Below are 57,671 nucleotides of genomic sequence, written 5' to 3'. Positions count from 1 at the left end.
TTTTGATAAATAGAATCGACTTCCCGGCCACGCTCCTTCAACGATTCCAGCAAGCTGACCCCAGCATGGAAGTTTGTTGTCCCTCGCAGGATTTCGGCCGATAGTGTTTCTGGACTTTCCTGTCTTTTTACTCCTGGATCGACAGGTTTAACTTCCTGCGCAATATATTTTTCGAGGACTTTTTGGGCGGCTTGGGTAGAGTCCATGGCAAGCAGGACTTTGGCATAGTTGAAAAGCGCATCGGCTTTCACTTGCCGGTCGAGATCCATTGTCATCGCTTTGACAAAGGCATTTCGTGCCGCTTGCTTGTCGCCTGTTTCCAAGGCTATATGGCCCAAAGTCATGATCGCACCCTGATAAAAGGCATCCGAAGATTTCATCGATTCCATCATACCGCTCGCTCTTTTGTATTCGCCAGCCCCATAGGCCAAATAGCTGATGCGATAATTATCAATATTGCTTTGCGAAGCATCCGGATGACGTTTTATCAACTCATGGTAATAGGCCTGTTTATATTTTTGTTGTGCCAAATAAGTGCTGGTGGCGATCTGGCGCAGCTCGGTTTCGATCGCGTCGCGGTTAATCAACTTCATATTCGGGCTCCGACGCACCTTGACGGCATCGGCCAACATCGGTCGGTAGTCACGTACGACATCAATGGAATCCATCGTTTGGACTTGCCCTGCAGTCCGCTGCTCGGGAAGCTGTTGCTGTTCTTTTTGTTGTGGCTGTTGCTTTTCTTTCTGCTGTTTTTTTACTTCCTGCGCATACCCTGTAACCAGCAAAGCCGAAAGCACCCCAGTAAACAGGTATTTTAGGTAGTTGTCGCCGATTCTTTCGTTAAATATCATTGTTCGTCCGTATTTTTGAGTTTTTCCAAACCTTCCTTGCCGAGGAGACAATAGTTTAATTTTTCACTAATTAGTATAGCCAAAACTAAAGAATTCCAACCAAATTAGGTAAATCGTAGAAAAAAAATCCATCTCCTTTCACCAATTCCCTATTCTATTGCTTGCTATCGGCAACAGGATGGATACAATAATGGAGCCAAGAAAACACTTTCCTCCTCCATTGGTTCGAATCTTATAGCTTGTTAAGAAGTAGCAGATACTCGATCTACCTAAAACAAAAAAGCCCTAACTTTTGTTAGAGCTTTTTTAGTCGGGGTGGCAGGATTGGCTCAGCCACACAACGCCCAAACACCACCCAGAGCCTCCTCCGGATCGAACCTAGCAACTCCTTAATAGGTCGTAGGTTCTCATCCTGCCTAGAAACAAAAAAAGCCCTAACTTTTGTTAGAGCTTTTTTAGTCGGGGTGGCAGGATTCGAACCTACGACCTCCACATCCCAAATGTGGCGCGATACCGGGCTACGCTACACCCCGAAAAGGTATCACCTTTGTTTTGTGTGGCACAAATATCGAATCAATTTTTCAATTTGTCAAGAGCTAAACTCATTTTTAGCACTAAATCACTGATTAATTGAGCAATATTTTTATTTAGGAGATTAGATCAGCGCTACTATCAAGCGTAAAAACACATCCTAATAGTCCTATAAAGGAATATTCAAAATAACTTTAGATTATCCATTTCATTTTCATATCTTTGCATCCGATTTGAATAACAGTCAATAGTTTTTTCAAAAAGTATTTTAGTATTCAAAAAATAAGTCGTAATATTGCATTCCGATTTTTACAGGATATAAATCGTTAATAATTACTCGAAATCATGGATTTAGTAAAATTTGTAGAAGAACAAGCGGTAGTAAGAAATGAAATTCCCGCTTTCAAAGCCGGAGATACCATCAGCGTTCATTATAAAATTCGCGAAGGAAATAAAGAGCGTGTGCAGGTGTACCAAGGTGTAGTAATCCAATTAAACAGCGAAGGTGCTAACGCTACTTTTACCGTTCGTAAAATCTCTAACGGTGTAGGTGTTGAACGTATTTTCCCTGTAAACTCACCAAACATTGAAAAAATTGTAGTAAACAGCTACGGTAAAGTTCGTCGCGCTAAATTATTCTATTTACGTGGCCTTACTGGTAAAGCTGCTCGTATTAAATCAAAAAGAATCTAATTACGACTACCACGGCATAAAAAAAGGCTTTGAATTTCGTCAAAGCCTTTTTTTATTTTCTGCCATCAACCGCTTTCCTTCCCGAAATAATTTCACCTCTGCTAACATCACTTGATAGCAATACAGAAAAACTTGTAATAAAATTAAGACAATCGAGCCCCATCTCTCAAAAAAAATCCCACCTCTTTGTCTAGCTAAAACATTTTACTTACTTTTAGCGCTGCCAATCTTCCCTACGTAAAAAGCAGTGGTAGTCTAAAACTTCATATAGACAGTGTAAGGATTACGATTGCAGACATAGAAATTTCTTGGCGGCTAATTAGACATACAATATTTTAATGAAAACTGTTTTTTTTATACTTGCCCTTACTTTACAGTCGATGACCATTTTTGCACAGCGAAATATTGGTGATTTTCTGCAATTACAGTCTAAGCCCGAGACCTATTATGTCCAAAAAGCTCAAATTCCTATCGAAATTGACGGTAAAGATGACGAAATATCCTGGGCAAAGGCACCATGGACAAACGCGTTCAAAGACATCGAAGGTACAAGTAAACCTACGCCATCATGTGACACTCGTGTTAAAATGCTTTGGGATAATGAAAACCTCTACCTCTTTGCTAAATTGGAAGAACCTCATATCAATGGCTATCTTAGACAGAAAGACACCATTATTTATCATGACAATGATTTTGAGGTATTTTTAAAACCCAACCTCCAGTCTCCGGAATATATTGAAATCGAAGTCAATGCGCTGAACACGATCATGGACCTTCTGATGACCAAACCTTATCGTTTCGGTGGAAAAGCTAATTTAAACTGGGACACCAAAGATATCCAGAGTGCTGTCTACCATGCTGGAACAATAAATAATCCAGCCGACAAAGATAATTTTTGGACCGTCGAAATGAAGATCCCTGTCAAAAGTCTAAAATACTTTGGTGAAGGAAATCAAATCAAGGCAAATGAAGTATGGAAGATAAATTTCTCCCGCGTACAATGGCACTATGATGTCAATGAAAAAGGTTATATCAAAAGAAAGGATAATACGGGTAAGCCGCTAGCGGAAGAAAACTGGGTATGGTCGCCCATCGGTCTGATCAACATGCATTATCCCGAACGATGGGGACATATCAAATTTGTGGAACAAGATAATCAACAATTCCTGGATGAACAGTTTTTAGCATTGGAAAAAGCTGCTTGGAATATCTTTTACCTACAGCAACTTTATAAGAATGCCAATAAACGTTATGCGGTCTCCCTCTCGGAATTAAGCAAATTATATCCGGAAATCAATGCCTTAGGCAAACATTATAGTTTTGTATTTTCAAATGCAAATAACTTCTACCGCCTTGAAATTAAGTCGAAAGCGCAACCAGATTTAAAGACCACTATAGATAATCGGGGCAACATCTATTTTTAATTTAATTATTCAGTCGATCTTCAATTATAATATTGAATAAAAAATTGCTATCTTTGTATCCCGTACATAGAGCAACTATTATTGGTCGTTTTGACCACATAAAATTGAAAATCCTTTAATTGTTATGACTAAATATATTTTTGTTACGGGCGGCGTTACTTCGTCGTTAGGGAAAGGTATTATTGCAGCCTCCCTTGCTAAACTTCTCCAGGCACGTGGCTACAAAGTGACCATTCAGAAATTCGATCCTTACATTAACATTGACCCAGGAACATTGAATCCTTATGAGCATGGCGAGTGTTATGTTACGGAAGATGGCGCGGAAACCGATCTTGATCTGGGTCACTACGAGCGTTTCCTGAACGTCCCTACTTCACAAGCAAATAACGTAACAACAGGTCGTATCTACCAACACGTCATCCAACAGGAACGTGAGGGGGCATATTTAGGAAAAACAGTTCAAGTAATTCCCCATATCACCGATGAGATCAAACGCCGCATGCAGCTTTTAGGCGAATCGAATGAATACGATATTATTATTACTGAACTTGGTGGAACTGTGGGCGACATCGAATCCCTTCCATTCGTTGAGGCTGTAAGACAGTTACGTTGGGAACTAGGCGCAAATAACTCTTTGGTTATCCACTTAACTTTAGTTCCTTATTTGGCTGCAGCTGGTGAGCTTAAAACCAAACCGACACAACACTCTGTGAAAACATTGCTAGAATATGGTGTGCAACCAGATATCTTGGTATGCCGTACTGAGCATAAATTGTCACAAGAGATCCGTAAAAAATTAGCACAGTTTTGTAATGTAAACATCAATGCTGTTGTTGAATCTATTGATGCCTCGACGATCTATGACGTCCCTTTACTTATGTTGAAAGAGAACCTAGATAAAACGGCATTAACGAAACTGAAACTTTCCAGCAAAAACGAACCGGATCTGGAAAACTGGAAAAACTTCCTTGGAAAGCTGAAAAACCCAACAAATGAGGTCAACATTGCTTTGGTTGGGAAATATGTCGAATTACCAGATGCTTATAAATCCATTACCGAAGGTTTTATCCACGCTGGCGCAACAAACGAATGCAAAGTAAAAGTGAGCTATATCGCCGCTGAAAGCGTTACAAAAGAAAATGTTGCCGAAAAACTAAAAGGCATGGATGGTGTTCTCGTTGCCCCTGGATTTGGTGAACGTGGTTTGGACGGTAAATTAAATGCAATCAAATATGTTCGCGAAAACAATATCCCATTCTTTGGTATCTGTTTGGGCATGCAATGTTCAGTCATTGAATTTGGAAGAAATGTATTAGGGTTAAAAGATGCCAATAGTTTTGAGATGGATGCAAACACCAGCAACCCAGTCATCAATCTGATGGAAGAACAAAAAAACATCACTAATATGGGTGGCACAATGCGTTTAGGTGCTTACGACTGTGAAATTAAAAAGGGAACCAAGGCCTTTGCAATTTATGGAAAAACAAAAATTTCCGAAAGACACCGCCACCGTTATGAATTTAACAATGATTATTTAAAACAATATGAAGCAGCAGGAATGATCGCTTCTGGCTTCAATCCAGAGACTGGGTTAGTTGAAATTGTTGAGTTGAAAAACCATCCTTTTTTCGTTGCAGGACAATTTCATCCAGAATTAAAGTCAACTGTTGCAAATCCTCACCCACTTTTTGTTAGCTTTGTAGCCGCTGCTTTGGCCAACAAGAAATCAAAGTAGTATGAGAAGGATAGAATTAATTAAGTTTAATTATTAAAAATGGATAGAAATACCCTAATTGGTTTGGTCCTGATGTTTGCCATCATCACTGGTTCATTTTACCTGATGAAGCCATCGGAATCAGAAATCAAACAAGAACAAGCACGGCAAGAGGCTAAAGCTCAGGCGGCAAAAGGACTTCCTGCAACAAATGACTCTACCGCAAATGCTAAAACAGCGCAAACAGCAGCGATTGCAGATTCAGCTGAACTGAAAAAACCTTTTGGTGCGTCAAAATTTGGAACTGAAAAAATCATTACCCTTGAAAATGATGCTATCATTGCCAAAATCAGTACAAAAGGTGGTAAAGTAAAATCAGTCGAATTAAAAGGCGAAAAGAATTTCAACGGAAAACCATTAATGCTTTTCGAAGGTGAGGACAATAAGTTTGGTTTCCAGTTCAATGCTGCAGGACAAAACATCTCCACCAACGATTTATTCTTTAACACAGAATCTTCTGATATCCAAGTTTCGGGTGAAGGTAGACAATCGGTAAAATTCAAATTGAATTACAGTGCTGATCAATATATTGAATATGTATATTCTATCGCTGGAAAAGGTTACAACGTAGCCTTGGATGTCAATACAAAAGGTATTCAAAACCTGATCCCACAGAGTCAAAAAACATTGACATTGAACTGGAATACTGTTCTCAGACAAAAAGAGCAGAATATTGAATCTGAAAGACAAAAATCTACCCTTTATTACCAAGAAGATAGTAAAGTAGACCATTTGTCTGAATCGAAGGACGATGATGAAGCACTGGAAAAGAAAGTGCAATGGATTGCTTTTAAACAACATTATTTTTCAAATATCCTAAATGCGAAAGATGGATTCGTCAATGCAAAAATTGATGTAAAACATGCAACGGAAAATGATGTTGTGAAATTTTACAACACGAATGCCGAATTGGCTTTTGACAACCATAAAGACAACAATTATTCATTGAATTTCTTTTTTGGTCCAAATCAATACAATGTATTGAAAGCGGAGGGCAATGATTACCAATCCATCATCAACATGGGTTGGGGACCTATGCGCTGGATTAATCAGTGGATTACAGTACCGGTATTCAATTTCTTAGATGGTTTCCATATGAGCTACGGTATCGTGATTTTATTGTTGACCCTGATGTTGAAATTGATTCTTTCACCAATGACTTACAAATCTTACGTCTCCATGGCCAAAATGCGGGTATTAAAACCCCAATTGGATGAGATCAAAGCTAAAGTCGGCGAAGACAATCAAATGTTAATGCAACAGGAGCAGATGAAATTGTATAAACAGGTAGGTGTGAATCCACTCGGCGGCTGTCTGCCCCTTGTATTACAAATGCCGTTTACAATTGCTTTCTTCTATTTCTTTCCAAATTTATTTGAATTGAGAGGACAAAGCTTTTTGTTTATGAAGGATATGTCAACCTATGATACCTTATTTACATTTTCACCTATTTTTGGATCATTCAACCACATCTCTTTGATGTGTATTTTAATGACTCTAACAACATTGTTAACTACCTGGTATAACAATGCCACATCAGGTGCAACTGGTCAAATGAAATACATGGGCTATATTATGCCTTTGATTTTCTTCTTTGTCCTAAACAGCTTCCCTGCTGGTTTGAACTATTACTACTTTTTAAGCGCATTGTTTACATTCTTAACACAGTTAGTAATCCGTTCAATGGTAAATGATGATAAAATCTTAGCTAAATTGGAGGAAAATAAGAAGAATCCAAAGGTTGAGAAAAAATCGAGCTTCCAAGCGAAAATGGAGGAAATGATGCGTGCACAACAACAAGCGCAACAAAATAAAAATAAATAGTACTATTTATATCATTGATAAATAAGGCTTCCAAATAGGGAGCCTTATTTTGTTTACAGCCATTTGTAGCACTTTGCCAAACCAAACGTTAGAAATGGTGTTTTATATTAAAATTTAAAAGATGAGATTTAGAAACATTGCGGTATTGATGATGGCTGCCCTTGCTTTAGTAAGCTGTTCAGCGCTAAAAAATAATCCAGGGAAACCGAATTCGGATAATGCATCCGCTACCATTATTGGAAAAAAATGGCAATTAATTGAAATCGACGGTAAGGCTGTCAATGGACCGGTCAACGGTCGGGTTCCTTTTCTCAAACTGGAAGAAAAAAGTTATAGCGCCAATGGTGGTTGCAACGGAATAGGTGGTGAACTGACCTTTTCAACCAATGGAAAAATTAAGTTTGCACAAGGGATGTCAACGATGATGGCCTGCCCTGATATGTCGATTGAGCAAGCTTTATCTAAGGCATTAATCACTGCGGACAATTACAGCCTAAATAATGGTATTCTAAGTTTAAATAAAGCAAAGATGGCTCCTTTGGCAAAATTTAAGTTAATGGAGGAAAAGCAAAATCTAAGCGGGACCTGGGAGCTTGATTACATCTCTGGACCCCGTATCGCTTTTGAGGGCCTGTATCCCAACCGCAAACCAACGATAACATTTAACATACAGGATGGGAAGATAAATGGTAACAGCAGTTGCAACAATTACAATGCTACATTTAAGACGAATGATCACCAAATTAGCTTTGGCCCTATCATGTCTACGAAAATGGCTTGCGAAGGCAATGGTGAAGCAACGTTCTTTTCTACATTAGAAAAAGTGAACAGTTATGATGTCAATGAAAATACACTGACCTTTATCATGGGCGATATTGCCATGATGCGATTTCAGCGCAAGTAAAATATAAAAAAGGATAGGGTTTTGGTGATCACCAAAACCCTATCCTTTTTTATATCAATTATTGTCCGTACTAAATTAATTAGGGCACAAGCTTTAGACAAAAGCACTAAATCCTGTGATACTTCTTCCAACGATCAGTGAATTGATTTCCTTAGTACCTTCATAAGAATAAATCGCCTCAGCATCTGCAAGGAATCTAGCGACATTATACTCTAGCAGGATACCATTCCCCCCCATGACTTCCCTCGCCTTGGACACAATATCCCTTGTCCGTAAAGAACAAAACACTTTTGCCAGCGACGCATGCTCATCCCGTAGTTGTCCAGCATCTTGCAGTTCAGATAATCGAAAGACTAGCGTTTGCATTGCAGTTAGATTCGATAGCATTTCTACCAAATGATTTTGAATCAACTGAAAAGATGCAATAGGCTTGCCGAACTGTTTTCTTTTGCGCGTATAATCCAAGGCATTTTCATAGGCTCCCCGTGCGCAGCCCACAGCCATCCATGCAACCCCCGCTCTCGTCATTTGAAGGACTTTACCTGTATCTTTGAAAGAATTCGCATTTTGCAAACGATCTGTTTCGGGGATGATACAGTTGTCTAATGTAATCAATCCATTTTGCACAATGCGCAAAGCCATTTTATCTTTGATCTTTTCAACTGAGAACCCAGGATTATCTTTACGCACAATAAAACCTTTTACTTCTCCATCATCAAGATCCCTGGCCCAGACTATTGTAATATCTGAAAAGGTAGAGTTTCCGATCCATTTCTTCTGACCATTTAAAACCCAGCCTTCAGGAGTCTTCTTACAGGTGGTTGTCAATCCGCCCGCTGCGCCCGAACCAACTTCCGGTTCGGTTAGACCAAAAGCGCCGATCACCTCCATCTTTTGCATCCTTGGCAACCATTCCTGTTTTTGTTCTTCCGACCCACAGATATAAATCGACCCCATGGCCAAACCACTCTGTACACCAAAGAAAGTAGCAACAGATGCATCTACCCGAGCAATCTCTGCAGCAATGACACCTTCCATCAGCGAGCTTCCCCCCATACATCCGTAACCCTCGTAAGTATATCCGCATATATTTAACGCAGCTAACTTGGGTACTATTTCAAAAGGGAACTCGTCTTTTAACCAATATTTATTGACAATGGGCTTCACTTCAACCTCCATAAACTCCCGTACTTTCAATTGAAGTTCGCGGTCTGATCCGCTTAATTTGCTATCCATATCATAGAAATCGCCGTTGATAGGTGGCAATTCTTTTTTCTCTTTTCCTGCGCTTAGCATTTTCATTAATCCATGCAGCTGCTTGTCATCCATTTTGGAAACCGCATCCATGACAGCGCCCAAATCCACTTTTTTTGAGATCTCCTCTAATTTGCCAAAGTCAATTGATTTTGCCAAACCCATTATATTCTTAACTTTATCAAACATAATCGCAATTTCCTTTTTTATCGGTTACCGCTTAAAATAATAAAAATAATTGAAAATTGTTTGGACCAGTAGCTTATAGAGTATTCTATCTTGTCCATTCTTTCATACCTAACTAAACAATCACATAGATTAAATCGTTGCGCTTTTTTTCACCAACCTTATTTTAACGGCTAAACAATCTCTTTTAACGAAGCAGTAAAATAAATTAAAATAACTGATTAACAACAACTTACATACATTTAAAAAAAATATGTTTTTTTTGGGTTACCTTTTCGGGTTATATGTATTAAGAAATGAAAAAGAAAATATTTCAATTTAAATTAGAAAATTAGAAAATGAAAAACGCATTAAAATTCGGTTTCTTAGGTTTAGCTTTAACTGTAGCTTTCGCATCTTGTAACAACACTGAGAAAAAAGCTGAAGGAGCTGTTGATTCAGCATCTGCTTTAGTTGATTCAGCTGCTAACACTTTAGATTCAGCTGCGCAAAAAGTTGATTCAGCTGCTCAAAAAGTTGACTCTGCTGCTACTAAAGTTGATTCAGCTGCTACTAAAAAATAATTTTAGAAACTGAATAACGCATTTGAAGGGGCTTTTCGCAAGAAAAGCCTCTTTTTTTTAAAAAATTTATTAAGAAATGGGGTTACCTTTTTCTATTACCAGTATTAAGTCTTAAATAACAAGATTTAGAAATTACTTTTAATTTTAATAAAATGAAAAACGCATTCAAATTAGGTTTCTTAGGATTGGCTCTGACTGTAGCCTTCGCTTCATGTGGTGAAACTGGTAAAAAAACTGACGCTGCTACTGATTCAGCTAACACTGCCTTAGATTCAGCAAACACTGCTTTAGATTCAGCTAAAACTGCTGTAGATTCAGCTAAAACTGTTGTAGATTCAGCTAAAACTGCTGTAGATTCAACTAAAGCTGCTCACTAATTCTCTGAAACAGAATTTAAAAAGTATAAAAAAGCCTCCCAGTACGGAGGCTTTTTTTATATCTACACCAATTAAATTGCTAAGCTCCAAGCAATTTTTTACCTTTGCCAAAAATCATTCAATCTATGGCTTTATCATCCTTAACAGCAGTCACGCCTATTGACGGACGCTATTACAATAATACCAATGAGCTTGCGGCTTTTTTCTCCGAATTTGCCTTAATAAAATACCGCGTACGTGTGGAAGTCGAATATTTTATCGCATTGAGCGAATCTGGAATTGCTCAATTACAACATTTTGACAACACACTCAACGAAAAATTAAGAGATATCTATCGTAATTTTTCAGAAGAAGATGCGATCTGGATCAAAAACACAGAGAAAGTTACCAATCATGATGTTAAAGCCGTTGAATATTTCTTAAAAGATCAATTTGAAAAATTAGGGCTTCAGGAGCATCTGGAGTTTATTCACTTTGGTCTGACTTCTCAGGATATCAACAATACAGCTATTCCGCTATCGTGGAAAGAGGCGATCAAAGAAAGCTATACACCGATCATCGACGAATTGCTTCATGAACTAAAATCTCTCGCAACATCCTGGTCTGCCATCCCAATGCTCGCCCGTACACACGGACAACCAGCCTCTCCAACTCGCTTAGGTAAAGAGCTCTATGTCTTTATCGAGCGTATTGAACGTCAATTACAACTTTTACATAACGTACCTTATTCAGCTAAGTTTGGCGGAGCGACAGGCAATTTCAATGCTCATCACGTGGCTTATCCAGAGACCAACTGGATTGCCTTCGGCAACAATTTCGTCAATAATATTCTAGGACTGGACCGTTCACAAACCACCACCCAAATTGAACATTATGATAACTTTGCTGCAAGCTGTGATGCATTAAAACGGATCAATAATATAATTATTGATCTATGCCGGGATATATGGACTTATATTTCCATGGAATACTTTAAGCAAAAAATCACTGCTGGCCAAATTGGATCCTCCGCTATGCCACATAAAGTCAATCCCATTGATTTTGAAAATGCAGAGGGAAATTTAGGAATAGCTAATGCGATATTTGAGCATTTAGCCGCCAAACTACCTATTTCACGTCTTCAAAGAGATCTTACAGATTCAACTGTATTACGTAATATCGGGGTTCCATTTGCGCATACCCTAATCGCTTTCAAATCGACATTGCGAGGTTTACGTAAGTTGATCTTAAATGAACAGGCGCTTGCGAATGATCTCGAAAACAACTGGGCTGTTGTTGCCGAAGCGTTACAAACGATCTTGCGTAGAGAAGGCTATCCAAAACCTTATGAAGCTTTAAAAGATCTAACACGTACCAATACGCATGTGACCAAAGACACCATTGCGACCTTCGTAGATAATCTTAAGGTGTCCGAAGAAGTAAAAGCGGAATTAAAGGCTATCACTCCTTCAAACTACACGGGTGTCACTTTGTAAGCTTTGACTTATAGATGACCTTAACAACGCTGCTTTTGATATATCTTTGCTTGGAATAAAAATAAAATTAAATGGCTACTATCAACGTATATACCGAATCTACACCCAACCCTTCAACTATGAAGTTTTTGGTCAATAAATTATTGATCAATGGTAGTGTAGATTTTCCAAATAAAGAAACGGCCCAAGATTCACCTTTCGCTACGGAATTGTTCAAATTCAATTTTGTAAATGGTGTATTTTTTGCAAGCAATTTTGTTACCATTACCAAAACGGAAGATGCGGAATGGGAAGATATTGAAGCCTTGTTGAAAGACTTTGTAAAAGGTGCTGTAGAATCTGAGCTTGCGGTGAAAACTGTACATCAGGATACAGAGACAAACTTTGAAGGAACAGAAACGGAAGTGAAAATACAACAGGTATTGCATGATTATGTACGCCCTGCCGTGGAACAAGATGGCGGTGCTATTCATTTCAAATCTTTCGACGAAGGTGTGGTGACCGTTGAACTTAAAGGTTCCTGTAGCGGTTGCCCTTCATCAACAATCACATTAAAAGCTGGTATTGAAGGACTATTAAAACGTATGGTTCCCGAGGTGACAGAAGTTGTTGCCGAAGCAATGTAATCATAGAGATACGATAAGAATTTTTAAAATTTTTAAAAGGATTCAGCAATATGAAGTTTTGCTGAATCCTTTTTTCTTTTTATAGCTAGTTGTATCTCGTATGCCCCATAGGTGATATATCTTTTGCACAAACAGGCGCTATGAGCATCACTCTTTAGTCACCTCAAATGAATCTTTCAACGGTAGATTAGCGGATGAATTTCCAATAAAAATTTCAAATTTCCCAGGCTCTACAGTCCATTTATTATGTTGATCCAACAGCTCGAGGTGAGCAGGTAAAATCGAAAACTGAACAGACTTTTTCTCACCAGGGTTCAATTCGATTTTTTCGAAACCGCGGAGATCCATCTCATAAGTTGTTACGGAAGATACAAGGTCCTTGATATAAAGTTGGACAACCTCTGCTCCTTTTCTTTTTCCGATATTCTGCACATCCACGGTAACGGTCAATGAGTCGATTGGGCGAATTTGTTTTTTATTTAGACGCAAATTTGAAAATTGGAAATCTGTATAACTTAAGCCATAACCAAAAGGGTAAAGAAAGCCCACAACTCTACTATTTCCCCAGCCATTAGGGCCAACCCCTGGCTGTCCCGCCTGTGCTGCAGGTTTAGTCGGGAAATTCATTTCAATCTGTCCGACAGATTTTGGAAAAGAAATCGGGAGCTTTCCACTCGGATTATACTCACCAAACAACATCTCTGCGACAACATGTCCAGATTGACCACTAAGAAACCAACTTTCCACAATAGCGGATAAGTATTTATTTTCCCAATTAATAGAAAGTGGACGTCCGTTAACGAGTACCAGAACGATTGGTTTCCCTGTTTCTTTTAACTTCATCAGGTAATCACGCTGTTTACCCGGTAGGTTTAGATCTGAACGCGACCGGCTTTCGCCAACTTCGCGTTCCGACTCCCCCATGACGGCTATAATCAGATCAGACTCGCTTCCAAGACGGATACCAGCCTTCATGCTTTCAATTTCCTCTTTGGACAAATCTGTTGGGATAATCTCACTTTCAGGCCAATTCTTATCAACAACATCGATGCCTTTCGTGTAATTTACCTGGATTTCTTTACCTTTAGCATATTCGAGGATCCCATCCTTAATCGTTGTGATCGGGTTATTGGATGGACCATAACGACTTGTTGTATAATTCGTTGCTTCGGCCATAGGGCCTGTCACCAAAATCCGCTTATACTTACTGACATCTATTGGTAATAACTGCTGCTCATTCTTAAGCAAAACAATGGATTCTCTATTCACTTGCAGGGAGATATCCTCATCTGCCTGTGTATGGATTTTCTTGTCAGCCAATGTTGTGTTATCGACAAGCGGATGATCAAATAATCCTAACTTAAATTTGACAGTCAATACCTCTCGAACACGTTGATCCAATATGTTCATATCAAGCCTGCCTTCGTTGATAAGTTCCATCAATGGTGTCAGGTATGTACTCGGTGGATCGAAATTCGTCCGGACATTAAGTCCGCCCTCTAGGGCTTGCCGTATTGCATCCTTATAGTCCGCAGCAACATGATGTTTACTGCTTATAAACTCCAGGGCCTCACTATCCGAAACGATATATCCTTCAAATCCATAATCCTTGCGTAGCAAATCTTGCAGAAAATATTTACTTGATGAGACTGGTATACCGTCATAGTCATTGTAACTACTCATAATACCCATTGGTTTAGCCTCTCGGACAACCCGTTTAAATGGGTATAAATGAAGCTCATGCATTTCACGAAAACCAACATGCGGGTCTGTCCGCGCATTTCCATCTCGTCCCCCTTTAGGTACAGAATAAACGGCATAGTGTTTCAACGTTGATGCAACACCATGTTGTTGAATGCCCAATACAGCCTGTTTACCCATTTCTGCGATATGAAAGGGATTTTCACCATAAGTTTCCACAACACGTCCCCATCTTGGATCTCGGGAGACATCCAGAATCGGAGCATAGACATTGGTATATCCTAAATATTTCGCTTCTCTCCCCACAATTTCGCCTGCAGTTCGGACCAATTTGGTATTCCAGGTGCTTCCAATATTAATCGGAGCCGGTAATGGCGTCGCCCGATCATGGTTGAGACCGTGTATTCCCTCATTGGTAAAATCAACTGGAATACCTAGCCGGGTATGTTCGATAAACCACTTTTGTACATTATTCAATGCAACAGCATGGCGGCTGAAGGGATAAGAAAAAGAGCTTTTTGCCGACTTATTATAGGCAAGACTATTTAACATCTCGTCTATGTTGGCTAATCCATGTTTCCAAATCTCATTGTCCCAAGCAATTGTAGGTTGTTCATCCTTCAATACTCTTCCATAACCATAGAGTGTAACGGTTTGATTGGCCTTTTCCTGCGTCGTCATCTGGCTCAACAGGTCCTCCACTCGACTTACTACGGATTGTTTAGGATCTTCATAGATATCCTTTTTACCATTTTTGTTGAAGTCAATCCAATCTTTATGGTAAACGGGTTTATCCTGAGCAAAAGAATAGAAGTGTAGTACGGAAAATGTCGCAACAAACAGAAAACGTTTAGATTGATTAGGCATCATATTGAAAATTGTGGGTTTTATAATTAAAAGCAAGGTACAAAAAATTTAACATGAAAAGGTCTAAAATTGAAATGGTATCCGTTCGCAAGCTAGGTACCTATTTGGCTAAATATTATGTGCATCATTATGTGCTTCGCTATAACTCCCATACTAAATAAAGAAATTCACTTTTTAACAAGCATCTAGCTTAAAAATAGTTAACTTTACGACCAATTGTGAAACCAACAAAAAAAATGAGTGCAGATATTAACAAACTAGAACAAATTGCATCACAAGTAAGACGTGATATCGTACGTATGGTACACGCTTGTCAATCAGGACACCCAGGTGGTTCTTTAGGTTGTACAGATTACTTTGTGGCGCTTTATTTCAATGCAATGAAACGCAATCCTTCCTTTGATATGGATGGAAAAGGAGAGGATTTATTCTTCTTGTCAAACGGACACATTTCACCTGTATTTTACAGTACATTGGCACATGCGGGTTATTTTGAAGCAAGCGAATTGGCAACATTCAGAAAAATCAACTCCAGACTACAGGGTCACCCAACGACACACGAAGGTCTTCCAGGCATCCGCATTGCGTCAGGATCTTTGGGTCAAGGATTATCCGTTGCTATCGGTGCCGCACAGGCAAAAAGATTGAATAAAGACAATAATCTAGTTTATGTATTAATGGGTGATGGTGAATTGCAGGAAGGCCAGGTTTGGGAAGCTGCAATGTATGCACCACACAATAAGATTGACAACTTGATTGCCACTGTTGATTACAATAATGCACAGATAGACGGATCGACAGATCAGGTACTGTCATTAGGTGATCTTCGCGCAAAATGGGAAGCTTTTGGCTGGGATGTGATGGAAGTGACTAAAGGAAATGATATGGCTTCAGTAGTTGCGGGCTTAGAAGAAGCAAAATCACGTACCGGAAAGGGTAAACCAGTGGTTATCTTATTGCACACAGAGATGGGAAAAGGTGTTGATTTCATGATGGGTTCTCATAAATGGCACGGTGTTGCTCCAAATGACGAACAATTGGCGTCGGCATTGAATCAACTTACTGAAACTTTAGGAGATTACTAGAAATGAAAAAATATACTTACACAGAGTCAAAAGATACACGTTCAGGTTTTGGTGCTGGCTTATTGGAAGCTGGAAAACAAAATGAAAATGTAGTAGCATTATGTGCTGATTTGATCGGTTCATTAAAAATGAACGATTTTATCAAAGAATTCCCAGAACGCTTTTTCCAAATCGGTATTGCTGAAGCAAACATGATGGGCATCGCGGCTGGACTTACTATTGGTGGTAAAGTTCCTTTCACAGGTACTTTCGCCAACTTCTCTACAGGTCGCGTTTATGACCAAATCCGTCAATCTATCGCGTACTCAGGTAAAAATGTGAAAATTGCTGCTTCTCATGCAGGATTAACCTTGGGTGAAGATGGTGCTACACACCAAATTTTGGAAGACATTGGATTAATGAAAATGTTACCTGGAATGACTGTAATCAACCCTTGTGACTTCAACCAAACAAAAGCGGCAACTATTGCGGCAGCGAAATTTGAAGGTCCGGTTTATTTACGTTTTGGTCGTCCGGTAGTTCCTAACTTTACTCCGGCTGATCAAGAATTTGTCATCGGAAAGGCAATCTTATTGAATGAAGGTACAGATGTGACCATCATCGCTACAGGTCACTTGGTATGGGAAGCCATCCAAGCGGGTGAAAAATTAGCAGAATTGGGTATCAACGCCGAAATCATCAATATCCATACCATCAAACCGTTGGACGAAGAAGCGATCTTGAAATCGGTTGCTAAAACGAAATGTGTCGTGACTGCTGAGGAGCACAACCGACTTGGTGGATTGGGCGACAGCGTTGCACAGGTATTAGCCAAAGAATTACCGAGCCCGCAAGAATATGTAGCGGTCAACGATAGTTTTGGTGAATCAGGTACTCCAGCACAACTGATGGAAAAATACGGTTTGAACGCTGACGCTATCGTTGCTGCGGCTCAGAAAGTAATCAAAAGAAAATAACAAAACTACACAGGTCAATATATGGATGACGCTTTAATTATAGCAAAATTCGCCGAAGAAAGTACGCGAGAAGAAGCTTTCCGTTTATTGTTGAAAAAATATCAGCAAAAGATTTATTGGCATGTGCGAAGAATGGTAATCGATCATGATGATGCAGATGATGTGGTTCAGGATATTTTCGTCAAAGTATGGAAGAACCTTGGGAACTTCCGTGAAGACTCACAATTGTATACCTGGCTATATCGGATCGCAACAAACGAATGTATTACATTCTTAAATAAAAAAAAGCAAAAGCAGAACGTGTCGTTGGACGACGACACGACTGCTTACTTAGCAGAAACACTTGCTGATGGCAATTACTTTAATGGCGACAAAGCTCAAATGAAATTGCAACAGGCTTTATTAACATTGCCAGAGAAACAGAAATTAGTTTTTAATATGAAATATTTTGAAGATATGAAATATGAAGAGATTTCTGATGTACTCGGTACAAGTGTTGGTGCACTAAAAGCATCTTACCATTTGGCAGTAAAAAAAATAGAGGCTTTTTTTAATAACCACGATTAAACCTTTTAGCGAAATTCGCCTCTAACAAATACTATGAAGGAAAATAGCACATATCATGATGGGCTGGAATCTAATCATCTTCCAGAATCATTGCGTGAAAATCCTTTTGGCGTGCCTGAAAATTATTTCAGTGATTTAGAATCTAAAATAATAGCGCAAGTCAAATGGATAGCATGCACAGATGATTCTGTATTTAAGGTTCCTGAAGGATACTTTGATTCACTCCCTGATGTTGTGCTGAGCAAAATAGCAGCTGACTCTCTCAAAGCTCAAGTCGCTGGAGATGGCTTCACTATTCCTGAACTGTATTCAGATAAACTAACAGAAAATATCTTTCATCGAATTTCGGAAGAAAACTTAAAAGAAAAAATCCAATCGGATGGCTTCGCTGTTCCTGTAGATTATCATGCGGATCTTGAAGAAACTATTTTCGCTCGTGTTGCAGAAGCCGAATTGAAGGAAGTTATCTCAACGGATGGTTTCGACCTTCCTGTAAATTATCACGCGGATCTTGAAGAAACTATTTTCGCTCGTGTTGCAGAAGCCGAATTGAAGGAAGTTATCTCAACGGATGGTTTCGACCTTCCTGTAAATTATCACGCGGATCTTGAAGAAACTATTTTCGCTCGTGTTGCAGAAGCCGAATTGAAGGAAGTTATCTCAACGGATGGTTTCGACCTTCCTGTAAATTATCACGCGGATCTTGAAGAAACTATTTTCGCTCGTGTTGCAGAAGAAAAATTAAAAGATACGATTCCTGTCACAGGTTTTGACCTGCCACCACATTATTTTGATACGCTTTCAGACAAAATTATCGGTGCTATTCAGGATATAAAAGAAGAAAGAGATTCAACTCCGATCCGTCGCTTAGGAAAGCCAAAAAAATGGTATACCCGATATGCTGTAGCAGCTTCGTTCACAGCCATGTTAGGTCTAGCTGGTTATTGGGGTTATCAATTCCAGCAGCAAAATACGATCGCACAAGATAATGTTGCCGAGGAACAGCTCAGTCAACATTTATCTGAAATACCCAAGCAGGAAATTATTAATTATCTTTCTGCCTCGGCCTCAGGTGATGACATAATATATATGTCCCAGTATACGGATGAAACAAATCTTCCAACGAAAGGATTTGGCAGTAATATATCTAAACAAGAGATAGAAGATTATCTAAACTATACCTTATAATGATGTTTAACAAAAAATACATATGGATAACATTGTTCTTTAGTATATTTTCTATTGCCTTGGGCTTTGCGCAAGACAAAAATCGATTTCAAGCTATTGAAAATGAAAAGATAGCTTATATTACTAAGGAACTAGATTTAACTCCCAGAGAAGCACAGCATTTCTTTCCACTCTATAATGAATATAGTCAAACATTATGGGATATCCGGAAAGAGAAACTAAATGGTGCCCCTAAAAATAGTTTTAGAGGTGGATCGAGGGATGTATTGCAATATGATGCCAAAGAAGTACAGATAAAAAAGGAGTACCGCGCAAAATTTGCCAAGGTGATAGGCAACGCCCGAGCTTCACAATTCTTTGAAGTAGAACAGGAATTTAGGGAACATCTCTACAAATCTTTACAAAATAGGAGGAAATAACCTCAAAAATAAAAAAGAAGTCTTGAAGACTTCTTTTTTATTTTCGGACATTTGCATAATCATGCTAAGCAATAGAGAATTATTTTTGATGAACACTGCTCAAACCTCTAGCTCACCTAGATTGGTTGAAGTGGTTAAGGCCGAGGGTGTTTACCTTTATGGGCCAAATGGGGAAGAATATATGGATCTTGTCTCCGGTTTTAATGTGAGTAATATCGGGCATCGTCACCCCAAAGTGCTCGAAGCAATAAAGGCTCAGCTCGACCAATATTTGCATGTCACCGTATATGGTGAATTTGTACAAGCTCCGCAAGTCCAGTTTGCAACAGAATTACTGGCGGAATTACCAGCAAATTTTCAATCGGTATACCTGACCAACAGTGGTGCAGAAGCTGTCGAAGGGTCAATGAAAATAGCCAAGAAATATACTGGGCGAAGACAGATTATCGCTGCAAAAAAGGCCTACCATGGAAGCACACAAGGTGCACTTAGCCTTATTGGAAACGATGATTATCGTCAGGCTTATGCCCCGCTCCTTCCAGAGATAGACTTTATTAGATTTAACGACCCACAGGACCTAGCGACTATTACAGATAAAACTGCTGCCGTGATCCTAGAAGCCATTCAAGGGGAAGCTGGTGTCAGAGTTCCCGATATAGCCTATATGCAAGCGGTAAGAAAACGTTGTGACGAGACTGGCACCCTGTTGATTTTCGATGAAATCCAGACTGGTTTTGGTCGTACAGGAAAACTGTTTGCCTTCGAACATTTCGGTATTGTACCTGATATTCTGATGTTGGCCAAAGGCATTGGTGGCGGTATGCCATTAGGCGCCTTCGTTGCCGCTAAAGAAGTAATGGATGTCATTAAAGACAACCCGATGTTGGGTCATATCACCACATTCGGAGGACATCCCGTGAGCTGTGCCGCCGCACGTGCATCACTCGCCGTAATCAAATCGGAAAAACTGGTTGAACAGGTAGCCCATAAGGCCAACTTATTTAGAGAAAAGCTCAACCATCCAGCAATTAAAGAAATCCGAGGTCAAGGACTTATGATGTGCTTACAGTTGGACAACTTTGATCAGGTTTATAACGTCAGTAAATACTGCGCGGAAAATGGTGTCATGATTGACTGGTATCTTCACTGTGAAACAGCACTTCGCGTGGCTCCGCCATTAACCGTTACGGAAGCTGAAATTGAAAAAGCCTGTAACATCATTATAAAAGGTTTGGAAAAGTATGCTTAAAGTATGTAACTTTAAGCATAACAAAAACCTAATAATGAGCACAAACCGCAGATCATTTATCAAAAAAAGTATCATTGGCGCCGGTCTTTTGACTGGAGCCAATTTGTTGGGCAATGAAGCTTATGCCCATGAGGATAGTTTCAAATCTTCAAAGATAAGTTTGAATGACGAAGATGTCATTCTATTTCAGGGGGATTCCATTACGGATGTAGGCCGCGATAGGAATAACAGAAATCCCAATGACACCAAGGCCCTAGGTCAGGGTTATGCCTTATTGGCTGCAAGCGAATTATTGAATAAATATGCTGCAAAGAAACTGAAGGTTTATAATACTGGGATTAGTGGCAATCGTGTTCCTGACCTTCAAAAACGTTGGGCGGAGGATACATTGGCATTCAAACCAACTGTATTAAGTATCTTGATCGGCGTCAATGATTTTTGGCGAACGATAGACCGCGGCGCCAAAACGACTGTTGAAGAATATAAGTCGCAGTACCAGCAATTGTTGCAGGAGACACTACAAAAACTTCCGAATGTTAAACTGATTATTGGAGAACCTTTTGCTGTAAAAGGGGTAGGCCATATCACGGATGCTTGGTACCCCAAATTTTTGGCTTATCAGGAGACCGCACGTAATGTTGCAAAGGAGTTCAATGCGACACTCCTTCCCTATCAAAAAATCTTTGACAATGCCCAAAAGACTGCCCCAGGAGCCTATTGGGCAGCGGATGGTGTGCACCCTACCCTTGCTGGAGCGCAACTGATGGCAGCAGCCTGGATGGACTGTATCAAATAGTATAAAGAGAAAACTATACAAAAAGTAAAAGCCCCTGAGGATTGATTAATCACAAGAGATTTTAAGGGGATATAAATAAACTCAAGAAAAGCGGGAGTTTCCAAAAAGGTTGGATACTCCCGCTTTTTAATACATCATATTCTAAATCTCTTTATAGGGTGTTTTCTGTAGATTAGGAAGAAAATAGGCGACGACACCGATTAAGGGTAAATACGAACACAGATGGTAAATAAATTCAATGGACGTATGATCTGCCTGCCATCCGAGTACCGCAGACCCGATTCCCCCCATGCCAAATGCAAATCCATAAAACAAACCGGAAACCATCCCCAATTTCCTCGGCAATAGCTCCTGTGCGTATACGATAATTGCAGGAAAGGCAGATGACAATATTAATCCGATGATCACAATCAATATTCCAGTCATTGTAAGGCCAACATAGGGTAAAGCCAATGCGAAGGGAGCCACGCCTAAAACGGAAAACCAAATCACATATTTCCGCCCAAAACGATCCCCAAACGCTCCACCCAGTAGGGTACCCACCGCAACGGCAATCAGAAAATAAAACAGATACACCTGTGCTTCCACCTCATTGATCCCAAATTTTCTCATCGTGTAAAACTGAAAATAATTAGTAATACTTGCGATATAGAAATATTTGGAAACGATCAACAACAATAAGATAATGACAGTTGCGACAATACGTGAATTGGGAAGATCTGGAACACGAATAACTCTTTTTGTTGATCTCGAAACATTTGCAAGCCGACGCTTATACCAAGTACCGATATAATAGGATATAAACTGGCCAACAATTGTAAATAAGCACATCCAGGCAATAGCCTGCTGTCCTCGAGGTAAGACCAGAAAAGCAACTATGATAGGTGCTAGAGCTGTCCCTGCATTCCCGCCGATCTGAAAAATAGACTGTGCCATACTCCTTCTTCCACCTGAAGCCATGTAAGCCACACGGGAAGACTCTGGATGGAAAATTGAGGAGCCGATCCCGACAAGAAAAACGGAGAACAATATCCACGCATAACTATGTGCCTGGGAAAACAACAACATGCCCACAAGTGAAAATGACATCCCGATAATCTGTGAATATGGAACAGGATGCTTGTCTGTAAATGAACCGACAACAGGCTGAAAAATTGAAGCGGCAATCTGATATACCAATGTAATCATCCCCACTTGAGAAAAACTCAGGTGATGTTCTTCTTTTAATAAGGGGTATGTGGCAGGAATTACAGCCTGAATAAGATCATTCAACAGGTGCACCATACTCACGGCAAACAAAATAGAAAAAATAGGTCTAGTTTCTTTTTCTTTGATCATGATTTCGCTTTAAATTAAAAAGGTCGATTTATTCAAATCAACCTATATATCTGCATTTATTTATAATACGCGTACCAACAATCCTTTGAGGTATTCTCCCTCTGGAAAGGAGGCCCTAACAGGATGATCTTCGGGTTGATGGAATTGCCGAATAAACTGTATCTCTTTACCTGCGTCCAATGCGGCCCAGGCAAGTACTTGTTTAAAGGTATCCATATCCATCGCTCCGGAACATGAGAATGTTGCCAATAAGCCACCGCTATTCAACAGCATTAACCCCCGACGATTTAAATCTTTATAAGCCCGTGACGCTCTTTCCAAAGCTGAACGGGAAGGTGCATACTTTGGTGGATCCAGGACGATCAAATCGAATTTTTCGCCCTCATCTATAAACTTACGCAATTGCTTATTGACGTCAGACAATATTGCTTTATGCCGACTTGGCTCAAATCCGTTTTCGGTTACATTTTTTTCAAGAGTTTCAATCGCCAACGCAGAGCTATCTACAGACACTACTTCATTTGCACCAGCTTTTAAGCTATTCAGTGTAAATCCGCCAGAATAACAGAAACAATCCAATACCCTTTTATCAGCAACATACTGCGCTGTCAATAACCTATTCTCACGTTGGTCACAATAGAAACCTGACTTTTGCCCATCAATGATATTTACCTTATAATGAAGGCCATTTTCGATGACGTCCACAAATTCAGGTGGTACCTCCCCAGACAAAAGTCCATTTGTATCTGGTAGACCCTCATGCTCACGAGATTTCAGATCACTCCGCTCATAGATTCCAGTAGGATTTAACAGCGTATTTAGCTCCGCAATAATAATATCCTTAACTTTTTCTACTCCTACAGAATGGACCTGAATAGAAATAAAATCAGCATACTTATCCACGATTAATCCCGGAAGAAAGTCTGCCTCGGCAAAAATCAAACGAACGGTATTGGTAATGCCTTCCTGCAGCAAATGTTGTCTAGCCGCCACGGCCTTTTGAATACGGGTGCGCCACCAATCCGCATCAATCTGAGCTTGTGGATTCCATTCCAATAAGCGGATGGCCACCCGCGAACTATTGTGAAACAAGCCGTACGCAATAAACTCACGCTCGGCATTGTAAACACCTACAATTTCGCCATCTTCAATCTTATCGGACAATGATTTAATCGCTCCGGAAAATACCCAAGGATGCAATTGCCAGGCAGCTTTATCCTTACCCTTATTCAAATAAACTGATTTCATTACTGCAAAATTAACTTATTATTTCGACATCCAAATGAAACATATGATATAAATAGCATGAGCAACAAAAACAGTGAGTACCTAAGCCATAATCGATAAAAACTAGTTTATAAAAACACTATCCAAAAGTGAAAGTCCCCAAGAATTAAAGATTTGAAAAGAGATATAGGATAGCCTACGAATAGAGAAAAAGGGGGACGCTCAAAAGATCGCCCCCTCCACGTTTAGTTATGGTTGATTAGATATTTTTTGAACGCTTCGAAGTTTACCACCAAAGGTTCTGCTAATTTTTCTTTTCCCTGCAACGTTTCCGCACCTGCTGGCAATACAATTTTTGCGAACACATCAGCATCTATCGCATCTGGGAATTTACAAGGATGTGCAGTCGATAAGAATACCGAAGCATAGGTACCTGGATGATCTTTCGCATAAGCCTGTGCCCCCAACCAAGCAATAGCTGTATGAGGACAGGCAATATAATTTGCATCTTGAACAAGCCTATTCATACCAGCTTTTGTTTCCTCGTCAGTAAAGGTATAGGAAGAGAGCATAGCTTTTAGCTCCGTTAGATTACCTGCAAAAAGATCCTGAATCCGCACCCAGTTGCTTGGGTCTCCAACATCCATTGCATTACTTAATGTCTGAACTGAAGGTTTAGGCGCATATTGTCCCGAAGAAAGGAATCGCGGTACTGTATCGTTGACATTTGTTGCTGCCACAAAATGTTTGACAGGAAGCCCCATTTTATAAGCTAATAAACCTGCCCCAATATTCCCAAAATTTCCACTTGGCACAGTAAATACGACTTCATTGATCCCTTGAGATCTTAGTTGTGCATAGGCATAAAAGTAATAAAAGGTCTGTGGGATCAGTCGGGCAATATTAATTGAATTAGCCGAAGTCAACCGTAAGGTCTGATTGAGTTCTTGATCATTGAAAGCCTGCTTCACAAGCGCTTGACAGTCATCGAATGTACCATCTACCTCCAGGGCACGTATATTTTGACCATTTGTAGTCAGCTGAAGCTCCTGAACCTCGGAGACTTTGCCTTTAGGATATAATATTGTAACACGGGTTCCCTCTACGCCAAGGAAGCCTAAGGCTACCGCTCCGCCTGTATCTCCAGAAGTTGCGACAAGTACATCCAGCAACTTATCATCGGCTTTAGAAAAATAGCCCATGATACGGCTCATAAACCGAGCTCCAAAATCCTTGAAGGCATAGGATGGTCCATGAAATAACTCCAACACCGCTGTACTGTTGTTCAGGAATTTTACGGGTGCCTCAAAATTAATCGCTTCATCAACAATCTTCTTTAGATCTGGTTTAGGAATATCAGTGCCCAAAAGAGCTGAAGCAACCTCCAGAGCAATTTCCTGCATGGAATATTGTTGTATATTTTTGATAAACAATGGATCCAATTGCGGAATTTGCTCAGGCATATATAAGCCTTTGTCCGCTGGAAGCGAATTAAACACTGCATCTTTAAAAGAAACAGCTAATGTCTTATTATTTGTACTATAAAATTTCATCTTTTAATACTTATTTGATGTACATCTATTCTGATTAATCAGAAAGAGCACATTATACGATTTTATGCAATCAGTAAGATACTTTGCACCTTGCCTAGTTTTTTAATGCATGGTACAGTAAAATCTCTAATTTAACACCCTTGGTCCTTCGACATTTACCTTTGACACATAACCGAAACTCTCGATTTCATTTTCTTTGAGATGCGCCTGAATTCTGTCCGCAATATGTTTTGCGATTTGCTCATCCCGTGTAATTGCGACCACGGAGGGGCCCGAACCGGATATACCAAAACTTAGGGCACCATGTCGAAGAGCGATTTCCTTCATTTCATAAAACTGAGGTATAAGGATCGCACGAGTTGGCTCAATCAAAATATCTTTCATACTCCTGGCAATTAGATCATAGTCTTCTTTAAATAATGCAGCCACCAATCCGGCAATATTGCCCCATTGTGTCACAGCATCTTTTAAGAGCACTTTATCTTTAATTAATTGGCGGGCGTCACGTGTAGGGACATCTACCTGAGGAAACACCACGGCTGCCACTAATTCCTTCGGTGAGGGAATTGAAATAACATCTAAAGGCTCATTTCCTCTGATCAATGTAATGCCCCCGTAAAGTGCAGGTGCAACATTATCGGCATGCCCCGTCCCACAGGCTAATCGTTCTCCTTCGACACAAAATGGCAAAAGTTCTTCTTTTGTCAATGGATTACCAAGCATAACATTGATCGCGAAAAGTCCTGCTACGGTACTTGCAGCACTGGATCCCAAGCCAGATCCTATTGGCATATGCTTGTGCAATTCGATTTCTACCCCTACTTTGGAGGCAATATTTAGTGCTTGTAAGAGGTATTGAACACAAGCCGAAACCGTGTTTTTACCGGGATCGAGCGGGAGTCGACCATCATCGCCTGTAATTTGCTTTATAGTCACGCCGGGTTGCTGTTTGCGCCGCATGATCACCTCATCTCCCGGCTGCTCTACGGCAAAGCCCAATATATCAAAACCACAGATCATATTCGCTACAGTCGCTGGGGCAAATACCCGAACTTCGGGTAACATCTTGTCTAAATCGATGACTTTATCTTTTAGATATTCTACATTTAAATTATTGGCCATTACTTAAGTCCTTATTTCCTATAAAATAGTTTTATGCACCTACGTTAACTAAATCTGCAAAAACACCTGCAGCAGTCACTTCCGCTCCAGCACCGGGTCCTTTTACTACCAAAGGACGCTCTTTATACCGTTCTGTCGTAAATGAAATAATATTATCGCTGCCTGACAACGCATAAAAAGGATGGTTTTCATCCACAAATTGGATCGCAATGGAAACCTTTCCATTCTCCAGTTTTCCGATATATCGGATTACTTTGTTCTCGCGGGCAGCACGCGCTTTCATATCTTCAAAATAGACATTTTCCTTTTGTAGTTCCGCATAGAAGGAATCCACGGTATCGGCCTTCAGGCAGGCTTCGGGAAGGATCGGCCCAAGATCGACATCTTCAGCTTCAACGGCATAACCAGCGTCTCTCGCTAAAATCAACATTTTACGCATAAAGTCTATTCCCCCCAAATCATCTCTTGGATCCGGTTCGGTATAGCCCAGTTCTTGCGCTTGTTTTACAACATTGAAAAAAGTAGCATCGTCTTTAAAATTGTTGAAGATATAAGATATGGTCCCTGAGAGAATAGCCTCGATCTTTAGGATTCGGTCACCGCTGAGCATCAAATCTTTCAGAACCCTAACAATAGGCAGGCCGGCACCTACATTTGTTTCATAGAAAAAATCCACGCCATGCTTATGTGCAGTATCCCGAAGCGTTTTATACTGCGCATATTTTCCAGAATTCGCGATCTTGTTACAGGTAACAATGGAGATATTGGATTTAAAGATATCCTCATAATAGGTGGCAGGCAGTTTACTGGCAGTATTATCAATAAACACACAGTTTGGCAAGTTAAGGGCTTTCATCTTCTCGATAAACAAAGCTAGATCTGCCTCAGAGCCATTGCTTTCAAGTTCAGCCGACCAATTATTTAACTCCACACCTTCGGTATTGAATAACATCTTACGGCTATTGGAAATCCCAACAACTTTGATCTCAATATCATTTTTATCAAGCAGAAAATCGTGCTGATCTTTCAATTGTTTAAATAGCGTTGCACCGATATTTCCTGTACCGATATTAAACACATGCAATGTTTTTTTCAGTTCCGCAAAAAACGCATCATGAACAGCGTTGAGCGCTTTGGCCAAATCTTCTTTACCGATGATGACCGAAATATTGTATTCGGAAGAACCTTGTGCTATAGCCCTTACGTTGATACCATTCCGTCCGAGTGCGGCGAATAATCTACCGGACATTCCCGGAGTCCGTTTCATATTTTCACCGACAATGGCCAACACAGAAAGATTATCCTCTATAGCGGGAATGACCAACTTATTTGCCTGAATTTCCAATTCGAATTCCATTCCGATCAGCTGAATCGCGCGTTTCGCATCCAATGGATTAACCGCAAAGGTGATACTGTGTTCGGAGGAGGATTGTGTGATCAATACCACATTGATTTGCTCTCTAGCCAATAGTGTAAAAAGCCGCCCACTGAATCCAGATTTGCCAATCATTCCCGACCCACTTAGGTTAATCACAGAAATATCCGAGATAGAGGAAATTCCTTTAATCGGCAATGCTGTTTTTCCACTCTCAAATTGGATTACTGTACCCGAAAAGTCAGGTTCAAAAGTATTACGAATGACAATTGGGATTTTCTTCAAAAAGGCAGGGATCATGGTGGGAGGGTAAATCACCTTAGCACCAAAATAAGATAGCTCCATTGCTTCAGTATAAGAAAGCACAGGGAGTGAGAATGCTTTTTTCACGATCCGGGGATCGGCAGTCAGCATCCCGTTAACATCAGTCCATATTTCGATTGCTGTTGCGTCCAATATAGAACCAAAGATAGCTGCCGTATAATCCGATCCCCCTCTTCCCAAAGTTGTGATGCGGCCATTTTCATTGCTACCGATAAAGCCCGTCACAAATAATAATTTATCACTATGAGTGATATACATTGATTTTACAAGCTGCTCTGTCAATACTTCATTCAAATGCGCGTTACCGAAGCTGGAATCGGTCTTTACATAATGTGAAGCATCTATAAGTAAAGCCTCTGGTATGTACTGTTCCATAACTTTAGAAACCATATAATTGGAGCAACGTTCGCCGTAGCTCAGAATAAGGTCTTTGCTTTGATTGCTCAACTCTCTCAGTGCAAAAATCCCCTGGAGAAGATCCTCAATCTCATTAAAAAATAATTTAAGCTTTGTGAAGACTGGGTTTTGGTACTTAACTGCAAGTAGTTCTTTCACAACTGCAAAATGTTTATCCTCCAAAGATTTGAGTCCATCGGTAAAGCTTCTTCCTTCTGCAGCATCTTCTGCTAATTGGGTCAGTAAATTTGTAACGCCCGACATCGCAGATAATACCACAAGGGGCTTTTCCTTAGCGTCGTAGGATTTCTTAACAATACTCAATACCGCTTTGAGACTTTCTACTGTTCCGACTGAAGTTCCTCCAAATTTTAAAACTTTCATACTGATCTATACTGTTTGTTTAGTTTGATTTATTATGACAAAAAAGAAGCGCTTTCCCTTTTGAGGAAAGCGCTTCGAAATATTGTGTCTACAATTATATACAATGAAACTACTTCCTCCTAAGTTTTATCCCGGTGGTAATAATAATCGTTGTAATAATTGTATTTGTGTTCATTGCTTTTGCTTATGTTTTGTAAATATAGAACAAATATTATCACATTCCTAAAGAAAATTAATATTTTTTTTCAGTTTTACAAAAACAAGCCTTAAAGGATAGTATTCTAGCATAACAACACGATTTTAAAGTGTTTGAAGCGGCTCCTCGCTTGTAGTAAAAGTTCGACACACCGATTAAATTTCAATATCCCCAAATTGCGTTAAGAAAGATGTTAAAATTGTTAAAATTTCGTTAAATAGCTTTAAAAAAATTTGACCTTAAACTGATATTGTATTATATTCGCAACAGTGCTGTCCAAAATAGATGACAGTATTGAATTATAAAAGTTAAATGTTGTACAAAAAAGCGATTTAATGAAAACAAAGAAATTTATAGCGTCAATGCTATTTATCGGCTTATGTCTAGTGTCGCAGGCACAAACCAACAGAAACTCCAAACCTGAATCAGATCCTGATAACCTCGCCAAAGAATACTTCTCACAAATTATGGGTGTTGCAGTCTCAGCAACAACAAACACAAAACTTTATCAATTTGTTTACGAATGGCTAGGTACTCCATACCGTTTGGGCGGAGATTCAAAACGAGGCATTGATTGTTCTAAATTTTCTTACGAATTGTATGACAAAGTATTTAACACGTCATTGGGTTACAATAGCCGTAATCAGTATTCGCAAGTAAAGACTGTAGCGAAGAATGAATTGAAAGCAGGAGATTTGGTATTCTTCAAAATCAGAAGCAGAAGCATCACGCATGTGGGTGTTTATATTGGTGATAATAAATTTGCTCATGCTTCTTCTAGCAAGGGTGTTATGATCAGCAATTTGGACGAGCCATACTGGAGACGCTATTATTATAACGGTGGCCGTTTACCGGAAGACAATAAATCGCTTACTGCCGAAATATTGAAAGCAGAAAAAGATAATAAACTGAACTAGAGGTTCGGTTATCGATATAAAAAAGTCCAAAGCTTTAACTGGCTTTGGACTTTTTTTATACAATTTAATATCCTATTTTTACCCTATAATCATTGAAAATACTATTATGTCTTCAAAGAAAACGCTCATCTTAAATAAAGAACAAATAAAACAGAAGTCTATCCGTATTGCCTATCAGATTTTAGAAGACAATTTTGAAGACGAAACACTTGTTTTAGTAGGGATTGCCGATCGAGGTTATGTATTTGCGCAACGCCTGCAGGCGATATTAAAGGACATCTCGGACAAGGAAATTCTGTTGATTAAAGTTACCATGAAGAAAACAAGCCGATCGCTGAGTGCTGCTACAGATTTGCCTGTTGATATTGCAAAAGACAAGACTATCATCCTAGTTGATGATGTATTAAATAGTGGCCGTGCACTTGCCTACGGCTTGGGCGTATTTCTCAATGTTCCATTAAAGAAGATGAGAACTGCCGTATTAATTGATCGGAGCCATCACAAATTCCCTATTTTTAGTGACTACTATGGAACCAAATTATCTACTATTCTCAAAGAGCATGTCACTGTTACCCTAGAGGAATTTGATAACGAAGAAGATGCAGCATGGTTAGTATAACCATGCTATTTCTTTGACACTTTCAATTTCATTCCCGGTTTAATCCGGCTTCCATTCAGATCATTATCACTTTTTAACCGATTAACAGATACCCCATTTTTATCAGCGATTTGAGATAAGGTATCTCCCTTTTTAACCACATAATATGCTGTACGGCTAGCAGCTCGTTGTTGACTCTTCTTAACCGATTTTTCGGCATTATGCGCTAATTTGGCATTGACAAAATTATCTTCCTTCTTGATCAATAGATTTTGCCCGGGTACGATTTTATTTCCGCGCAAGTTATTCCAAGACTTTATATCCTGAACAGTAACTTCAAATTTTTCCGCGACTGAAGCAAATGTCTCTCCGACCTTCACCCTATATTTTCCATCTTTTAAAAGCTCATCAGGTTCATTAGTGTTGGAACCTGTCATTACAGAATTGGGTACAGGTGTATTAAGAGCTGCGTAAAGTTCTTCCGTTGCTATTTTCTTATCCGATACAGGCAAAACTAATCTCAGAGGATTTTCTTCCGTACCATTTAAAATATTCTTCTTAAAGCTAGGATTTAGTGCGCGGAGGGTTTCTTTGGATACATCTAAAGCGTCAGCTATCTGATTTAACGAAATCCTTTTGTTGATGTCTAATGCTTGGGTTCTCAGAGAGAGTTCCGTATCTGCGGCATTTATATCGTTTTCTTCGGCATATTTCATCGCATAAGTCATCGCAATGAATTTGGGAATATAGTTTTGCGTTTGTTGCGTCAGATAAGGAGCGATATCCCAAAAAGTAGGTTTTACTTTACCCGAACGTTGAATCGCCCGTCCAACAGCACCTTTCCCACCATTATATGAGGCAATAGCCAAAAGCCAGTCACCGTATTCCTCATAAGCTTCTTTCAGTATTTTCGCAATGGCGTAACTGGAAGCGATGGGATCCATACGCTGGTCTGTGTAGCTATCTACGGTCAGATTGTAGGTCTTTGCCTCATAATACATGAGCTGCCATAATCCTGTAGCACCAGCACTCGAAATGTCGCGGGGATTCAAAGAGGATTCAACGACACTTAGATATTTCAGTTCTCTCGGGACTCCCACTTCATCCATAATACGGTCAAACAATGGAAAATAATATTGTCCAAGCCCCATCATTCTACACATATAAGGATTGTAATTTTTGGAGGTGTATTTGGCAATCAGATTTTTTACCTGTGGTGAGTAGTTTAAAGGCACTTCCCGTTCAATTGCTTTTAGTTTTCGAACAAGTTGTATTTCTTCGTCGGCAATGGTAGAATCATCCTGTCGACCATTACCAGTTGATTTTATACTATCCAAGTATTGATAAATTTCCTCTTTCTCTCGATCAATCTTCCCTTGGATAAGGTGATGTGTGGCTTCTCTAATGCCTTCTACAGCGCCTTCCTGAGCCATGAGTGGCAACGCATAACACAGCCCTCCTAGTATTGAAATTAACGTCTGTTTTCCGATCATAAATTTACTGTTAAATCCAGGTCTGATTTTTTTAAAAAAATCAACAATTATCTAAACGTTTAGAAATGGATTTTAGTATAAAATGGTTTTGGCCTATTCAGCTATAGGTCCAAAATAAAACAAAATACGATTTTGCTCCTCACAAAATCGTATTTATGTAATATCGGGTAAAATTACCCTTATTTGTTATCTTCTACTTCAGGTTTCTTTTCAGCCGAAGAATCTTCTTTTTGCCCTTCTTTGAACTCTTTCACTCCCTTGCCCAATCCGCGCATCAACTCAGGAATCTTCTTACCCCCAAATAACAGTAACAATGCTATTACAATAAGGATAATCTCATTCGCTCCCAAACCCATGATTAAAAATGATGTTGACATATCTATAATTTCTTGTTTTTCAATTCTTTTAAACTAAATCTATTCGCCCTCTCTACAAATGTAGTGATAATTATTAAATATAGTAATTATTTCTTATCTCGCCAACCATGACATCGGATTCAATGGTGTTGATCCCTGATAGACAGAGAAATCGACCATTGGCACACCTGTATCTGAATCCACATCTGCCGTACCGATCGTCTGGCCTGTGCTCACCTTTTGTCCCTTCGAGACACTTACACTACCTAAATTATTATATACAGTAAAATATTCACCGTGTTTGATCATCACAATACGCTGCCCGTACATCGTCAACACACTACTTACTTCCCCTGCGAAAACGGCCTTGACAGCAGCTCCGCTCGATGTTTGAATTTTAACTGACTCATGATCCCAGTTTACATTTCTACCAACACTTTCACCACCAAATCCTTGCATGATCTTCGCGTTGGATACCGGCCAAGGTAAGCTACCGCGATTAGACCTAAAATCATTGGAAAGTTTGATCGCCTCTGGTGTACTACGTAAGACTTCAGAATCCGATTTTCTTGCGGTATTACTGCTTTTAGTATTTGTATTGTTTTTACCTTTCGGAGCATTTGCAGACTCTTTTGCTCTCCGATTGCGTTCAGCCGCCGCCTCCGCTGCACGACGCGCAGCTTCTGCTCGTCTTCTTTCCGCTTCAATCTCTCTTCTGATGATTTCTTTAATAGCAGCATTGATGCGACGCTCCTCTTTTTGTTTCTGCGTAATATCTTTTTTAACGCCACGTTCTGTAACGATAAGCTCACTCAATTGCCCAGAGTAAACTGAGCGTTGTTGAGAAATCGTTCTTTTCTCATTCTCTTGCTCTTTCATCAGCGCGACCTGCTTATTTCGATCGGCTTGCAATTGCGCAATTTTTTGTTCGATCTGTTTCTTCGTATTTTCGATATCCGCAGCTTTTAACTTTCTTGAATCATTAAATTGCTGCAAATACTTTACACGTCTAAAACCCTGGTTAAAATCCTTGGAAGCAAAAATAAACATCAGTTTGTTATAGGCATTCCGATTCCGAAAAGCAAACATGACCATCTTTTCATAGTCGCGTTTCATTTTTTCCAGTTCTGCCTTCAATTTATTCACCGCAGCCGTATTTGCGTTAATATGTTTATTAATTACCGCTACCTCGGAAGTAATGGTATTTATTTTTTGTTCACGTAAATTGATCTGCTTACTCAAAGCTGTCACCTGTTGTTGTGTCAACGATTTTTCCTTGGCAATTTCTTTTACGGTCTTCTGCAATTCAGCGATTTCCCGGGTGAGTTTTTCCCTTTGCTTTTCCAGCTCGGCTCTGGTCTGAGCAGCAGAAATACCAATCATCAAAATGAATGCTATTATACTAAATATCGTCTTTTTAAAGTTCATTTACAGTACTATTTATTTAGTGTTTGCTCCTTCCCTAACTCCATTATATCCATCTACACTAGCAAACTAAATGCGAAAGTAATAAATCTAATGGAAATAGATAACTTCTTATCGGATTACTTTATATCGCGATGACACCGAAAAAGGCATTTCAACAGGCTCATTAAATGTCACTTTGTTAAAATTAATCTCTGTTTTTATATCTTGACGTCCATCTGAAATAATCATTTTTAGCAACATCGGAAATTCCTGCCCAGAAGCTATTGCATATTCACCGTAGTTTGCTTCCAGTAGTTGTCTTTTGGACAATTGTGAAAGTCTAAACTGGTAAGGCCGATTATTGTTATTCAATTTATATAAGAAATCAAGTTCATTCAGCTTTCCATCCAACTGTACAGAATTTGGATCCTGCTTAAGGTTTACTGCATCGATATCAGACAAGAGATTAACGGAGATATTCGCCAAAAGTAAATCCTGTAGGTTGGTAAAAGTAAGGTCTGGGCTAGCGAAACGGTAGAGATAGTCAAATGGTTTGACCAGATACTCACTTTGGAACTTATTCAAAATCTGCACACTATCTGGCGTGATTAAAACCCTGGCGACTTCAATTCCAAGAGTTGCTGAAATAGAAATCCAGATCTTTTTATCTTTTTCGATCCGAATATTGGAAGTAACATCAAATTTATCCTTCCCCAGGTCGAGACGCATTTTTGCCTTTCCCGAAAACGTCGAATAGTTTAAATTGGTCAAAAAAAGATTACGCAGTGTCGCTTTCTTTGCCTCACGTGTATTGTCTTTGATAACCAATTCATTCTCCGATTTGAGATCTGCCCCTTTCAACAGTTTCTTCTTGGAACTACAGGAAGAAAGCAAAAACACCAGGACTCCCACCCAAACTATTTTATTCCACATAACTTTTCGTCTCAATCTTCTTTTTTAATTTCTGTTTACTTTCCTCTGAATCCAGACCTTTTTCCAATGCTAGATTCCATTGTTTAACCGCTTCACTGGTCTTGCCAAGTTTTACCAAAATATCGCCATAATGCTCTAATAAAACTGCTGTAGGCGGATTTGTATTTTTCATCGCTTTTTGGATCCAGATCAACGCATCTTCATACCTACCATCGGCAAATAAAACCCAAGCGTAGGTATCTTCAAATGTTCCGTTGTTGGGCTGCAATTTCGTAGCCATTGCAGCATATTTCGTCGCTTCATCTAGCCGCTCTTTTCTTAACGATAAATAATACGCTAAATTGTTCATCGCGGTCACATTTGTGCTATCCAATCGAATGGCTTCCATATATGCTGCATCTGACTCCTTATACATCTTTAAGGTATTATAGATATCACCTAGTCCACCATATATATTTGCCTGTAAAAAAGGAGTTTCATCCTGAGCATTATTTAATGCGGCCTCCATGAATTTCCGGCTATTCTCTGTATCCTTTTTCATTAGGTAGGCCATACTCGTGAAATAGAGTATCGTAGAATTATTAGCTAGATAATGTAAAGCTTCGCTGCCATGAGCTATTGCCTGATCGAATTCCCCCTTATCCATATCCAGGCTCATCAACATCCGCCAGGCGTCGATCTGATAGGGATTCATACTGACCGCAACCGCCAACGAACTTTGTGCTGCTGTCTTATCCTCGTTCAGCCATAGCACCTGTCCCTTAGCCATGTGACTTTCTGCAATGCGCGGATGAACCTCAACTAAAATATTGGCTAATTCCAAAAGCTGTGCATTGGTATACGGGCTCTTAGGCGCCAACAAAGTCATGACAATCCTATTTTTATCTCCAAAATCAATTTTCTTGGATTGAAATCCTTTTTTTAAAGCATCAAATGACAACTTGTTTTTCTTATCTAACCGGTACAGATCCGCTAAATCAAAATAAAGAAAATCTTCCTGCGTGTTTTGGATCCCCTTATTGATATATTCCAATGCAAGTTTTGAATTTTTAGAACCATTATACGCCTGTGCCAATTGTCCGTAGACCTGCGCCAATTTAGTACCTTTATCTGCCCAAGGTTTAAGAAGGCCTATCACAGCCTTATAGTCCCCAGCATCGTTCAACAGTACACTCCCCACCATATCCAAAGTATCGGAAGGAGTTTCAATTTCTTTTGTTTTATTAAAATACTCAAGCGCTACATCTTTATATCCTCCATTAAAAAGGAGCATGATACGTTCACGCCTCAATGAGGCAGTATTATTCTTATCGATATTGATCAGTTTATCTAGATATATCAATGCACTATCTGCATCATTTTTGCTTTTAAAGGCATCGACTGCGAAGCTTAGATACTCAGGCTTCTGTTGAATTTCTAGGGCAGCCTTGATGGCATCTATTGCAGCATCCTGATTTCGCATCTGGGCAAAAAGGATAGCCTTTGTGAAATAGATATCATCCGCTTTTGGGTAATCTACTAATATAGCATCTAAAGAATCTACACCGGGACCGATTTTCCCTTGCTTTAATATTTCCTGTACATTTTTGAGCCGTGCATCATAGGGTCTGCTTTTTTTCTCTAATGACTGAGCCTGCACCAGATTTACCGTACCGAAAAGAAACGCAACAAAACCAAAAAAAAATCGTTTATCTAAAAAATTCAATCTCATCTACTTCCACTAAGTAATTAAAAATTCTTCCTGCAATATACTAACTAATGTAACAATATTCATTCGAGGAAGTTGTAAAAATATTGAGATTGGCTCATCCTATTAGAAACTTAGCTCGTTTTCAATAAAATAAGTAAAATAGATTTTAAAATACAGAATAATAGATGTACCTTTGCAGACCCTTGTGATAAGGGGAAGATAAATAAAATTTTACAAATTATTTAAACAAAAGCAAGTGAATACGTTAAGTTACAAAACTGTCTCTGCCAACAAGAACACCGTTAACAAAGAGTGGATCGTTGTTGACGCTGAAGGAGAGATTTTGGGGCGTTTGGCGAGCAACATCGCGAAAGTAATTCGTGGTAAGCACAAGCCTACATTCACCCCACACGTAGACTGTGGAGATAACGTTATTGTTATCAATGCAGACAAAATTAGATTGACAGGAAACAAATTAGGCGACAAAGTTTACGTACGCTACACTGGATACCCAGGTGGTCAACGTTTCGTTTCTCCTAAAGAGTTAATGGCTAAATTCCCTGAGCGCATCATTGAGAAAGCTGTTCGTGGTATGCTTCCTAAAAACCGTTTAGGTCGTCAATTGTTTAAAAACCTTTACGTTTATGCTGGTACTGAGCACAAACATGAAGCACAAAATCCAAAACCAGTTAAATTTTAAGGAGAATCGACATGTCAACAACTAACACTTCAGGAAGAAGAAAAACTGCTGTTGCCCGCATTTACTTAACTGCTGGTAGCGGAAACATTATCATAAACGGTAAAGACTACAAAGAGTATTTCCCAACATTACCTTTGCAATACATTGCTACTCAATCTTTGAGCGTAGCTGGTGAATTAGCAAACTTTGATGTAAAAGTAAACGTTAACGGAGGTGGTGTTAAAGGTCAAGCAGAAGCTGTTCGCCTAGCGATCGCAAAAGCTTTGGTTGAACTTAACCCAGAAGTTAAACCTGCATTACGCGCTAAAGGTTTAGTAACACGTGATGACCGTATGGTTGAGCGTAAGAAACCAGGACGTCGTAAAGCGCGTAGAAGATTCCAATTCAGTAAACGTTAATCAAAGGAGGATCAAAAAATGGCAAGAACTACTTATCAAGATTTATTGGATGCAGGTGTGCACTTTGGTCACCTTACACGTAAATGGGATCCGAAAATGGCTAAGTACATTTTCATGGAGCGCAACGGTATCCACATCATTGACTTGAACAAAACTCTTACGAAATTAGAAGAAGCTGCTTCAGCTATCAAACAAATCGTAAAATCAGGTCGCAAAGTTTTATTCGTAGCAACGAAAAAACAAGCTAAAGAAATCATCGCACAACAAGCTAAAGAGGTTAACATGCCTTTCGTGACTGAGCGTTGGTTAGGTGGTATGCTTACAAACTTCGCTACAGTTCGTAAGTCTATCAAAAAAATGTCTAACATCGACAAAATGCAAAAAGACGGTACTTATGATGTATTGTCTAAGAAAGAAAAGTTGATGATTCAACGTGAGCGTATCAAATTAGAAAACCTTTTAGGAGGTATCGCTGATTTGAACCGTTTGCCAGCTGCTTTATTCATCATCGATGTGAAAAAAGAGCACATCGCTGTTTCTGAAGCAATGAAATTGAACATCCCTACTTTCGCGATGGTAGATACTAACTCTGATCCTTCAAACATTGATTTCCCGATCCCTGCAAATGATGACGCTAGTAAATCTATTAGCTTAATCGCTAGCATAATTGGTCAAGCAATCCAAGAAGGTTTGGACGAGCGCAAACGCGACAAAGAAGAAGAAGCTGAAAAAGATGCTGCTGCTGCTAAAGCAAAAGTTGACAATAACGAAGCTTCAGAAGCTAAACGTCCTCGCAAAGCGAAAGACGGAGAATAATATTTTTATTCCAAACCGGATAGCGTAGCGTTAGTTTCTGGAAAAGATCACTTTTCTTGAACTAGCCTATCTGTCCGGTTTTTTGGTTTAACAGCTCCCGATTATCAAGGAATGTTAAACTTCATATTAGCTTAACATGTTTTAAGTTAATATTGTACAAAATTTTCAGTAGTAAACAATAATAAAAAGAAATAAACATGTCAGTACAAATTTCTGCATCAGATGTAAACAAATTGCGTCAACAAACTGGCGCTGGTATGATGGATTGTAAAAAAGCTTTAGTTGAGTCTAATGGTGACTTTGAAGCTGCTGTAGATTACTTGCGTAAAAAAGGCGCTAAAGTAGCTGCTAGCCGTCAAGATCGCGACTCTAACGAAGGTGTTATCATCGCTAAAGCTACTGCTGATGGTAAATCAGGTATCGTAGTTGAAGTAAACTGTGAAACTGACTTCGTAGCGAAAAACTCTGATTTCGTGGCTTTCGCAGAAAAAATTGCAGACCTAGCATTAAACAATAAACCAGCTTCTTTGGAAGAATTAAAAGGTTTGGAACTTGATGGCAAGAAAATCGCTGATGCTTTGATCGAGCAAACTGGTGTAATCGGAGAGAAAATTGACGTTTCTAAATATGAAACTATCAACGCAGAGAAAGTAATCGCTTACATCCACGGTAACTACCGTTTAGGTGTATTGGTTGGACTTTCTGCTGACGCAGCTGGTGCTGAAGAAGCTGGTAAAGATGTTGCTATGCAAATCGCAGCGATGAACCCTATCGCAATTGATAAAGATGGTGTTGATCAAAACACAATCGATCGTGAAATCGCTATCGCGAAAGAACAAATCATTGCTGAAGGCAAACCAGCTGAGATGGCTGAAAAAATCGCACAAGGTAAATTGAACAAATTCTTCAAAGATACAACATTGTTGAACCAAGAATTTGTGAAAGATTCTTCTAAAAGTATCGCTCAATTCTTAGATTCAGTTTCTAAAGGATTGACGGTAACTGCTTTCAAACGCGTACAATTAGGCGCATAAGCGTATTTCCTTTCTAGCAATAGATCGGAAAAAATAAAAACAGGGATTATTGACAAAATAGTCCCTGTTTTATTTATAGGGGTCAACCATGCAGTCCCATTCTCCTATCAGTTTATTATCATCCCTAAGTTCTCCATTATTCCTCCTTTCCCTATAATTTGTCTTCATCTTCCCTATATCCGTCTATCATTTGTTAGCCCACTATCATTTGCTACAATCCTCTCTCCTCCTCTGTCTTCCATCCATCACTTTTATTTTCATTCAAATTTATGTAACTTAATCATACATAAAAACGAAACAAGATATGGGCATGTTAAAAGAGGGTGCACTAAAAGGCAAACGCATTTTAATTACCGGTGGTGGCACCGGACTAGGTAAAGCGATGACTGATTATTTCCTCGAGTTAGGTGCTTCCTGCTTGATCAGCAGCCGGAAGGATGATGTGATTCAACAGACAGCAAAAGAACTATCCGAAAAACACCATGGCACATGCCTCGCCATAGCTGGTGATGTGCGTAATTATGAAGATGTCGATCGTGTAGTTACCTATGGCTACGAGCAATTGGGCGGAATAGACATATTGATCAACAATGCCGCAGGCAATTTTATATCCCCTACCGAACGCTTGAGCCATCGCGCTTTTGAATCCGTTATCGGAATTGTACTTCAGGGCAGTATTAATTACACATTGGCGCTAGGTAAACGTTGGATAGAAAATAAGGACCAAAACAAAACAGTACTCAGTATCGTAACGACTTATGCTTGGACAGGTTCAGGCTACGTAGTTCCTTCAGCGACAGCGAAGGCCGGAGTATTGGCCATGACAAGATCTCTTGCAGTCGAATGGGGAAAAAAAGGAATACGTTTAAATGCAATTGCCCCTGGCCCATTTCAGACTTCAGGTGCCATGGAACGTCTTCTTCCAGGTGAATTAGGTGAACTCCTCTCCCCTACAAAACGTATTCCTTTGGGGCGTTTGGGCCAATTAGATGAACTGGCAAATCTCGCCGCTTATCTTGTATCTGATTATTCAAGCTACATCAATGGCGATGTTATAACAATAGATGGCGGAGAATGGTTAAAAGGTGCGGGAGAATTTAACGGTCTAGATATAATTCCTGAGGAAAAATGGGATGATATCGAAAAAATGACACGAAATGCAAAAAGCACTTAGCCCTATTTCTCAGGGCTTAAATCCCCCATTGATTTCCTAAAAGACAAAAGATATGATTAAAAATAACGATATTTGGTCTTCGGCTCAGTTGGATGCACAGGTATTGTTTGCATCATTTAACCTGCTGACATCATTTGCACCTAACTGTTTAACGCAATTAACTACTCAATATTTCTACAAAGTGTATTAAAGCATGTTGATTCATCAATAGTTTATAACAATAAAATATACCCGTATACAATGAATTTATCCTTCCGCTCCGAAAAAATCAAACATAAGCAAAAAATTGATCTCAGCGAATTAGGCTTTGATTTTGCATTGGCTTATATTTCGGAAGGTGTTTTGATATCAAAAAACAATGGCGCAAAATTTCTCAAAGAAAATCTGCTCTTCTTGAACTCCGCTTCAGAAATACTTGAAAGTAAGAAAGATTCGAATGTATTTATTTTATATTTTTCAAGCCATTACTTTAAAGACCTGCATCACATACAGCAAAATTTTTGTCTGTCTTATAATCCCCAGGATATTTTCACCTCAGAAACACTCAAAAACAAGAGCCTGTCGCTCAAAAAGGAGAATCGAAAATTAATAGAGAAAGTAATCGCTTTAATTTATCAACAAGGAGAATATGAAAAAGCAGAAACATCTACCTTTATTTTCCACCAGGTGATGTCACTTTTCGCACTCATCGAAAATATGCTAAAGGATCTCGAACTTCCCATTCAGGAGTCCCGAGAAATGTCTCAAGAAATAGAGGCCTATATTCAGCAAAATATTTATTTTCCAGACAAACTACAAATAAAAAGTATAGCCGATCATTTTCAGATTTCAGCCAATTATTTTGGAGCTTTTTTCAAAAAAAAATACCAAAGAAGTTATAAGCTATATACAGATGAAATCCGTACCCAACTTATCGAAGAACGGTTAGTATCTAGTCGATATACAATGAAACAAATCGTGGATGAACTAGGATTTAACGACGAAAGCCACCTGACAAATTTTTATAAGAAAAAAAGAAATATAACACCAAGCGCCTACAAGAAATCAAAAAAAACAAACAACTAATTATCAAGTTGAATGATACCGTTGAGGTCGTTATTTAGCGAACGCTGGATAGCTTCTTCGAGAATCAATATCTTCTGCCCCTGATGTGTATATTCTTGTCCAATTCTGCTATTTGCTCCTGTCGAATTGAATGATTCCAATTTCATAGGAAAATAAATTGGATTCTCATCTTCTGAACGCCCGATGGTCAATAGAATATTATACCCCTGTTGACGCAAACTCTGTAATGTCTGATAATTTAAACGCTTGAAAATCATAAGGACCGAGATTTACTATTATTATCAGTAACAAAAATATTTTCAATTTGTTTGTTTTATTTGGTAGAATTTTACGACTTGTTGCCTCCTATTTTATTGGGCATATTAATGCCCAATAAAAACAAATTCCATCTCTATCATGTAATAATTTTTAAAACTTTTCACGCCATTGCCTGTTGTATACTGTAGATAAATCCTAGGATTATGGCTAGCACAGAACATAAAAAAATAAAGGGAAAAATCGAATCAGACTATCCTGACTCAGAGCAAAATCTAGCTTATAACGATGAGATGGAGAGTTATGAGTTGGATGTGGATGACAACGATCCCGATTACGATCATCCGGCAGATTATGGTACACTATCCGAAGGGGCCGTCGATGACGACTCCACATATGATAACTCAAATCCTTTTGTTGGCGACGAATATGCGGATCGTGAAGATTTAGAAGAAGATGAATTGGAAGATGCACATATGCGGATAGAAACCTTCAAACAAAATCGCTTATCACCATTAGATAAAAAACTGGCCCAGAACGAAGAAGATCTTCGAGATGATCTTGATGAAGAAGGGTATCCAAAAAATGACAGGTAGTTTTCCGATTATAAAGTAGTTTTCAGAGGAGTCTTAGGACTCCTTTTTTATAAACTACCTTTTTTAAAGAAATATGGTATTCAACAGCAAAATAATCCCATAACTCTTTATTTTTATGTAAGTTTATATTCGAAGATTTAAATACATGGAAAGTCCGTTACCGCTCATTCGTATCATTGACCTAAAAAAATCATACGGAACAAAAGAAATTTTAAAAGGAATTAATCTAGATATAAATCCAGGACAGGTCATTGGTTATATTGGTCCCAATGGGGCAGGAAAATCTACTACAGTCAAGATATTGACTGGACTGATTGAAGACTTCACTGGCAAAGTTGAGATCAATGGTATTGATATTCAAAAGGACTCACTTTCCATAAAATCCCAACTCGGATATGTTCCTGAGAATGCAGAGCTTTACGAGGTACTGACACCTACGGAATATCTTGATTTTATCGGGAAATTATATGGCATGGAGGACCATATTATCCAAGAACGTTCTCTCAAATTACTAAAGGCATTCGGTCTGGCTGCAAATGCCAATAATAGGATGGACACCTTTTCTAAAGGCATGCGTCAGAAGGTACTCCTCATATCCGGTATCATTCATAATCCGCAGATCATCATCCTGGATGAGCCTCTGTCCGGATTAGATGCAAATGCCGTGATCTTCGTGAAAGAACTCATATCGTTACTCGCCAAAGAAGGTAAGACGATTTTTTATTGTTCACACATGATGGATGTTGTTGAAAAAGTATCCGATAGAATCCTCCTTATCAGCCAAGGAAGTATTATTGCGGATGGAACGATTGACCAATTGAAGTCAAATCCCAACGAATCACTTGAACATATTTTCGCAAAATTAACCAATAGGGACAATGATGCACTGGACGCATCTGACATCATAACTGCTATTCAATAATATGGAAAGATATATCTTACGATTTATTCTTCTATTTAGAGGAGTCTGGGAAAACTTGGGCGTAAACTTTGCACAGTTTAAGATTATATTAGAAACTAAAGTTACCTTAGATAATAGAAAACCAATCACATTTAAGAAACGTAATACAGGGAAGTCCTCTTCGTCTTCCTCCATTATACAGTTTATCATGTATATGATCATCGGTTTGATGTTCATGGTTATTCCTATTTTGATTCCAGATCGTTACTTAGCCCTGGCTATCATGCTACTGTGTTTTACCAGCATGCTAAGCATTACATTAGTTTCGGACTTTTCGCCCATACTGTTGGATACGAGGGATCAATATATTATTATACCCAAGCCAGTCAATGATCGGACGATAACATTATCGCGAATAACATTTATTGCCATTAAACTTTTCAACCAGGTCATTGCACTATGCTTGCCGCTTTTGATCTACGTCCTCTTCAACTGGAATGTCTCCGCTATTTTCCTATTAGTTTTACAACTGCTCCTAAGCACACTGGTCGCATTAGTGTTCGTCAATGGTTTCTATCTTATCGCCATCAAATATCTACCCATCCAAAAATTTAAGGATATTATCACCTATATACAGATTGGGCTTTCAATGATCATTTTTTTAGCCTATTACCTTGGTCCGAATCTAATTCAAACAATTGTTGAGTCCCACTTGACCATTGAACAGCTCAAATTTCTTTGGTTATTTCCCAGTACTTGGATTGCTTCTTTTCAATCTCTGCTTTTGGGTGACCATAGTTCACAGATCATCCTATTTTCCGTTCTGGGTATAGTTGTACCATTGTTTGGTATCTATGCCTGTACACATTTATTTTCCAGCGGATTTAATGCAAAAATAGCCAGTCTTGCTAGTGCCGATACACCATTACCTGAAACGGCAGAGAATATTTCATACAATGCCTCAAAGCGCCCTTTTTATAAAAAATTAGCCACAAGCCTATGCTCATCTCCACTTGAAGAAGCTGGATTTAGTATTGTATGGCTTATAAGTTCAAAAACAAGAGAATTTAAACAGCAGCTCTATCCCTCATTAGCCTATTTGCCCATCTATTTTATATTTCTATTTTTACGCACTGGCGAAGGTTTGTCATTATCAGAGAAGCTGAAAAAATTAGGAGAATCTGGGTTATATGTCATTATGTTCTATCTGTCACTGTTAACCATATTAACGGTATTCCAGTTGATCACACAGAGCAACAAGTATAAAGCAGCCTGGATCTATTATGTCACGCCAATAGATCGTCCCGGACAATTTATGACCGGCGTACTTAAAGCTTGTCTTATTAAATACGTACTGCCCTTTAATATCCTATTTCTTTGCATTTGTATCCCTCTATTTGGTATCAGCGCTCTAAATGATCTATTACTTTCCTCAGCCATAGGTGGAATCGAAAGCATCCTGATCATGCTCTTTTTGGTAAAAAACTATCCTTTTTCCAAAGCAAGCCAATCCAATTCCAAGGCATTGATCAACTTATTGATCTTAGGTTTACTTGGACTTTTGGGCTATCTTCATAAAGTTATCTTTCAATATGAACTGTTGATATGGGGGCTGGCGGCACTCGGCTGGATTTTATTTTTTATTATGCTTAAATACCTACAAAAAGAAGATTGGAAAAGTCTGGCCTTTGATGACAATTAAAAATTACAATGAATAGACAGGCTCCAATACAAGGAACCTGTCTATTTCACGATTACTTTTTATTGATCCGCCCTTTAAACCGACTAATACCGTCCATAAAAGCTTCTACAATTATTCTTCCCTTAGGAAGATGGGTAAGGTCGTAGTTGAATACCGCATTCTTTATGGCTTTATATTCGTGCTTTTGCCACTCTACGCCATCTACTGTTATCCGTATGGTCATATCACTCAGTTTATTGGATACTACATTTAATTGGGTTTGGTCAACCACTGATCTGGGGTACAGTGAAAATGCATATCGAGCATTTTTCGTATCCATGTCGAAATCTGAAACAGCTTTAAAGCTAAACATTTCCCCTACACCGCAATCACTTTCAAATGCATGAATAAGATTTCCTTTCAGATCAAAAATGCGAAGATAACCATCACCGTTTTGGGGCTGTGCCCAAAACTGCAGTCCATTCCCAGCCGTATCGATTAGGCGAAAGGAGTAGTTCCCTGCAGCAAGGCGTATAGTATCCGTGTAAAGTGTAAGCGCAGTCAGCTGGGCTGCTTTTTTTTGAAAAATTGTATCCTGCTTAGCATTTATTAAAAAAATACTGTTGTCCTGAGGTGCTTTATTTGTAAGAAATTTCACAACAAATTCAGCAGGAAACTTTTCTGGTGCCGTAAAAACAGCTTTCATTTCATTGTCTCCGGACCATGCGTCTTTCTTACCGTTCGGTTGGACAAGTTCTACATGGAAGATATTCTCACTATCTTTTTCCTGAATTTCTCCTGGCAGTAATACTTCTGCGGCTTGATTAAAGGAAAGATTTCCCTTCCAATGGAATGTTCTGGAAGGAAAGCCCTTGGTTCCATACACAATTTTAAGCGAATGTAAGGGATCTGCACCGAGGTTTCTAAAAGATATCCGTGGGCCAGAACTGGCTGGATTTAGTCTCGAAAAACGCTGTTCATCATTTGGTACCATAATAGATTCAACAGCAACATCTATTTTTTGATTGGGTTTGGAATAATGAAATAAATAAGCTGAGATATTTTCTACCGCTTGTATATTAGCTGTTGCAGTATAAGGTTCCATTTGCAATGCGGTTGTATGACGTCCGGGTTTTGTAAAAACATCGATTACATCAGGTTGTTGTAGGTCCCCAGGACACCAATATGCTCGGTCAAAGATCCAGGTTCCACCTTGCGGATATAATGGGTTGTCACCACACTTTTTCCACATATCCCGCAGGTCAACAACCTTTCCGTCAAGCCTGAGTTCACGCCACCGTGTACAAAACTCACTGCAGCCACGAGGTTTGTCCATACCGTGTCCAGTATGCTGAATACGTATCCGGCTTAAAGCCGCATGTCCTGGCGATTCGTAATCTACCGGCAATAAATTTTCTTCTATCTTTTCGTTGGGATCACCATACTTAAAGGCCTTATTCCATAAAGGAGTTATGCCAAGTGCTGTGACAACCGGAGGTCCAGATAGTATTTCAAAGTCTATGCTAAGCGCCCAGCCGACTGTTTTATCCTCAAAGCCCGAATGGACGTATACAATCTCTACACTATCTCGCAAAAAGGGAGCAAAATCAGTGACATCTACTTGCCATTTCCATTGCCAGCCCTTATTGTAAATACTCCCATAAGGTGTAAGCATTCTACCTAATTCATAGTTTAGGGCCCCGCCTTTTGCCCCGCCTTTGCGTCTCAATACGATATGATCCAAATAATCCCAATGTGCTGTGTTCAAGCTATCAGGACTTCCCAAAGTGACATACATGGTTATTTTTCGCACAGGATATTCGGCTTTGGGGAATACTCCCCATGCTGGATAGGCATTTTCACCTTTAACAGCATCACAAATAATAGTCGTACGGTTGTGCGTAACAACATGGCTTATTATAGGCTTTTGTGCAACAGCATAATGGCTTACAATAAGCCACAATAGAATAAGTAAAGGTCTTAAATTCATTAAGTTAATTTAAAAGCTAGTCAAAAATCAAGTCAAAAAAAAAGGAAAGTCTGTAATTTGACTTTCCTTTTTAAAAGTAGCGGGGAGCAGGATCGAACTGCCGACCTCAGGGTTATGAATCCTGCGCTCTAACCATCTGAGCTACCCCGCCGTTTCGGTATGCAAATATACCACTTCACCTGTCAATTCAAAAGATTTTTTTATTTTTTTTAGCGTTTTATCATGTTCAAAAACCTTTATACCACACAACAAACTCATTCTTAACGAAGTAAAATAACATTTAAGCCACGAAAAAAAATGGGATAAGAGATAGGGAATTTTAAATTCAAATATTTGAGAAAAAGCCGTCAACTTTTCACAAAAAAACTTGCAATAACAAAATAAATATGTATTATTACAAATAATAAGTCTATGCAGTAAAAAGCAAAATGGGAAGAGATTTGTAGCGGGGAGCAGAATCGAACTGCCGACCTTTGGGTTATGAATCCAACGCTCTAACCATCTGAGCTACCCCGCCATTTTGGGAATGCAAATATAGCTTATTTTTGATTTAAACAAACTAAAATTTAAAAAAACATTTATATGGCAGATAAAATAAAATTCCAATTAGAATATATCATCAACTCTTCACCTAGAATTTTATTTCCGTATTTGCAAGAACCAAACGAACTGGCACAATGGTTTGCAGATGATGTAAACTACAAAGACACTGTTTATACTTTCATTTGGGACGATGAACCGCATCGTGCAAAGATCGTCGCGTCAAAGGAAAATAAATCGGTGCGTTTTAAGTGGCTCGATGACGATCCCTACTATTTTGACCTAGAGATTGATCAAGATGAACTGACAAACGATGTTGCACTTAAAATAACAGACTTTGCTAAAGAAGAGGACTTGGAAAATAGAAAATTAATCTGGAAAAATTCAATCGTCTATCTTCAAAGTGTTATAGGTGCATAAAAAAACCTATCTTTGCAATATATTTTCACCAAGGGCTCTAAAAGAGCTCCTTGGATGAAAGATGCTTTAATGTAAAGGCATCAGTTTGCTTAGCGTCACGGATGAAAAAGGTTCATTTACTTATTCTTCAAGCTTTCATTAAACCATTCATTGTCACATTTTTTATTGTGATGTTTGTGTTATTGATGCTTTTCCTTTTTAAATACATTGATGATTTGATCGGAAAAGGATTTGAATGGTACACCATTATGGAGCTTATTGGGTATCAATGCATTGTTCAGATTCAAATGGCAATGCCTTTATCCATGTTATTGTCTTCCATTATGACCTTTGGCAACTTAGGGGAAAGCTATGAGCTTGTAGCAATCAAGGCTGCAGGTGTATCTCTACGTAAAGCCATGACTCCCCTATTTATACTCGTAGCGATCTTCGCCACTAGCTCTTTTCTATTTTCCGATTTCATCCTACCTGTCGTCAATCTAAAAATGGGCACACTATTGACAGATGTGCGAAATAAAAAAGCCGATTTTCTAATCAAACCGGGTATTTTTAACAATACGATTCCGGGATACTCCATTCGGGCAAGAGGAAAAAATAAAGAAGGAACGATTCTTTATGATCTAATGATTTACGACCATCGCGGTGGAAACACAGCCAACAATGTTTTAATGGCTAAGGAAGGCTATATCTATAATTCACCGGACAATAGCTATATGATCCTCAAACTAAAGGATGGAATACGCTACGAAGAGTCTCGAACCAAGAACTCAAAAACATACGATCCGCGCCAGCAATTTACACGCTTTAAGTTTAAGGAAACAGAACAAAAATTCGACATGGGTAGTTTTCAACAAGGCAAAACAGATGAAAGTCTTTTTAAAAGTCACCATGCGATGTTAAACCTTAGGCAACTGGATATATACATTGACTCCAACCATATTAAAATTGACAGTATGGGTAAAGCAATCACAAGAACCCTAGATACGCGTTATAATATCTATTCAAAGTATTTTAGTGCAAATCAACCCGGCCAGCCAAAAGTAAAAGAAGCAAAGATCAAACCTTATAAAAATCTGGTCACCGATCTTGTCCCTGCTGAACAACGGACACAGATCACTATGAATGCCTTGAGCCAACTAAACTATTTAAAAGAAGATCTTAATAGTCGTACCCTTGAATTTAAAGATTATAAAACCAAAGATATCCGTTATCGCATTGAATGGCATAGAAAGTTCACCTTGGCTGTATCTTGTCTGCTGTTATTTGCGATCGGAGCCCCTTTAGGTGCAATTATTAGAAAGGGAGGGCTCGGACTTCCGGTCGTTATGGCAATCATTTTCTTCCTAATCTATCATATTATCTCAACGGTAGCGGAGAAAACAGCTAAAGATGGCGCCATATCTTCGGCTATAGGAATGTGGATGGCCATTATCGTATTAACACCTTTAGCTGCATTTCTGACCTATAAATCAACTACTGATTCTGCTCTTTTTGATATTGATCAGTATAAATTAAAAACTGAAGCAGCCTGGAAATGGATCAAAGAGAAATTCGCTAAAAAGAATAAATTAAAGGAATCACATTAGATTTGTGACAACGCTATTATAAATAAAATTAGATTCTACACTAACTTTGTATCAATACAATATAACAATTAAATGGAATTCAAATTAAACACGATCGAAGAAGCGATCGCTGATATACAAGCAGGAAAAGTAGTTATCGTCGTAGATGACGAAGATCGTGAAAATGAGGGTGATTTCATCACTGCTGCCCGTAACGCAACTCCCGAAATTATCAATTTTATGGCAACCCATGGGCGGGGTCTGGTATGTGCTCCGATCACCAAGGAAAGAGCTGATGCTTTACATCTAGACCTAATGGTAGGACAAAATACCGCTGTTTATGAAACTAATTTCACGGTTTCTATTGACTTACAGGGATATGGTTGTACAACTGGGATTTCCGCATCTGATCGTTCAAAAACGATCAAGGCAATGATCGACCCCAATATTCACTATGAAGAATTGGGTAGACCGGGGCATATCTTTCCATTGATTGCTAAAGATGGTGGTGTACTTCGTCGTACAGGACATACCGAAGCCACTGTTGACCTTGCTCGCTTAGCAGGTTTTGAACCAGCAGGTGTATTGGTCGAAATCCTAAAAGAAGATGGTGAAATGGCAAGACTACCAGAATTGATGGAAGTTGCCAAAAAATTTGATTTAAAGATTATCAGTATTGAAGACCTTATTGAATACCGTTTAAAACACGATTCATTGATCAATGAGGAAGTAACAGTCAATATGCCGACGCAATATGGTGATTTTCAAATGAAAGCCTTTACACAAAAAGATACTGGCGAACAACATCTCGCCCTTTATAAAGGAGAATGGAACGAAGATGAACCTATTCTTGTCCGTGTACATAGTTCTTGTGTGACCGGCGATATTTTTGGTTCTTGCCGTTGTGACTGTGGACCTCAGCTTCATAAAGCGATGGAGATGATTCAAAACGAAGGAAAAGGTGTCATTGTCTATATGAATCAGGAAGGCCGTGGTATCGGACTGATCAATAAATTGCATGCTTACAAATTACAGGAAAATGGTCTAGATACTGTTGATGCCAATACTCAACTTGGATTCAAGGCTGATTTGAGAGACTATGGTGTTGGTGCACAAATCCTTAGAAATCTAGGGGTAACAAAAATGCGCCTGATGTCCAACAATCCTACGAAACGTGCAGGATTGGTCGGTTATGGTCTGGAAATTGTAGAAAATGTTCCAATTGAAATTACAGCCAATCCCTACAACGAAGAATATCTAAAAACAAAAAGAGATCGTATGGGGCATACCATTATGAAGAATTTGTAATAGAAGTTAAAAAGAATATATTAAAAGCGGTGTTTTTCCACGGAGAAACACCGCTTTTTTATAAAAGTTGTGATGTTCTCATGGCAGTTCTTTCAGAAAATAGAGGTAACTTTATACATATGGATACGGAAGGGAAACATATCATCTTTTTTGACGGTGATTGCTTAGTTTGTAATCGTTTTGTTCAAATCCTATTGAAAATAGACCGTAACAATCGGTTTCTATTTAGCGCTCTACAATCTGACTTCGCTAAAAATAGTTTACATGCTATTCCCAAAAATATCGACTCCATTGTATACATGTCTCCTAACGGCAGTTTTATTAAAAGTGAGGCGATACTGAATATCTGCAAAACGTTAGGTTTTCCATATTCAATTGTCTATTCCCTAAAAATATTACCAAAGACATGGCTGGACACAGCTTACGATTATTTTGCAAAAAATCGTTATAAATGGTTTGGAACCAGCACATCCTGTATCGTTCCTACTGCAATACAACGAAAAAAATTTATCTAAGTAAAGCTTTCTATAATCTTGTGTGTTTACCAAACAATGCGAACTGGGATATTGTTCCAAAAGTATCGGTTATACGGACAGAACAGGTAATAAATAAAATACAGACCATAGAAAGAAGCATTAGTTTGAAAAAAAATATAATTCCAATGAAAAATCCACTTTTAATTGACAAAGCCTATATAAACGGAAAATTTATCACATCAAAAAATACATTTGATGTGATAAACCCTGCCACAGGAAAGACAATTGCAGTATTACCGGATCTTAAAGTTGGTGACTGCATTAAGGCAATACAAGCAGCTGATAAGGCATGGAAGGACTGGAAAAATACAACGTCAACAGAACGTTGTACTATTGTGCGCAACTGGTACAATCTTATTCAACAAAATAAAGACTTCCTTGCTGAAATTATGACACTTGAGAGTGGAAAACCGCTCCATGAATCGAAAGTAGAAGTAGATTACGGAAATTCCTTTGTTGAGTGGTTTGCCGAAGAAGGTAAGCGAGCGTATGGCGAAACTATCCCCGTCCAGAAAAATGGAACACGCATGATGACCATCCGACAGGGAGTGGGTGTGGTTGCTGCAATTACCCCCTGGAATTTCCCTTTGGCTATGATTACCCGGAAGGTCGCTCCGGCACTCGTGGCAGGCTGTACAGTAGTTCTCAAACCTGCATCACAAACACCTTTATCAGCGATTGCATTGGTCAAACTAGCTGAAGAGGCCGGTGTCCCAAAAGGCGTCTTTAATGTCATTACAGGAAAAGACAGTGCTGGTATAGGAAAAGAACTAGCCACAAATGATCTTGTACGCAAACTTTCTTTCACAGGCTCTACCGAGGTAGGTAGGACATTGGTCGAACAATCAGCTTCAAACATCAAGAAAGTCTCCATGGAACTTGGTGGAAATGCCCCCTTTCTAGTATTTAATGATGCAGATATTGATGCCGCAGTCGAAGGTGCTATTGCCGGTAAGTTCCGAAACTCTGGACAAACCTGTGTCTCTATCAACCGTTTCTTAATCCAGGAAGACATCTACGATGAATTTGCCACAAAACTTGCGCATGCAGTTCAGCAATTAAAAGTAGGCAATGGATTGGACAAGGGAGTTCAAGTTGGACCATTAATCAATGCCAAAGGATTAGAAAAAGTGCAGCTTCATGTTCAAGATGCTTTAAAGCACGGCGCAGAATTAGCGACAGGTGGACATGTAATCAAAGATCTTTTTTTCCAACCTACCGTCTTAACGAATATCCCGAAAGAAGCACTTATATTTCACGAAGAAACTTTTGGGCCAGTTTGTGCACTATTTAGTTTCAAAACCGAAGAAGATGGTATCACTATGGCCAATCAAACTGAATTTGGCCTTGCCTCCTATTTCTACAGCACCAATATCAATCGCTGTTTCCGTGTAGCGGAACAGCTTGAAGCGGGTATGGTAGGTGTTAATACGGGGTTAATATCAAATGCAGCAGCTCCATTTGGTGGAGTAAAACAATCTGGCGTCGGCCGTGAGGGATCAAAACATGGACTCGATGAATATATGGAATTGAAGTACATCTGTTTCGCAGAATAAATGCGATATAGTTCATTACTATTATTGAAAGAGGCTACTTGTCCCATACAGCACCATTATTGGATGTATGAGTCAGGTAGCCCCTTTGTTTATATACTTCATGTTGACCAGATTTTCTGGTCAATCAAGCTACGTCGCAGAAAGATGAACTTCGGCCCAGTTGGTTAATTACCGTTGTGTTTTGATAAATGCCGTCAACTTTTCCCGTGTTGAACTAAAGGATAGTGCTTCGCCTACTTTATCATAATTCTCTTTATCCACACAACCTGGATAGGCATATTTAGCAAAAGCCAATTTATTATCGTCCCTTACAAATAGTTCCATGAGATCTATAATTTCGGAACTGCGCAATCGTCTATTTTTCAGTTCCTGAGCAGCAATCTGCAAACGGTCTTGATCATTTTCTTTTTGATTGAGCAGATCATTCAACTGATTAGCCTCATTTTTATCCGGATAATCCATATTATCGACCGGATCTTCTTGGTTTTGTTGACTATAGTTTCTATCATCCTCAGACTCGCTGTACCGCTCGTTTTGTTGTTGATCGCGATAATAGCCCTCTGCATCATCGTCATTGTAGTTATCTCCATTACGATAATTATCATTATACAGACCAACAGGATTCATCGATTCCAATACAATTCCTCTATTTCCGCCACGGCTGCTTACGGAAAATACGACATCAAGATATTGGCCATTTCGATTAACAAGCTGCACCGCAGTTCCGTTTAGTGTCCTACGCTGTCTATTTGCAAATACTATTCGGAGGTTGTACCTTGGATTTTGTAAGTTCGGCACACGAATATCGTTGGAGGGCCTATTATTGTACAAAACATTATTGATATAAAGAAAGAAAGGAACATCGATAGAATAGATATTTAATGCTCCTCCATAGGGTCTATAACGTTGGGCAAATACCCCAGTTGCAATAGCAAGCAACATGATCACAGTCAAAAGTCTTTTGTACATATTCCTTTTCAATTTATAATCGTTCGACTAATAAGAATAAAAAAGGATTAAGAAAAATAAGAATTTAACGTTTTACTTGCGTTGTTTTTTATTTCTGAACTTTTTGTAGAGTTTCACAGCCATCATCAGAGATATAGATAATATTAAAAGTCCGAGGACACCGAATATCCAATTGAGGGCAGATTTTAATACGACTGTAAATACGATTGCAAATAATAAAACGGTCGCCAGCTCATTCCAAAGACGCAATTTGGTCGAGGACCAAATAGATGATTCCCCTTTTAATTGAAACATAATACGTTGGCAAGCAAAATGATAAAGGATCAGTCCCAATACAAAGGTGAGTTTGACATGCATCCAGCCCATGGTCAACAATCCCGGATTAATATACAGCATGACGAGGGCCGCTAGAATAGTGAGGTACATGGCTGGTGTTGTGATGATCCACCACAATTTACTCTCCATCAGGATAAACTGTTTATGCAAAATGCCATACTCTTCCGCAGATTTGGATTTAGCTTCGGTATGGTAAATGAATAAGCGAACGATATAAAATAAACCAGCCATCCAACAAACCACAAAGATAATATGAACTGCTTTTGCGTATAAATAGACCATGGGTACAAAAATAAGAAAAGTTAGGTGCAATCAATAAAGCTAGTCTTTAATTAGAAAAATCTTACATGAAGTATACAAAAGACATAAGTACATTCCGATTACTTAGGTTTAGTTTTCAATAATGCATGTTAAATAAACAACGCTTCCAATCCGATATAGATAGTACAACCTATCGGATTGGAAGCGTTGGTATTTCCTCTTATTTCAACTGATCTATTTCTTTTGTGGAGAAGTTTTCAGTTCCTTATATAGCAGAAATAAGTGGGCTGCAGACCAGCTAAAATGGGGTGCTTTGAGCCTTTTGCCTGTGCGGGCTTCATAGTTTTCATGAATTGGTTCATGACCAGATAGCCCCTCCAATCGCTTAAAGACCTGTTTGGTATACATATCGGCTTCCTTTTGATAACCGTATTTCCTTAAACCAGCAATTGCGAAATAGACCTGATCCAACCAGATAGGCCCTCTCCAGTATCCTCTATCCATAAATTTGTCGTTGTCTAGCGCCGCAGTAGGGAAAGGCACAAAGGAAGCAAATTTAGTTGTATCCTGCATCACGCGAACCACAGCTTCAGCTTGTGGGACCGTGGCTAAACCTGTCCACAACGGCGACCAGCCTTCGGGACCAAAACATGGGATAAGCGGTCCATTCAGTTTGCGATCGAAATAATAACCTCGCTCCTGATCGAAGAAGTAATCCATGGTAAGATATGATTCTTTTTTTCCCCGAAATGGTACTCCGAGCAATTCCGCAAAACGCATCAGATATTTTCGTTCCAGCTCAAGATAAGCGCTGAGCTCCACAGATTCCTGATCCATGCTCCAGGCACCTTTTTCATTTAATAACATCTGAGTGCTATCATACCGTATAGCATTGTCCATACCGCTTTCCCACTTTGCGGCTTCCAATGTTCCATCGGTAGCACCGTACTCACAGATACCATTTTTATTGTGGTCCCGATAACGAAACCACCATTCATGGTACAAAACAAGCTTATCATACATTTCACGTACAAACGACAGGTCATGATCGGCTTCATAGATAGCATTTACCGCCCAGGCAGCTAACGGTGGTTTGGAATCACGGTAATTATTCTCGCGATGGTCCGTGTAAATACAGTCAGCAATCATCCCGACACTATCTTGAAAATCAAACATAGCGCGAACCTGATCTTTCGCCAAAACAGGATCTATCTGTGCCAGTGCAACTGCATGCTTCCAAGAATCCCAGGCCCAAAATCCCACAAAATAGTCGGCTACATGTGAAGGGACAACACCATCATGTTTTAATTCCTTTTTTGCACTCCGCCAATTGCTCATCAGCGTCATCATGCTTTTCACCATAATGCGATGTTCCTCCATGGAGAGTTCCGGACGAGTATTTGAGCTGATATAATTTGCCCAGCGTGCTGTATGTTGCGCGCTCAAGACCTTGCTTTGCTCAACAGCGTTTTTTGCCGCTATAAGTGCTTTTTCTAAGGTGATCAGGTTGGCATAATGGTTCAGGACAATCTCTGTATCAGCTTTTTCTAAATGGGCTCCATATTTTCCCTGATCAATAGTTACTTTCACACCGGCTTCAAAAGATAATAAAAGAAGTTCTCCATTCGGAAGTTTAGACCACAGGGTATTACCTGCTAGTGTCCATTTCCCTTGATTGAGGTTGCCATAGGTCCATAGCTCTTTTGATGATTTGTTTTTAATATGTAATATGGCCGTTGTTGATGAGACCAATTTAAGAGTTTGCTCAACTTCCATATCCTCTCCTCGCAAACGCATCCACAAGCGATCCGGATAATAACAACTGCTGTCACGGCTCAGTAGATTTTTTTCCCAACCCGGAGCCGTTCCAATCTGCATCAATGCACCACTTAACCAGACGCGCGAATCGAGATCATAGGGTCCACAAAAACCGGTCACGGTCTTATTTTCATGGATGCCAAATCCGACCCATGCACCTCGGTCCGTATAAAAAGGGTTCGTTCGTCGAGCGGTACCATCTGGTTGTTGCTCGACCTTTAACAATCCACCGTAGCCATCCATTTTAGGAGACTTGACCGTATTGCATCCTATAAAAATCAAACAACAACTAATTGCCACCCATAAGGTTTTGATCTTATTTCTCATAAATAACAAAAAAAAGTAACTAAAAAAGGGACACTGAGGTCAACCAAAATACCATGGATGATCGCGACCAGAACATATTGTTTGCCGGAGCATTGTGTGATAATGGGTAATGCGGTATCCATACTTGTGGCGCCCGCAACAGAAATCGGCGCCAGTGGGCCAAACCATTTTCGAGCTAATGGGGCCATCAAGAGCGCCATTAATTCACGCATCAAATTCGACATCAATGCTATAGTTCCCAATGTGACACCCTTATATTGTGTAATAAAAATACTTGATAAAGAGTAGTACCCAAATCCAGATCCTACTGCCATACTTTCAGCGGCATTCCAGTCGCGAATAAAGAAACTGATGATAAACGTACCTAACAATGTTCCAACGATAGTTGTCAGGGGAACGAGCAAAATGCTTAAATTAACTTTTCGTAGAGATACTAAGAGTTCCCTATCATAACCAATGGTGATTCCCACCAACAACATCAATGCATAGAGGACATAAGTATTCCATTCTTCCTTTAACAGTTCGGCCGGAATAATTCCATTAAAACCGACAAAAACACCCACGATAAAGAATGCGAGAATGATTAAACTACCTTTCATGCTTACTAAAAAATAAACGATAAACGAACCATGAGCAAAGAACACTTCCAGCTACTCCGGCCAATGTAATCAGTATAGCCTGCAATCCCAATGTATCAAGATTGTCTACTATTTTTGGATTTTGCCCGACTTCTCGTCCCAAAAGAAACAATAGGGCAAATATGACCAATCGGACAAGAATACCTATATGTTTAAGAATAGGAAAGG

At 39.2% G+C, this 57,671-nt stretch carries 52 protein-coding genes and 3 tRNA genes (2 of these 55 cut by a window edge); 32 read left to right on the top strand and 23 right to left on the bottom strand.

The window, feature by feature from the left end:
* Positions 1-851, bottom strand: partial view of a tetratricopeptide repeat protein gene (locus ACK8HY_RS15935; RefSeq protein WP_416134184.1) — the 5' portion only. The gene continues 1,714 nt to the left of window position 1, outside the view; 851 of the gene's 2,565 nt are visible here — the first part of the coding sequence; it begins with the start codon at positions 849-851; its stop codon lies off the left edge, out of view.
* A gap of 459 nt (positions 852-1,310) precedes the next feature.
* Positions 1,311-1,384 (bottom strand) — tRNA-Pro (locus tag ACK8HY_RS15930).
* Between the two features lie 343 nt (positions 1,385-1,727).
* Between ACK8HY_RS15930 and rplS the strand changes: the two genes are divergently transcribed.
* From rplS to ACK8HY_RS15905, 5 genes are all read left to right on the top strand, one after another.
* Positions 1,728-2,075, top strand: a complete 348-nt coding sequence (gene rplS / locus ACK8HY_RS15925) for a 50S ribosomal protein L19 (protein WP_077437627.1) — start codon at positions 1,728-1,730, stop codon at positions 2,073-2,075.
* Positions 2,076-2,413: 338 nt separating this feature from the next.
* The gene (locus tag ACK8HY_RS15920) at positions 2,414-3,499 is read left to right on the top strand and encodes a carbohydrate-binding family 9-like protein (protein WP_416134183.1); all 1,086 of its coding nucleotides are present in this window, start codon (positions 2,414-2,416) and stop codon (positions 3,497-3,499) included.
* Between the two features lie 124 nt (positions 3,500-3,623).
* Positions 3,624-5,234, top strand: a complete 1,611-nt coding sequence (locus ACK8HY_RS15915; RefSeq protein WP_343564375.1) for a CTP synthase — start codon at positions 3,624-3,626, stop codon at positions 5,232-5,234.
* 39 nt (positions 5,235-5,273) lie between these two features.
* Positions 5,274-7,097: a membrane protein insertase YidC gene (gene yidC, locus ACK8HY_RS15910; protein WP_416134182.1), complete on the top strand. Its 1,824-nt coding sequence runs from the start codon at positions 5,274-5,276 to the stop codon at positions 7,095-7,097.
* A gap of 121 nt (positions 7,098-7,218) precedes the next feature.
* The gene (locus ACK8HY_RS15905) at positions 7,219-8,001 is read left to right on the top strand and encodes an META domain-containing protein (RefSeq protein WP_416134181.1); all 783 of its coding nucleotides are present in this window, start codon (positions 7,219-7,221) and stop codon (positions 7,999-8,001) included.
* 93 nt (positions 8,002-8,094) lie between these two features.
* Here the strand turns inward: ACK8HY_RS15905 and ACK8HY_RS15900 are convergent, their stop codons facing one another.
* A complete protein-coding gene (locus ACK8HY_RS15900) occupies positions 8,095-9,444 on the bottom strand; it encodes an acyl-CoA dehydrogenase family protein (protein WP_416134180.1) in 1,350 nt (449 codons plus the stop codon).
* 335 nt (positions 9,445-9,779) lie between these two features.
* On the opposite strand from ACK8HY_RS15900, the gene ACK8HY_RS15895 reads away from it, so the two are divergent.
* From ACK8HY_RS15895 to ACK8HY_RS15880, 4 genes are all read left to right on the top strand, one after another.
* Positions 9,780-10,004 carry a hypothetical protein gene (locus tag ACK8HY_RS15895; protein WP_416134179.1) on the top strand — a complete coding sequence of 75 codons (225 nt, stop codon included), beginning with the start codon at positions 9,780-9,782 and terminating at the stop codon, positions 10,002-10,004.
* 152 nt (positions 10,005-10,156) lie between these two features.
* Complete coding sequence (locus tag ACK8HY_RS15890) at positions 10,157-10,381, top strand: hypothetical protein (protein WP_077437634.1); 225 nt, start codon at positions 10,157-10,159, stop codon at positions 10,379-10,381.
* 125 nt (positions 10,382-10,506) lie between these two features.
* Positions 10,507-11,856 (top strand): adenylosuccinate lyase, encoded by a 1,350-nt coding sequence (gene purB / locus ACK8HY_RS15885; RefSeq protein WP_077437635.1) that lies wholly within the window; start codon positions 10,507-10,509, stop codon positions 11,854-11,856.
* Positions 11,857-11,927: 71 nt separating this feature from the next.
* Positions 11,928-12,482, top strand: coding sequence for a NifU family protein (locus tag ACK8HY_RS15880; protein WP_077437636.1), 555 nt, complete (start codon positions 11,928-11,930; stop codon positions 12,480-12,482).
* A 147-nt stretch (positions 12,483-12,629) separates the two neighbouring features.
* Here ACK8HY_RS15880 and ACK8HY_RS15875 read toward each other — a convergent pair whose 3' ends face one another.
* Positions 12,630-15,053, bottom strand: coding sequence for a glycoside hydrolase family 3 N-terminal domain-containing protein (locus ACK8HY_RS15875; protein WP_139351197.1), 2,424 nt, complete (start codon positions 15,051-15,053; stop codon positions 12,630-12,632).
* 233 nt (positions 15,054-15,286) lie between these two features.
* On the opposite strand from ACK8HY_RS15875, the gene ACK8HY_RS15870 reads away from it, so the two are divergent.
* The 7 genes from ACK8HY_RS15870 to ACK8HY_RS15840 all read left to right on the top strand — a co-directional run bounded on the left by ACK8HY_RS15870 (position 15,287) and on the right by ACK8HY_RS15840 (position 21,310).
* Positions 15,287-16,135: a transketolase gene (locus ACK8HY_RS15870; RefSeq protein WP_077437637.1), complete on the top strand. Its 849-nt coding sequence runs from the start codon at positions 15,287-15,289 to the stop codon at positions 16,133-16,135.
* A gap of 2 nt (positions 16,136-16,137) precedes the next feature.
* Positions 16,138-17,091: a transketolase family protein gene (locus tag ACK8HY_RS15865; protein WP_077437638.1), complete on the top strand. Its 954-nt coding sequence runs from the start codon at positions 16,138-16,140 to the stop codon at positions 17,089-17,091.
* Positions 17,092-17,112: 21 nt separating this feature from the next.
* Entirely contained in the window at positions 17,113-17,658 is a 546-nt protein-coding gene (locus ACK8HY_RS15860) for an RNA polymerase sigma factor (RefSeq protein WP_077437639.1), read from the top strand.
* A gap of 33 nt (positions 17,659-17,691) precedes the next feature.
* A complete protein-coding gene (locus ACK8HY_RS15855; protein WP_416134178.1) occupies positions 17,692-18,846 on the top strand; it encodes a hypothetical protein in 1,155 nt (384 codons plus the stop codon).
* Entirely contained in the window at positions 18,846-19,265 is a 420-nt protein-coding gene (locus ACK8HY_RS15850) for a hypothetical protein (protein ID WP_254846264.1), read from the top strand. Before ACK8HY_RS15855 ends, ACK8HY_RS15850 begins: the two co-directional genes overlap by 1 nt.
* Before the next feature lie 61 nt (positions 19,266-19,326).
* Positions 19,327-20,514: an aspartate aminotransferase family protein gene (locus ACK8HY_RS15845; RefSeq protein ID WP_416134177.1), complete on the top strand. Its 1,188-nt coding sequence runs from the start codon at positions 19,327-19,329 to the stop codon at positions 20,512-20,514.
* 34 nt (positions 20,515-20,548) lie between these two features.
* A complete protein-coding gene (locus ACK8HY_RS15840; RefSeq protein ID WP_416134176.1) occupies positions 20,549-21,310 on the top strand; it encodes an SGNH/GDSL hydrolase family protein in 762 nt (253 codons plus the stop codon).
* Between the two features lie 141 nt (positions 21,311-21,451).
* Here ACK8HY_RS15840 and ACK8HY_RS15835 read toward each other — a convergent pair whose 3' ends face one another.
* The 5 genes from ACK8HY_RS15835 to thrA all read right to left on the bottom strand — a co-directional run bounded on the left by ACK8HY_RS15835 (position 21,452) and on the right by thrA (position 29,029).
* Positions 21,452-22,648: an MFS transporter gene (locus ACK8HY_RS15835; RefSeq protein WP_077437644.1), complete on the bottom strand. Its 1,197-nt coding sequence runs from the start codon at positions 22,646-22,648 to the stop codon at positions 21,452-21,454.
* Positions 22,649-22,708: 60 nt separating this feature from the next.
* Positions 22,709-23,896: a class I SAM-dependent rRNA methyltransferase gene (locus tag ACK8HY_RS15830; RefSeq protein WP_416134175.1), complete on the bottom strand. Its 1,188-nt coding sequence runs from the start codon at positions 23,894-23,896 to the stop codon at positions 22,709-22,711.
* Positions 23,897-24,120: 224 nt separating this feature from the next.
* Positions 24,121-25,428, bottom strand: a complete 1,308-nt coding sequence (gene thrC / locus ACK8HY_RS15825) for a threonine synthase (RefSeq protein WP_077437646.1) — start codon at positions 25,426-25,428, stop codon at positions 24,121-24,123.
* Between the two features lie 126 nt (positions 25,429-25,554).
* On the bottom strand, positions 25,555-26,493 hold the full coding sequence (locus ACK8HY_RS15820) for a homoserine kinase (protein WP_077437763.1): 939 nt from the start codon (positions 26,491-26,493) through the stop codon (positions 25,555-25,557).
* Between the two features lie 88 nt (positions 26,494-26,581).
* Positions 26,582-29,029: a bifunctional aspartate kinase/homoserine dehydrogenase I gene (gene thrA, locus ACK8HY_RS15815; RefSeq protein WP_416134174.1), complete on the bottom strand. Its 2,448-nt coding sequence runs from the start codon at positions 29,027-29,029 to the stop codon at positions 26,582-26,584.
* 531 nt (positions 29,030-29,560) lie between these two features.
* On the opposite strand from thrA, the gene ACK8HY_RS15810 reads away from it, so the two are divergent.
* Entirely contained in the window at positions 29,561-30,142 is a 582-nt protein-coding gene (locus ACK8HY_RS15810) for a C40 family peptidase (protein ID WP_077437648.1), read from the top strand.
* 106 nt (positions 30,143-30,248) lie between these two features.
* Positions 30,249-30,761: a phosphoribosyltransferase family protein gene (locus tag ACK8HY_RS15805; protein ID WP_077437649.1), complete on the top strand. Its 513-nt coding sequence runs from the start codon at positions 30,249-30,251 to the stop codon at positions 30,759-30,761.
* Positions 30,762-30,766: 5 nt separating this feature from the next.
* Here ACK8HY_RS15805 and ACK8HY_RS15800 read toward each other — a convergent pair whose 3' ends face one another.
* From ACK8HY_RS15800 to ACK8HY_RS15780, 5 genes are all read right to left on the bottom strand, one after another.
* Complete coding sequence (locus ACK8HY_RS15800; RefSeq protein ID WP_077437650.1) at positions 30,767-32,233, bottom strand: LysM peptidoglycan-binding domain-containing protein; 1,467 nt, start codon at positions 32,231-32,233, stop codon at positions 30,767-30,769.
* Between the two features lie 179 nt (positions 32,234-32,412).
* Positions 32,413-32,610 carry a twin-arginine translocase TatA/TatE family subunit gene (tatA, locus tag ACK8HY_RS15795; protein WP_217700098.1) on the bottom strand — a complete coding sequence of 66 codons (198 nt, stop codon included), beginning with the start codon at positions 32,608-32,610 and terminating at the stop codon, positions 32,413-32,415.
* A gap of 93 nt (positions 32,611-32,703) precedes the next feature.
* A complete protein-coding gene (locus ACK8HY_RS15790; protein ID WP_077437652.1) occupies positions 32,704-34,017 on the bottom strand; it encodes a murein hydrolase activator EnvC family protein in 1,314 nt (437 codons plus the stop codon).
* Positions 34,018-34,125: 108 nt separating this feature from the next.
* The gene (locus tag ACK8HY_RS15785) at positions 34,126-34,929 is read right to left on the bottom strand and encodes a DUF4292 domain-containing protein (protein WP_077437653.1); all 804 of its coding nucleotides are present in this window, start codon (positions 34,927-34,929) and stop codon (positions 34,126-34,128) included.
* Positions 34,919-36,640: a hypothetical protein gene (locus ACK8HY_RS15780; RefSeq protein ID WP_077437654.1), complete on the bottom strand. Its 1,722-nt coding sequence runs from the start codon at positions 36,638-36,640 to the stop codon at positions 34,919-34,921. Before ACK8HY_RS15780 ends, ACK8HY_RS15785 begins: the two co-directional genes overlap by 11 nt.
* Before the next feature lie 235 nt (positions 36,641-36,875).
* Between ACK8HY_RS15780 and rplM the strand changes: the two genes are divergently transcribed.
* The 6 genes from rplM (at position 36,876) to ACK8HY_RS15750 (ending at position 41,806) form a co-directional block, all read left to right on the top strand.
* Positions 36,876-37,319, top strand: coding sequence for a 50S ribosomal protein L13 (gene rplM, locus ACK8HY_RS15775; RefSeq protein WP_077437655.1), 444 nt, complete (start codon positions 36,876-36,878; stop codon positions 37,317-37,319).
* 11 nt (positions 37,320-37,330) lie between these two features.
* A complete protein-coding gene (rpsI, locus tag ACK8HY_RS15770; protein ID WP_077437656.1) occupies positions 37,331-37,717 on the top strand; it encodes a 30S ribosomal protein S9 in 387 nt (128 codons plus the stop codon).
* Positions 37,718-37,735: 18 nt separating this feature from the next.
* A complete protein-coding gene (gene rpsB, locus ACK8HY_RS15765) occupies positions 37,736-38,533 on the top strand; it encodes a 30S ribosomal protein S2 (protein WP_077437657.1) in 798 nt (265 codons plus the stop codon).
* 197 nt (positions 38,534-38,730) lie between these two features.
* Positions 38,731-39,567, top strand: a complete 837-nt coding sequence (gene tsf / locus ACK8HY_RS15760; protein ID WP_077437658.1) for a translation elongation factor Ts — start codon at positions 38,731-38,733, stop codon at positions 39,565-39,567.
* A 310-nt stretch (positions 39,568-39,877) separates the two neighbouring features.
* Positions 39,878-40,741 carry an SDR family oxidoreductase gene (locus ACK8HY_RS15755; RefSeq protein ID WP_077437764.1) on the top strand — a complete coding sequence of 288 codons (864 nt, stop codon included), beginning with the start codon at positions 39,878-39,880 and terminating at the stop codon, positions 40,739-40,741.
* Between the two features lie 240 nt (positions 40,742-40,981).
* Positions 40,982-41,806: a helix-turn-helix domain-containing protein gene (locus ACK8HY_RS15750; protein ID WP_077437659.1), complete on the top strand. Its 825-nt coding sequence runs from the start codon at positions 40,982-40,984 to the stop codon at positions 41,804-41,806.
* Here the strand turns inward: ACK8HY_RS15750 and ACK8HY_RS15745 are convergent.
* Complete coding sequence (locus tag ACK8HY_RS15745; RefSeq protein ID WP_077437660.1) at positions 41,803-42,063, bottom strand: hypothetical protein; 261 nt, start codon at positions 42,061-42,063, stop codon at positions 41,803-41,805. The genes ACK8HY_RS15750 and ACK8HY_RS15745 overlap by 4 nt on opposite strands.
* A 204-nt stretch (positions 42,064-42,267) precedes the next feature.
* Here ACK8HY_RS15745 and ACK8HY_RS15740 point away from each other — a divergent pair, with 204 nt between their 5' ends.
* The 3 genes from ACK8HY_RS15740 (at position 42,268) to ACK8HY_RS15730 (ending at position 45,260) form a co-directional block, all read left to right on the top strand.
* Positions 42,268-42,657, top strand: coding sequence for a hypothetical protein (locus tag ACK8HY_RS15740; protein WP_077437661.1), 390 nt, complete (start codon positions 42,268-42,270; stop codon positions 42,655-42,657).
* A gap of 145 nt (positions 42,658-42,802) precedes the next feature.
* A complete protein-coding gene (locus tag ACK8HY_RS15735; RefSeq protein ID WP_077437662.1) occupies positions 42,803-43,579 on the top strand; it encodes an ABC transporter ATP-binding protein in 777 nt (258 codons plus the stop codon).
* Between the two features lies 1 nt (position 43,580).
* Positions 43,581-45,260, top strand: a complete 1,680-nt coding sequence (locus tag ACK8HY_RS15730; RefSeq protein ID WP_077437663.1) for a hypothetical protein — start codon at positions 43,581-43,583, stop codon at positions 45,258-45,260.
* A gap of 52 nt (positions 45,261-45,312) precedes the next feature.
* Here the strand turns inward: ACK8HY_RS15730 and ACK8HY_RS15725 are convergent, their stop codons facing one another.
* The 3 genes from ACK8HY_RS15725 to ACK8HY_RS15715 all read right to left on the bottom strand — a co-directional run bounded on the left by ACK8HY_RS15725 (position 45,313) and on the right by ACK8HY_RS15715 (position 47,746).
* Entirely contained in the window at positions 45,313-47,229 is a 1,917-nt protein-coding gene (locus ACK8HY_RS15725) for a peptide-N-glycosidase F-related protein (RefSeq protein ID WP_077437664.1), read from the bottom strand.
* A gap of 77 nt (positions 47,230-47,306) precedes the next feature.
* Positions 47,307-47,380, bottom strand: a tRNA-Met gene (locus ACK8HY_RS15720).
* Positions 47,381-47,672: 292 nt separating this feature from the next.
* A tRNA-Met gene (locus tag ACK8HY_RS15715) sits at positions 47,673-47,746 on the bottom strand.
* A 65-nt stretch (positions 47,747-47,811) separates the two neighbouring features.
* Between ACK8HY_RS15715 and ACK8HY_RS15710 the strand changes: the two genes are divergently transcribed.
* From ACK8HY_RS15710 to ACK8HY_RS15690, 5 genes are all read left to right on the top strand, one after another.
* Positions 47,812-48,189, top strand: a complete 378-nt coding sequence (locus ACK8HY_RS15710; protein ID WP_028070596.1) for an START-like domain-containing protein — start codon at positions 47,812-47,814, stop codon at positions 48,187-48,189.
* A gap of 101 nt (positions 48,190-48,290) precedes the next feature.
* Complete coding sequence (locus tag ACK8HY_RS15705; RefSeq protein WP_077437665.1) at positions 48,291-49,775, top strand: LptF/LptG family permease; 1,485 nt, start codon at positions 48,291-48,293, stop codon at positions 49,773-49,775.
* Positions 49,776-49,847: 72 nt separating this feature from the next.
* Positions 49,848-51,062: a bifunctional 3,4-dihydroxy-2-butanone-4-phosphate synthase/GTP cyclohydrolase II gene (locus ACK8HY_RS15700; protein ID WP_077437666.1), complete on the top strand. Its 1,215-nt coding sequence runs from the start codon at positions 49,848-49,850 to the stop codon at positions 51,060-51,062.
* Between the two features lie 80 nt (positions 51,063-51,142).
* Positions 51,143-51,577: a thiol-disulfide oxidoreductase DCC family protein gene (locus ACK8HY_RS15695; protein ID WP_077437667.1), complete on the top strand. Its 435-nt coding sequence runs from the start codon at positions 51,143-51,145 to the stop codon at positions 51,575-51,577.
* A gap of 146 nt (positions 51,578-51,723) precedes the next feature.
* A complete protein-coding gene (locus ACK8HY_RS15690) occupies positions 51,724-53,154 on the top strand; it encodes an NAD-dependent succinate-semialdehyde dehydrogenase (RefSeq protein WP_077437765.1) in 1,431 nt (476 codons plus the stop codon).
* 168 nt (positions 53,155-53,322) lie between these two features.
* Here ACK8HY_RS15690 and ACK8HY_RS15685 read toward each other — a convergent pair whose 3' ends face one another.
* From ACK8HY_RS15685 to ACK8HY_RS15665, 5 genes are all read right to left on the bottom strand, one after another.
* Positions 53,323-54,123 carry a DUF4476 domain-containing protein gene (locus ACK8HY_RS15685; protein ID WP_077437668.1) on the bottom strand — a complete coding sequence of 267 codons (801 nt, stop codon included), beginning with the start codon at positions 54,121-54,123 and terminating at the stop codon, positions 53,323-53,325.
* A gap of 72 nt (positions 54,124-54,195) precedes the next feature.
* A complete protein-coding gene (locus tag ACK8HY_RS15680; protein ID WP_077437669.1) occupies positions 54,196-54,741 on the bottom strand; it encodes a CopD family protein in 546 nt (181 codons plus the stop codon).
* Positions 54,742-54,954: 213 nt separating this feature from the next.
* Complete coding sequence (locus ACK8HY_RS15675; RefSeq protein ID WP_077437670.1) at positions 54,955-56,865, bottom strand: MGH1-like glycoside hydrolase domain-containing protein; 1,911 nt, start codon at positions 56,863-56,865, stop codon at positions 54,955-54,957.
* Entirely contained in the window at positions 56,862-57,464 is a 603-nt protein-coding gene (locus ACK8HY_RS15670) for a lysine exporter LysO family protein (protein WP_077437671.1), read from the bottom strand. The genes ACK8HY_RS15675 and ACK8HY_RS15670 overlap by 4 nt, the downstream gene beginning before the upstream one ends.
* Positions 57,454-57,671, bottom strand: the 3' portion of a protein-coding gene (locus ACK8HY_RS15665; protein ID WP_077437672.1) for a LysO family transporter. Its footprint extends 58 nt past the window's final position; the window shows 218 of its 276 coding nt (coding positions 59-276); its start codon lies beyond the right edge, outside the window; the stop codon is at positions 57,454-57,456. The genes ACK8HY_RS15670 and ACK8HY_RS15665 overlap by 11 nt, the downstream gene beginning before the upstream one ends.

This window comes from Sphingobacterium sp. NGMCC 1.201703, assembly GCF_047784615.1.
In the GTDB taxonomy this organism is placed as follows: Bacteria; Bacteroidota; Bacteroidia; order Sphingobacteriales; family Sphingobacteriaceae; genus Sphingobacterium.
This window is presented reverse-complemented; position numbering and strand designations above follow the sequence as displayed.

Bases quoted from the DNA above. Each gene is read 5' to 3' on its own strand.
- rplS (WP_077437627.1), top strand. From the start codon at position 1,728: ATGGATTTAGTAAAATTTGTAGAAGAACAAGCGGTAGTAAGAAATGAA.
- ACK8HY_RS15920 (WP_416134183.1), top strand. From the start codon at position 2,414: ATGAAAACTGTTTTTTTTATACTTGCCCTTACTTTACAGTCGATGACC.
- ACK8HY_RS15915 (WP_343564375.1), top strand. From the start codon at position 3,624: ATGACTAAATATATTTTTGTTACGGGCGGCGTTACTTCGTCGTTAGGG.
- yidC (WP_416134182.1), top strand. From the start codon at position 5,274: ATGGATAGAAATACCCTAATTGGTTTGGTCCTGATGTTTGCCATCATC.
- ACK8HY_RS15905 (WP_416134181.1), top strand. From the start codon at position 7,219: ATGAGATTTAGAAACATTGCGGTATTGATGATGGCTGCCCTTGCTTTA.
- ACK8HY_RS15900 (WP_416134180.1), bottom strand. From the start codon at position 9,444: ATGTTTGATAAAGTTAAGAATATAATGGGTTTGGCAAAATCAATTGAC.
- ACK8HY_RS15895 (WP_416134179.1), top strand. From the start codon at position 9,780: ATGAAAAACGCATTAAAATTCGGTTTCTTAGGTTTAGCTTTAACTGTA.
- ACK8HY_RS15890 (WP_077437634.1), top strand. From the start codon at position 10,157: ATGAAAAACGCATTCAAATTAGGTTTCTTAGGATTGGCTCTGACTGTA.
- purB (WP_077437635.1), top strand. From the start codon at position 10,507: ATGGCTTTATCATCCTTAACAGCAGTCACGCCTATTGACGGACGCTAT.
- ACK8HY_RS15880 (WP_077437636.1), top strand. From the start codon at position 11,928: ATGGCTACTATCAACGTATATACCGAATCTACACCCAACCCTTCAACT.
- ACK8HY_RS15875 (WP_139351197.1), bottom strand. From the start codon at position 15,053: ATGATGCCTAATCAATCTAAACGTTTTCTGTTTGTTGCGACATTTTCC.
- ACK8HY_RS15870 (WP_077437637.1), top strand. From the start codon at position 15,287: ATGAGTGCAGATATTAACAAACTAGAACAAATTGCATCACAAGTAAGA.
- ACK8HY_RS15865 (WP_077437638.1), top strand. From the start codon at position 16,138: ATGAAAAAATATACTTACACAGAGTCAAAAGATACACGTTCAGGTTTT.
- ACK8HY_RS15860 (WP_077437639.1), top strand. From the start codon at position 17,113: ATGGATGACGCTTTAATTATAGCAAAATTCGCCGAAGAAAGTACGCGA.
- ACK8HY_RS15855 (WP_416134178.1), top strand. From the start codon at position 17,692: ATGAAGGAAAATAGCACATATCATGATGGGCTGGAATCTAATCATCTT.
- ACK8HY_RS15850 (WP_254846264.1), top strand. From the start codon at position 18,846: ATGATGTTTAACAAAAAATACATATGGATAACATTGTTCTTTAGTATA.
- ACK8HY_RS15845 (WP_416134177.1), top strand. From the start codon at position 19,327: ATGCTAAGCAATAGAGAATTATTTTTGATGAACACTGCTCAAACCTCT.
- ACK8HY_RS15840 (WP_416134176.1), top strand. From the start codon at position 20,549: ATGAGCACAAACCGCAGATCATTTATCAAAAAAAGTATCATTGGCGCC.
- ACK8HY_RS15835 (WP_077437644.1), bottom strand. From the start codon at position 22,648: ATGATCAAAGAAAAAGAAACTAGACCTATTTTTTCTATTTTGTTTGCC.
- ACK8HY_RS15830 (WP_416134175.1), bottom strand. From the start codon at position 23,896: ATGAAATCAGTTTATTTGAATAAGGGTAAGGATAAAGCTGCCTGGCAA.
- thrC (WP_077437646.1), bottom strand. From the start codon at position 25,428: ATGAAATTTTATAGTACAAATAATAAGACATTAGCTGTTTCTTTTAAA.
- ACK8HY_RS15820 (WP_077437763.1), bottom strand. From the start codon at position 26,493: ATGTTACCCGAAGTTCGGGTATTTGCCCCAGCGACTGTAGCGAATATG.
- thrA (WP_416134174.1), bottom strand. From the start codon at position 29,029: ATGAAAGTTTTAAAATTTGGAGGAACTTCAGTCGGAACAGTAGAAAGT.
- ACK8HY_RS15810 (WP_077437648.1), top strand. From the start codon at position 29,561: ATGAAAACAAAGAAATTTATAGCGTCAATGCTATTTATCGGCTTATGT.
- ACK8HY_RS15805 (WP_077437649.1), top strand. From the start codon at position 30,249: ATGTCTTCAAAGAAAACGCTCATCTTAAATAAAGAACAAATAAAACAG.
- ACK8HY_RS15800 (WP_077437650.1), bottom strand. From the start codon at position 32,233: ATGATCGGAAAACAGACGTTAATTTCAATACTAGGAGGGCTGTGTTAT.
- tatA (WP_217700098.1), bottom strand. From the start codon at position 32,610: ATGTCAACATCATTTTTAATCATGGGTTTGGGAGCGAATGAGATTATC.
- ACK8HY_RS15790 (WP_077437652.1), bottom strand. From the start codon at position 34,017: ATGAACTTTAAAAAGACGATATTTAGTATAATAGCATTCATTTTGATG.
- ACK8HY_RS15785 (WP_077437653.1), bottom strand. From the start codon at position 34,929: ATGTGGAATAAAATAGTTTGGGTGGGAGTCCTGGTGTTTTTGCTTTCT.
- ACK8HY_RS15780 (WP_077437654.1), bottom strand. From the start codon at position 36,640: ATGAGATTGAATTTTTTAGATAAACGATTTTTTTTTGGTTTTGTTGCG.
- rpsI (WP_077437656.1), top strand. From the start codon at position 37,331: ATGTCAACAACTAACACTTCAGGAAGAAGAAAAACTGCTGTTGCCCGC.
- rpsB (WP_077437657.1), top strand. From the start codon at position 37,736: ATGGCAAGAACTACTTATCAAGATTTATTGGATGCAGGTGTGCACTTT.
- tsf (WP_077437658.1), top strand. From the start codon at position 38,731: ATGTCAGTACAAATTTCTGCATCAGATGTAAACAAATTGCGTCAACAA.
- ACK8HY_RS15755 (WP_077437764.1), top strand. From the start codon at position 39,878: ATGTTAAAAGAGGGTGCACTAAAAGGCAAACGCATTTTAATTACCGGT.
- ACK8HY_RS15750 (WP_077437659.1), top strand. From the start codon at position 40,982: ATGAATTTATCCTTCCGCTCCGAAAAAATCAAACATAAGCAAAAAATT.
- ACK8HY_RS15745 (WP_077437660.1), bottom strand. From the start codon at position 42,063: ATGATTTTCAAGCGTTTAAATTATCAGACATTACAGAGTTTGCGTCAA.
- ACK8HY_RS15740 (WP_077437661.1), top strand. From the start codon at position 42,268: ATGGCTAGCACAGAACATAAAAAAATAAAGGGAAAAATCGAATCAGAC.
- ACK8HY_RS15735 (WP_077437662.1), top strand. From the start codon at position 42,803: ATGGAAAGTCCGTTACCGCTCATTCGTATCATTGACCTAAAAAAATCA.
- ACK8HY_RS15730 (WP_077437663.1), top strand. From the start codon at position 43,581: ATGGAAAGATATATCTTACGATTTATTCTTCTATTTAGAGGAGTCTGG.
- ACK8HY_RS15725 (WP_077437664.1), bottom strand. From the start codon at position 47,229: ATGAATTTAAGACCTTTACTTATTCTATTGTGGCTTATTGTAAGCCAT.
- ACK8HY_RS15710 (WP_028070596.1), top strand. From the start codon at position 47,812: ATGGCAGATAAAATAAAATTCCAATTAGAATATATCATCAACTCTTCA.
- ACK8HY_RS15705 (WP_077437665.1), top strand. From the start codon at position 48,291: ATGAAAAAGGTTCATTTACTTATTCTTCAAGCTTTCATTAAACCATTC.
- ACK8HY_RS15700 (WP_077437666.1), top strand. From the start codon at position 49,848: ATGGAATTCAAATTAAACACGATCGAAGAAGCGATCGCTGATATACAA.
- ACK8HY_RS15695 (WP_077437667.1), top strand. From the start codon at position 51,143: ATGGCAGTTCTTTCAGAAAATAGAGGTAACTTTATACATATGGATACG.
- ACK8HY_RS15690 (WP_077437765.1), top strand. From the start codon at position 51,724: ATGAAAAATCCACTTTTAATTGACAAAGCCTATATAAACGGAAAATTT.
- ACK8HY_RS15685 (WP_077437668.1), bottom strand. From the start codon at position 54,123: ATGTACAAAAGACTTTTGACTGTGATCATGTTGCTTGCTATTGCAACT.
- ACK8HY_RS15680 (WP_077437669.1), bottom strand. From the start codon at position 54,741: ATGGTCTATTTATACGCAAAAGCAGTTCATATTATCTTTGTGGTTTGT.
- ACK8HY_RS15675 (WP_077437670.1), bottom strand. From the start codon at position 56,865: ATGAGAAATAAGATCAAAACCTTATGGGTGGCAATTAGTTGTTGTTTG.
- ACK8HY_RS15670 (WP_077437671.1), bottom strand. From the start codon at position 57,464: ATGAAAGGTAGTTTAATCATTCTCGCATTCTTTATCGTGGGTGTTTTT.